Source organism: Bacteroidota bacterium (assembly GCA_030017895.1).
Taxonomy (GTDB): domain Bacteria; phylum Bacteroidota; class Ignavibacteria; order UBA10030; family BY39; genus JASEGV01.
The window spans coordinates 1-41,767 of the sequence record JASEGV010000017.1 but is presented as its reverse complement, the minus strand read 5'-3'; the positions used below and the strand labels follow the sequence as shown (position 1 = coordinate 41,767).

The window sequence follows — 41,767 nt, the reverse complement described above, 5'->3', positions numbered from 1 at the left end:
TTATGGCAAAGATAATAAATATTTACGTCATTTCATACTTAACTTAACACTAGTTGATTTTTATATGACTCTAAGGGAATGTACTTTTAAACTGAAAAATATTCTGAACGGGCTTCCCAATTTATCGGGAGCGCCAATGAAATTATCACCACCACGATGTTTTAGCATCGGGTTTTACATCCCAACCAGAATGGCACACGGGCTTCCATATTTACTATAGAGCACCAATGCTTACAAGGGTTTTACAAAGAGCCAATACTAAGTTAAACAAATTTACAACCTATTTAAAATTCCGTTAGCACCAGAAATTATTTTTGTCCCGAAAAATGGGGAATGGCACACAACGTCAAGAAGATCGCTCTAACGATCCACTAATACATATGTGTATTTCTATGCTAACAATTTTAAAGGATAATACTAATGCTATTGTATGAGAGCCTACTTTTTAGTCAGCCTCAAATACCTCATTTCCATACACGGCTACAGACATACAAGTCCTACGGACTTGTAGCAGAGAGATAAAAAATATCAACTTCTAAATACAAAATAGAAACGATATCAGAAAAATGGGTGCTACATTGTTGCAAACATGCAAATGACTCCGTTAGGAGTCAGATGTTTGTAGATTGGAAAAGATGTAATGATTTCCCGACCCCGGAGGGGTCGAATGTTATAGAAATCATAGAGAGAAAAATAATAAACATACCGCTCCGCTGGAGCGTAACTCGAGGACTTGATATTTCGATAATTCCAGTTTATATTGGTTTGAGTAAAGAGAAAACGAAATGATTAAAAATAGTAAATTATGCCCATTATGCGGTAGCTCTAAAAAAAGTGGAACGACAACATTTTCTACACTCAGATGCCATATGTTTGTCCGCACGGCAGACCCGCAGTTGTGAAGCTCTCATTGAGCGAGTTGGGAAAACGGTTTGGAAGGAGTAGTTAAGTATTTAAAATTTTGATAATTCATAATATTTTCGTAAGTTCACACAAATTATAAGATTTGATTTCAATATGTTTATATTAGAATTAAATATTTATGTGGGAACAAAAATGAAACTTTACAAATTAATATTGACAATAGCAGTAATGCTAATAATGTTTGGTATAAGCCAAACAAACGCACAAGAAGACGTAGGCGCAGGTTGGTATAAACTTGCCTCCAGCATGTTGCAGGACAGTATTTTTATTCAAAATGGTGGATACGGAAGCGATTATTGCGTACGAATCACTGTTACTGCCAGTCTAATTACTGATTCGGTAGTGTATGCCAGAAGAGTACCAAAAACTAAAACGGATCCCCTGGGTACAGGTTCGTTAATTAGATTTCACGTGAAACTCACAAATGGTATGTTGACTGATTTAAAACTAAAAATATTCCACAAAGACACTGTGTGGCAACATACTAATGTAAGTAGCATATACGGCTATGGCACTTGGGAAACCAGATTCTTTAATACGCGCTATGCACCCATGACTGAAATTGATTCTATGGAACTTACTATCAAACAGTCAGGTCCACTAGGACAACAAGTAACTATTGACTTGGATAATTTTAGAAATTCGGCAAACGAAGTATTCTATGATGGCGGTGAATGGGCCAGTGTTTCCGGTACTGTATGGTTTGACCAAAACCAAAACAGCGTCAAAGACGAAGGTGAAAAACCGTTACGCGGACTTAAAGTGTATTTAGGCAATGGCTGGCTTGATTCTAGTTATACTGATTCAGCCGGCAGTTACCAATTCCAGCGTCGGGAACGAGGGCCGCATTTAATAAAACCCGAGCCAAGGGAATTTTGGACTGTTACTACTCACGCTAGTGGCGAATCCACACTGGTTATTGCCAATAATCCTTTATACTACTCTGATATTAATTTCGGACTGTATAGCGATAAAGCCAGTTGGTACCAAGTAAATCGCGGCTGGAACATAATATCAGTTCCCAAAACAGGCAATAATATGGCTAAAACCAATCTGTATCCGACGGCTATATCACAAGCTTTTTCCTACAACAATGGTTATACAGGAAAAGACACGCTGGAAACAGGTAAAGGATACTGGCTAAAGTTTGCTGATTCAGAAGCAGTAATAGCAGGAAATGAATTTTTGCAAGATACAGTTACAGTTACTACTGGCTGGAACATGATTGGCGCTGTAAGCCAACCGTTGGCTATAAACAGTATTATCAGCGAGCCGGGCGGGTTGCACTTGTCACAGTTTTACGGCTATAACCGCGGTTACGAAGTGGTTGATACCCTGCGACCCAACCAAGGGTACTGGGTTAAAGTAATTGGCGAGGGCGGACAGTTAATACTGAATGCCGCAACACTAAAATTTGCCAAGACAACAGGACAAAATATTGTTATTGTTCACTTGGATGAATTGCCACCGCCAGCACCAGGCGAGGGGCAAAATCCCTCGACAGTGCTCGGGATCCCAACTGCGTTACAGTTGGGACAAAATTACCCGAATCCGTTTAATCCAGTGACTGTCATCGCTTACGCAATACCGAATCATGAAGCAGGAATTATGAATCATGAATTGGTAACACTCAAAGTGTATAATATGTTGGGGCAGGAAGTGGCGACACTAGTAAATGAGATGAAAACGCCTGGACAATATACTGTTAATTTTAATGGCAGCAATCTAACCAGTGGAATGTATTTTTACCGACTACAAGCCGGAAACTATACACAAACCCGGAAGCTTTTGCTGTTGAAATAACTGGTACGACGGACCCGCCCGACCGTGTCGTTCGGGCGGGCTTCAGTCTGTCGAGGACGCTGAGACTTTCGACACGCTGAAGCGTATCGTACCAACTAATCTCTATTGGTACGGCGATATCATTCAGCAGGTTCCCATTCAAGTTTTTTGAAAATCTCCCTTAATATTCTTATCTTACTGCAAGTTTAAAATCATTTTGGGAAAAATTAGCAAGATCACACTGTAACGCGAATTGTTAATTCGCGGTTTGAAACGAAACACCATTTCGATTTACATCTGTAACGCGAATTGTTAATTCGCGGTTTGAAACGAAACACCATTTCGTTATACAATGGTACTGCGATTTGTCAAATCGCACACTAAACGATGAAATATATCGACATACACTTTTAGAATAGGCTTATCGGTATAATCATCAATCGAAATACTTGTCCGCCTCCGGTGGACCATTTCGATTTACATCTGTAACGCGAATTGTTAATTCGCTTGGTGAGGATTATAAAATATATTATATTTGTACCACGGTATATGAGGTGAATGTGTCAGATAAAATTAAACCATATTACGAACGTAATCTTCCCCACTACCAGCCATCGTATGCAGACTTTTTCGTAACATTTAGATTGGCTGGCTCGATACCAGTATCTGTGGTGACACAATTGATGAAAGAGAGGGAACTTGAAGGAAAAAGAATCGCTCAGATTACAAATCAAAAAGCTAAGATTGAGGAATACCATAGTTTTCAGAAAGAATACTTTTTAAAATTTGATGGACTATTGGATAAATCTGACAACGGTCCTAATTGGCTTAAAATTCCAGAAATAGCTAACATTGTAAATGATGCGATTAAATATCGTGACGAAAAGGATTATCAGTTAATAGCATTTACAATAATGTCGAATCATGTACACATGGTTATAAGTACGGAACATAAAGAAATTTCGCTTTACAAAATTCTACAATCATTAAAGCGACATACAGCCAGGGAATCCAATAAATTATTAGCACGCACAGGTGCTTTCTGGCATCATGAAAGTTACGATCATGTAATAAGAAATGATAAGGAACTGGTTCAAATCGTAAAATATGTTCTTAATAATCCGGTAAAGGCTGGTTTAGTGAAGTCTTGGCAAGAGTGGAAGTGGAGTTATACGAAGTACGACATGTGAGAGGAATTATTAAATTACTAATCAATCGAAATACTTGTCCGCCTCCGGTGGACCATTTCGATTTACAACTGTTCGCAGCTTGGAACGAAATATCATTTCGTTGTACAATTGTAACGCGAATTGTTAATTCGCAGCTTAAAACGAAATAACCCGTCAAACATCGAACATCCCACATCTCTCTTGAATAATTCCCTTAATATTCTTATCTTACTGCAAGTTTAAAATCATTTCACAAAGAAAGAATACATACATGTCGGCTCAGCACGACGATATACATAAAGCTAAATCAGAATGGAAGAAAAAAGCTTCCCAGTCAGAAATGCAGCGACCGGTTAAATTTACAACCGTCTCAGGCGAACACATAGAAACTCTCTACTCTCCAGACGATATCGCACATATCAATTTTTTATCAGATATCGGTTTCCCGGGTGAGTATCCGTACACACGAGGCATCCATCCAACTATGTATCGGGGAAGATTATGGACGATGCGGCAGTTTGCCGGCTTCGGAACTCCCGAAGATTCGAACGAACGCTACCATTATCTACTCAAACACGGACAAACAGGACTATCAGTTGCATTCGACCTTCCAACTTTGATGGGACGTGATGCAGACGATCCTCAAGCGCAAGGTGAAGTTGGAATTTGCGGTGTGTCAATTTCTTCGCTTGCAGATATGGAGATTCTCTTCAAAGGGATTCCGATGGAAAAAGTCTCAACGTCGATGACCATCAACGCTCCGGCGGCGATGATGATGGCATTTTACTTGGCAGTTGCTCAAAAGCAGGGCGCAAACTTTAAAAACTTACGCGGCACAACGCAAACAGATATCCTCAAAGAATATATTGCACAGAAGGAATGGATTTTTCCTCCCGAACCGTCGATGCGAATAATTGTGGATATGTTCGAGTATTTAAATCGCGAAGTCCCTCAATGGAATCCAATTTCAGTAAGCGGTTACCACATCCGCGAAGCTGGCTCAACGGCTGCACAAGAATTAGCGTTCACGCTTGCCGATGGTTTCGCGTATGTTGAAGCCGGAATAAAGCGTGGACTGGACGTAGATGAATTCGTACCGAGAATATCTTTCTTCTTTAATTCACATCTCGACTTCTTTGAGGAGATTGCAAAGTTCCGCGCTGCCCGAAGAATTTGGGCGAAGAGGATGAAAAATAAATACAAAGCTAAAAGTCCGAAGTCGTGGATTTGTCGCTTTCATACACAAACTGCCGGATGTTCGCTAACGGCACAACAACCAGAGAACAACATTGTACGGACTGCCTATCAAGCACTTGCCGGTGTATTAGGAGGAACACAATCGCTCCACACTAACTCGATGGATGAAACTTTAGCGCTTCCGTCTGAGAAAGCGGTAAAGATTGCTCTTCGCACACAACAGATAATCGCATACGAAATTGGCGTTACAAACACAATTGACCCGTTGGCTGGAAGTTATTTTGTGGAGGCATTGACGGATAAAATGGAAAAAGAAGCAGAAGTATATTTTGATAGGATTGATGCGTTAGGTGGAGTTATTCCGGCTATCGAGGCAGGATTTTTCCAAAGGGAAATCGCCGATGCCGCTTATCGTTATCAGATGGAGTTGGATAAGAAGGAAAAGATTATTGTTGGAGTAAATGATTTTATTGAAGAGAATGAGAAGATAGAAATTCCAATACTCGAAATATCGCCCGAAGTCGAAAGCAAACAAAGACGGCGCCTCGCTGATGTTCGTGCCTCAAGAAATAATGAAGATGTTCAACAACGGCTTGAAGATTTAAAAAGCGCCGCAAGGGACGGAAACAATTTAATACCCTTTCTTCTGGCGGCAACTAATTCTTACGTAACGTTAGGAGAGATGAGCAGTGCACTCGCAGAAGTGTTTGGAGTGTATGAAGAACAAGCTGTGTTTTAAAAAGATATGCGATGTAAGATATGAGTTGTGAGCAGTTAGTAACAAAAACTAAAGTCATACTTTTTGTAAGAGGAATAAAATTGTGATAAAGTATATTATTTTATCAATGCGCATCCAGCAGTGGGTAAAAAATCTTTTTATCTTTGCCGCCTTAATATTTTCCGGGCACCTCTTCAAATTCTATGATTTATGGTTGACTGCCGCTGGGTTCATTGTGCTTTCTTTTACATCAAGCGCCGTCTATCTTTTCAACGATGTCGTAGATAGCGAGAAAGATAAATTGCATCCTGAGAAGTCGCATCGACCGATACCCAGCGGAAAGCTTAAACCCAATACGGCAATTTCAACATTCATTATTTTCACAACCCTGTCTTTGATCTGTGCATACATAATCAATCCATATTTTGGGATGATCGTTCTGATTTATATTCTCACAAATATTGCGTATTCATTCTGGCTTAAAAGCTTAGTAATAATTGATGTGATGACGATATCGTTTGGTTTTGTTCTGCGCGTAGTATCAGGGGCAGTTATCATTAATGTTCCTACGTCTGAATGGTTAATTATTTGCACTATCTTGCTTTCATTATTTCTCGGTTTCAGTAAGCGGAGGTCGGAGTTAGTGTTGTTAGAAAACACCGCGAATACACACAGGTCTGTTCTTACTCAGTATAGTCCCCATTTTCTCGACCAGATGATTGGAATTGTTACAGCATCGACAGTGATGTCGTACGCCCTTTATACAATTTCTGAAGAAACGATACAAAAGTTCAATACAAAAAATTTAATTTACACAGTTCCTTTTGTGTTGTATGGAATTTTCAGATACCTGTATCTTGTTCATAAAAAAGAACTTGGAGGAAATCCAACGCTTGCAATATTCAAAGACATTCCATTGTTAATAAATTTAATAATGTGGATAATATCGGCGGGTATAATAATTTATTGGAGATAATCGAATGATGAAATCGAAGGTGGCAGTTATAAAAACAAAACCGGAAACAGTTCTACAAGATACAGAACGATTGATGAAACTTGCCGGTTATGAAAGTGCATTAAAAAAAAAATCGACTACAATTTTAAAAGACAACATATCCTGGCATTTTCCTTTTCCCGGTGCGAACACAACCCCTTGGCAAATGGAAGGAACAATTTTAGCACTCAAGAATGCCGGTTACAAAGATATAACTTGTGTTCAGAATAAAACTGTTGTAACGAACGCATTCAAAGGGGAGGATTTGAATAATTACCTTCCAATATTCCAAAAATATAAAATTCCTGTTCTGTATAATTTCAAAGAAGAAGATATTAAGTGGGTCGAATACAAACCGAAAGCAAAGATGCACGTGCTTCAGAAAATTTATCACGATGGGATTTACATTCCGAATTATTTTTTGGGAAAGAATATAATTCATCTGCCTACTATGAAGTGCCATATCTACACTACCACGACTGGCGCAATGAAGAATGCTTTCGGCGGTCTGCTGAATACTAAACGTCATTACACGCATTCGTGGATACACAAAACGCTGGTTGATTTGCTTGCAATTCAAAAAGAAATTCATTCAGGAATTTTTGCAGTGATGGATGGAACTACAGCAGGCAACGGACCCGGACCACGCACAATGTTTCCAGTTATCAAAGATTATTTACTTGCAAGTGCCGATCAGGTTGCCATTGATGCAGTAGCTGCAAAGATGATGGGCTTCGACCCGTTAAATCTTGAATACATCCGGCTCGCACACGATAACAAACTTGGTATCGGAGATGTTCGTGAAATCGAAATTGTAGGCGACGATATCTCGAACGAATCGTGGGGTTTTTCGGTAGGCAATAATGCCGTCAGCATATTTGGCCAGTTGATGTGGTTCGGACCGCTCAAGAGTTTGCAGAAACTTTTCTTTCATACTCCACTCGTTCATTTGTTTGTTTTGGGTTCAGAACTTTATCACGATTACTACCGCTGGCCCTTTATTGATAAGAAAGTTTTTGAAACATGGAAAAATGAAACTGCTTGGGGAAAATTGTTTCAGACTTATGAACGCGAATGAATAATCACAATTGCTAATGGCTAATATTTCATTAACGATTTACCATTGACTATTGACCATAAGATAATATGACTAAGCATCGCAAAGCAGAAATAATACTACTCTCATTAACGGTTATCTGGGGGGGAACTTTCGCGATAGTGAAAGGATCTTTGAGCGAAATATCGCCCCTTTTCTTTATCGCAATCAGGTTTTTATTCGCCGCACTAATCCTCACTATTTTATTTTTTCCAAAGCTGAAAACTATTACAATCGGCGAAGTGCAAAGAGCAAGCGTATTAGGAATTCTCCTGTTTTTTGGTTTTGCAACTCAAACCATCGGTTTGCAATATACTACAGCTTCGAAGGCGGCTTTTCTAACCGGAACCATGGTGATCTTTGTACCCATATTTCAGTTTATAATGGAACGTAAAGCTCCAAATCTTGGCAACATAATCGGAGTGATTATAGTCAGCGGAGGTTTATATCTTCTCACATCGCCGAAAGGGGCTGAGTTTAATTTCGGCGACGGACTGAATCTCGTATGCGCAATTATTTTTGCTGTGTATATTGTGTACCTCGATATGGCAACACAGGAAGGCGACCCTTTCAACATCACATACATTCAAATTGTAACCAATGCTTTTATTAGTATTATTGCTACGCTGATTTTCGAAGATATTTTCATCAAGATTTCAGCAAACCTGATATATGCTTTTTTGTACCTCTCGTTGTTGGCAACGACATTTACTTTATATTTACAAACAAAATGGCAAAAGGAAACAACACCGACCAAAGCGGCAGTAATTTTTACGATTGAGCCTGTATTCGCCGCCGCCGTCGCTTATTTCCTCTTGAGTGAAGTAATCGGATGGATTGGAATAGTAGGCGGGGGGGTGATAATTATTGGTTTGATAATATCCGAAATATCGGATGACTTGCCCCTGCTTCGATTGTCGCTAAATATTAAGGAAGACAAGTTTAAAAACCAGGGCTAAAACTCGTTACCAAAGCGGAACGCGTGGTGAATTAAACTATGGCAATCGGTTCAAAATATTGAACACCTTTAAAATCGTAAAAAGTTCTTAATCTTTGTAGCGGGGTGAGGTTGTTCAATGACGGTTGCATTTTGTGATTGTTATATTCGTTCAAATATTTGATTTTGAAATTTTTAGATGAGTTACACTGTCGATTGCAGTGTATAAAACATACTGTAAGCTTGTTGGATACGGTTTGACATCGAATATCCCTAAATTTACAACATCTCCCGGCTACTTGATCAGAGGAATATCCGGAGTATAGTCAAGAGATAATTCATCATTCACCAAATTCTGTTTTAGTAGTTTCCAAATAGTATGCTCAGATAAATTGATATTATAATTTTCTATTAAGTAGTTTCGCAATCGGCGCTGCCCGTATCCGGTTAACAGTTTTGCTTCGATTATTTTTTTAACAATATCTTTCGGTGTGGCAAGTGGCGAAGTATGAGGTTTTCGTGATCCATCCATTAAGCAGTTTTGAGAAAAACCCGATTTTGAATATCTGTTCCACCACTTGTAAAATGTTTTCCTGCTGATTCCAAATTTCTCACATACCTTCGCTACACTATGAACTTGTTGATAGTACAACATCCAAGCTAAACGTGGATGAAAAATAAAGCTTTTATTATTTAGCTTACTGTGATTTTCTGTTTGCATACGAAATACTTAATTGAAACTCGGTATCCCACCGACCCGGGTTCCGTGATTTGATAAATTATTTAATTAAAATCATTTTTTGTATCAGAATACCGTTGGTCGATTGCATTACGCTGTAGTATATTCCACTGGCTAAATTTGAACCGTCGAATTTTATGCTGTGCGTTCCTTCATTTATTTCACCATTAATAAGTTCATCAACCTCCTGACCAATAGAATTATATACCATTAGTGTTACTTTTGCTTTGTTTTCTAAAGTGAATTTTATTTCAGTAGTTGGGTTAAAAGGATTTGGATAGTTAGGATATAGCATGAATGTTTTTTGTAATGCTATGCTTTCTTTTATTGTATTTGGAGAAAGGTTAATCGGTCCAAAGTAGTGTGTTAAACCATCATTATCGATTTGTTCCAAGCGGTACTGTAAAGAGATGGTGGAAACATTTTCATCTAAATATGTATATGTTTGTGGTTCAGTTGTCGTTCCTTTGCCTGGAATAAAGCCTAAAGTTTCAAACACCATTGAGTTTTCGTTATAACGCTGTACGTTAAAACCATAGTTGTTGATCTCACTAATTGTTGTCCACTCAATCTGCACATCATTAGCATACATATAATTCGCTACGAAAGAACCGATTTGAATAGGGAGGTCTGGGGTCGGGAGTGTATTTTTAAGTAAAACCTGCATTTTTGGATCACCTATGATAACATCCATCCACGAGAGAGCTCTAGATGACATGTAATAACTTTCTGCTAAATTGTAACCGTCTGTATATCGATCAAAGAGAACCCAAACAATCGCCATCGCATTAGAATACGGTTCGTATACATAACCTTTTACTCCAGTCACACCTTCAGAGATTAAATCTGCAACTACCGATTGACCATAAGTAACCGGTGTTGAAAAAGTTCTAGCTGAAGTAGAAACATAAGTTTCAGCAATTGCACCATCTGCCCAAGTATTTTTCGGCCTTGCATATTGGGTATACTGGTTTGCGTTATAGTCATTGCTTCCCCAACTGGCATAACCAATAACGTTACTTTGGTAAGTCAAGTAAGTATTCGTCTGGTCTAAATTAGGAATTAAGCCCTTTGCAGATATCTTCGAAGCTGCATAGGACATTGAATTGTTTAAGTAAGGTAGTGAACCGTTCCAATTTGGGTCTTGGTCAAATACGAATCGAACCGTAGTATCAATATATGCGGGAGACCCTGATTTGTCTATTAATGTTTTAATATCATTAAATGTATATCCATCAAGGCGTGTTACCAAATACATATCATATATAGATTTTGAAAAATTCTTAGCACCTAAGAAATAAGGTGATACAATGTAACCATTCTGTCCAATCGAGCTTGCCATTGAACTTAATATTAACGTCAACTCACTTTCCAGCGAAGATGATGGAGAACTTGTGGAAAAAGTATTTCCTCGATTAATTTTTAGTGGAACACCTTTAGTGGTAACAATATAATTTATTTGCTCTCTTAACATATGGTTGAGTATATGAGTCTCAATTTGTGAACGTACGTTTGTGAATGTGGTGCTATCAATTTCTTCAGTAACTGGAGCATTTATTCGCACAATGTTTTCCGGCGGTATATTTCGGGCTAAGGAAAAGTAGATTCCTACGCTATCGGATATGGGACTGTTATCATTAATTATCACTAAAACGTCGGAATAATCAACTTGTTGGGGAGTTTGTCCGAAGCAAAGCTGGGAGGTCGTTATTACAACTAAACTGGTTATCAATATTATATTTTTCATATTCATTTTTCTAAGTTTCTGTTTTGTTGTAAAGGGTTCAATGCTGGTGCCACGTCTTTTTCTTCTCAAATAATTTATAGATAGGGCAGCCACAACATGTTAATGATTATGTGGTTACGTGGATATGAAGGTTTAATAATGTGGAAAATTTTGTTTAAAAAGATTCGCAAATTGTAATTTTAAGGTGTAAATTCTACAAAAAAGCCCTCTTTGAAATTGTATTAAAGAATTGCATTTCAGAGATTCTTTTCATAAATTTGATGCACACTTTTTGAAACTTTTGCGCTGGAGAGGTGTCTGAGTGGTTGAAAGAGCCGGTCTCGAAAACCGGTGTACCCGTAAGGGTATCGTGGGTTCGAATCCCACCTTCTCCGCGATAACTGTTAATCATAATTCACATCTTACGTCAGACCTTATATACCATAAATTATTTAAAAACAAAAAATAGAGACTCCCTAAAAAGAGTTGTGCGGCAAGGTCGTAAACAATGTATCGCGAAAACTGATTTTTTGGGCAATCATAAACATATATTTGCCCATCTACTCTATCTTTTGTATATTCCTACAAAATAAAACAAATTATTTTACTAAAATCTAAAAACTATAGTCTCTAATGACAAAATATTACATAGAAAATTTATCAAAATACGTCGGCGAGGAAGTCGAAATTAAAGGCTGGCTCTACAACAAACGTTCAAGCGGTAAAATCAGGTTCGTTATCCTTCGTGATGGAACCGGAATTGTTCAATGTGTTATTGTAAAAAATAATGTAACCGAAGAAGTATTTAATTCTTTCGATACGTTAACGCAGGAATCGTCTTTAATTTTAAAAGGGAAAGTCCGCAAAGAAGACCGGGCGCCGGGTGGTTACGAAATAGAAACCACCGACATAAAAATCGTCCATATTGCCAGCGAATATCCTATCACACCGAAAGAACACGGCATCGAGTTTCTTTCGGATCTCCGTCATCTTTGGCTTCGATCAGCGAAGCAGCATGCTATTATGCGCGTTCGTCATGAAATAATTCGTTCGGTCCGAGAATTTTTTGACAACCGGGGTTTCACTTTAATGGATGCCCCTATTTTTACTCCCGCTGCTTGCGAAGGGACAAGCACATTGTTCGAAACCGAATACTTCGATTTAGGAAAAGCATATCTTACTCAATCCGGGCAATTGTATGGTGAAGCGGGTGCTATGGCATTTGGGAAAATATATGTTTTCGGACCAACATTCCGTGCGGAAAAATCCAAGACTCGCCGTCATCTAACTGAATTCTGGATGGTTGAACCTGAAGTCGCCTGGAACGACTTGAACGACAACATGGAACTCGCAGAAGATTTTTTAGAACATATAGTAACATCGGTTCTCAAAAATCGCGGCAACGAACTAAAAGTTTTGGAACGTAACACAGAAAAATTGGAGAAGGTGAAAAAACCATTCCCGCGCGTTGCTTATACCGATGCTGTTGAAATTTTAAAAAAGAACGGAGTCGATTTTCAATGGGGTAACGATTTCGGCGGAACGGATGAAACAATTATTTCAAGTCAATTCGATAGACCTGTGATTGTTCACCGGTATCCCTCAGAAATAAAAGCCTTTTATATGAAACGCGATCCTGAAAATCCAAAAGTCGCATTGGCGATGGATATACTTGCACCCGAAGGTTATGGCGAAATTGTCGGCGGCAGCCAGCGTGAAGACGATTACGATGCGTTAGTTCATCGTATTAAAGAGCACAATCTGCCTATGGAAGCTTTCGAGTGGTTCCTAGATTTACGACGTTATGGTTCGGTTCCGCACGCAGGGTTCGGGCTTGGTATCGAAAGAACTGTATCGTGGATTTGCGGACTTGAACACATTCGTGAAACGATACCGTTTCCAAGAATGATTTACAGATTAACACCATAATTTGTGCTTTGAATTTGTTTAGTTTTTAGGATTTTATATTTAGAATTTAGACTCAATGGATATTACTTATGCTTACTGTTAAAAATATTCGGAAAGAATTCTCTACAGTAGTTGCTGTCGATGATGTTTCGTTCGAAGTAAAACGGGGCGAAGTATTTGGACTACTAGGCCCGAATGGCGCTGGTAAAACTACAACCATCCGAACGATACTTAATATCATCCAACCCAATAGAGGAGATATTTTATTCGACGGAAAACCATTCGATGGCGCAATCAGAAACAAACTTGGTTATTTACCGGAAGAACGTGGTTTGTATAAAAAAAATAAATTATTGAATACAATAATTTATTTTGCAACTCTGAAAGGTGTTCCACAAACCGAAGCCCGTAAACGGGCTTACGATTGGTTAAAACGACTCGATTTACTTGCTTATGCTGATAGGAAAGTTGAAGAACTTTCGAAGGGGAATCAGCAAAAAGTTCAGTTCATCATTGCAATTTTGCATAACCCCGAACTTATAATATTAGATGAACCGTTTTCCGGATTAGACCCTGTAAATCAAATTGTGCTGAAAGATTTGTTTATGGAGATGAAAGACAAGGGGAAAGCGATTATATTTTCAACACACATGATGGAACAAGCTGAAAAGCTTTCCGATAAAATTTGTTTGATTAATCACGGCAGAGTAGTAATCGAAGGAAAACTTTCTGAAGTTAAAAGCCGTTTCGGAAAAAATACTGTTCACATCGAATTCGATGGTGATGCCGAATTTTTAAAAGCTACAAATGGAATAGATAAGTTATTGCTTTATGAGAATTCTGCCGAATTTGAAATTAGCGACCATCAGGTAGGAACAAACCTGTTAGCTGAATTAGTGCAAAAATTAAAAATACGAAAATACGAAATGATAGAGCCATCACTTCATTCAATATTTCTTAGTATGGTTGGCGGTAATAAGATTAAAAAGAGCGAAGGAGTGAGCTTATGAGAAAAGCCTTTGCCGTGGCCCGCTGGGAATTTATCGAGAAGGTAAAAACAAAAGCTTTTATTATTTCACTTATAGTAACTCCACTTTTTATGATCGGGGCTTTTGTATTACCAACTCTTTTAATAACAAAACCTGATACAGAGCCGCGCATTATCGGTGTGATTGATGAAACTAATGAATTGGGGAAATTACTCTCAAAAAAATTAGAAGATAAATTTAAACTCCCTGATGGAAAACCAAATTACATAATTCGTCATATCGGCAACCGTGCACTTCTCAATTTGGAAGACGCCAAGAAAGATGCTGATAATTTAGTCGTGAAAGAAGACATTGAAGGATATTTAATCATCCGTACGACTATTTACAACGATTCGGTTTTTGAATACAGGGCACAGAATGTTGGCAACATCAAAGTAACTGAAAGATTGAATCGGACGATACGCGATTTAATTATAGAAAAAAAATTAAAAGCAGAAGGGTTAGATCCTGGAGTAATTAAAAAACTAACTTTCCCGATAGAGTTGAAGTTGGTTAAAATATCAAAAACCGGCGAAGAAGAAGAATCCGATTTTAAGTCAATGTTCTTCAGTGCATACATTTTTATAATGGCGATGTTCATTTTGATTATATCAACAGGACAACTTTTAGTTCGAAGTATGGTGGAAGAAAAATCAAATCGAATTATCGAAGTGCTAATGTCGTCAAGCTCGGCGAACGATTTGATGGTCGGCAAAATATTGGGGTTGAGCGCCTTAGGTTTTGTTCAGATTGGAACTTGGGCTTTGATAGGTATTGCTATCGCGTTGAAATTCGGAACTGTAATTATATCACTAACAAGTGCTTTAGTTCTTTTGCCATTTTTTATACTCGGTTATCTATTCTATGCTGCAATTTTTGTCGGAGTCGGGGCACCCCTATCTACCGAACAAGAAGCTCAACAGGTAACCGGCTACCTTGTTATGATTTTAATTATACCTTTACTGCTTGCAATGTGGATAATGCAGGATCCTAATTCGCCATTAATCAGTATCTTAACTTTTATTCCGTTTTTAACTCCTACGATGATGGCTGTGAGAATTCCGATTCAAATGCCATCAGTATTTGAGATTCTTGCAAACATTATAGTTTTATCTTTATCGACTGTTGCTGCAATGTGGGCAGCAGCTAAAATTTTCAGAACAACTGTTTTGTCGTATGGTAAACGACCAAGTATGAAAGAACTTTGGCATTATTTAAAATCAAAATAATAGGAGAATGATATTATGAAAACTTTATTTTCTGCAACACTGGTTTTTTTGTTACTATCGGCAAGTGCTTTTAGCCAAGTGATCGTCCCTTCTAAAGACCAGCCAACTGAATTGGAACGTGATGTATTCGGCTTGGGCGCTTCGTTCGGACTTGGAACCGGGATGGGCTTGAGTTTCAGGCATCATCTTCCATCAATTGCATCGTATCAATTTACAGCGGGAATAATTAAAGATTCAAAAAAATTGATTTACGATTTAGGATTGGAAATTCAGTTCGATTTAGTGCGAGGCGAAAGCACCCGGTTTTATGCCGGCGGTGGCAGCGGGTTTTATTACGTTGGTGAAACATCGAATGAACTCGATGGTCCTTTACGGCTTGCTGCAGGAATCGGCATTGAATCTAGAGCACGCGAAGCATTACATTTTTCGGCAAGTTTGTATTTTACTTTTTTTACAAACGGACAGATATTTCCGCTACCGCAAGTTGGAATTCATTATTATTTCTTTTAAAAAATGAAAGGCATTTTTATGAAAAAGAATATATTGTTTTTAATCTGTATCGGTTTTTTCCCGTTTATTTTATTTGCACAGACGACTGATGAATTTAAAATACATCAAGTAGAATTCGGTTTAGGAGGGGCAAAATCTTTCGAGAAGAACCCTTTCAATCTAACAAGTGGCGAAACTGATGTCTCACCCGATGTTGCCATTAATTTTGGTTATTACTACCACCACACAGAGGATATTGCCCTTTGTTTCCGAATGTATGGATTCGTTGCATCGACTCCGAAATATGTAGTAACTACAGTTGACGGAAGAACGCTCGAAACCGAATTCGACATTTCTTTATTCAATATTGGAATCGGAGGAAAGTATATTTTTTCAAGAGGCAGAATTCAGCCTTATGGATTCTTGCTATTAAATCTTGTTAGCGGAACGATGGAGAGCAGCAGTGATAAATCTTTAGGGACATTAAATCTTATAGGGTTCAGTTTTGGAGGTGGAGCTGGTGTTAATTATATGATAAGTCAAAATATTGGCATCTCAATCGAAGCTACAGGATCTTCCGGACTTGCGAACTGGAAACAGAAACCTTTTATCAACTCTACCGGAAAAGATTTTAATCCCTCGATGTTAGGCATTTTATTGAATGCATCATATTACTTCGGTAATTAACAGATTGAATCATAACAATATTTGAGTTCCCAACAAACGATTATTGAAAATAGAAAAAAATATCGACATAACTTTTAGGATTGTCCTACATATCAACCAAGAAAAAAAGGAGATTATTAAATGCCAATAAAACCAAGTGAAAAAGAAGAAGAATATATTGCAAGGATGGAGTTTGAGCGTCGCAAAAAACTTGAAGCTGAAAAGCAAATTAAGTTGATAGAGGAAGAAAAACAGAAATTGAAAGAACTTCACTTCATGCACTGTCCGAAATGCGGAATGGATTTGGTGGAAATTGATTATAAAAATATTAAGATCGATAAATGCTCAGGCTGCGGAGGAATATGGTTAGATGCCGGTGAGTTAGAGAGTATTTCAAATTTGGAGCAGGGTAAAATAAACAAGATTTTCAGTGTGTTTAAGAAATAATAATTTGAAAATTATTAGCATTTTAATCCAATATGGAGATGATATGATTAAATCAATACTATTTATTTTTACAATTGTTATTGTAAGTTTATTATTTTTAGGTTGTGAGAACAAACCAAATGGAGTAACAGGATATTCCGATATAAAGGTTGCTCCTGACCTTATAGGGGTATGGTATAAAATCGATAGTACATTCATTGCAACTAACCGATTCCTATATTTTACAGGATTCAAAATAACCGCTGAAGGTTATATGTTACCGCTTGCAGTAGAAACATCGACTGGTAAGTTAGCTTTGATAGGTGAGGCACTTCCGGATACATTTCAAGCAATGAACGGAAACTATACCATAAAGTACTCTATTAATGAGCCTCGCATCCGAATTGTAAGAGGATCGTATTCGACTCTTGATTCAAAATTAATACTGAATAATCCTGGTGGTTCCAGAACCTATCAAAAATCAATACTTGGTGCTGTCGTTACTAATGGTATTGTATCTAAAATGTCTGCCATTATTGATAATGAACATTTTTTAAATGCTCAAGTGTCTTCATCGCCATCTGCGAAAGCTATGTTAAGTAGGAGAGGAAATCAAACAAGTCTATCAATTTATAATGGAACGATCCAAATATACTTACATTTATTTGATGGAGTTGGACATTATTCCCTTGGCGGTATGTCGTCTAATTTCGGATCTTGGTCTCCTGATATTATTGATTGCGGTGGTACTACTTTATATACAAATTCGACAGATACAGGGTCAATAACAATTCAGTCATTGGATCTGATAAATATGAGATGTAAAGGCATATTCGAATTTATTGCAGGTCTCCAACCATCTCTCTATCAAACACGATTAGTCAAAGTAATAAAAAACGGGACTTTTGATATACCGCTTTATCGCTAAATTAGGATTTGAAATCAGATTTACTAATAAAATTAACGTCAAGATTCGAATCACTATCGCATACTCCCGATGATGAAGCCTACTTTGCTGACATTAGTAAAATGGTCAATATCGGTTCAAGTACTCAGAGAGAGATTGACGACATAATGCTTACTCGTTATACCTGCAAATGGTGGTCCAAGAAATGAGCAGATTTCATCTGCAATGAGCTACCTTTCCGGTCAAACAAAAAAACAGGAAATTCTTGAAAAACGATTTATCATTAATTGATTGTAAATTCTATTTTTAGTATATTCAAATCGATTTTTAAATAATCTAAAACAAAATAATGTCTATTGATACTATAGTTTTTTTCATTCTTGCAGCTACATCAATAATATCAGCTATTTTAGTAATAACACGCCGTAGTCCAATTGTAAGCGTAGTGTATTTAGTTTTTAACTTTATTATGCTCGCAATCATTTATCTTACACTCCACGCTCAGTTTATAGCTGTGATTCAAGTAATCGTTTATGCAGGCGCTATAATGGTACTTTTCCTTTTCGTCGTTTTGCTTTTAAATTTAGGGAAAGAAGAAATGCTTACCGAAAAAATCACATATAAAAAACGTATTGCAATCGGTTTAGCTGTAGTGATGTTAGTTCAAATAATCATCGGTTTAACTACAAGCTTCGGCGAATACCCAAATCGGCTATCGCCTTTAGCAACTCAGATAGGAACGGTTGAACATATAGGCAAAGTCCTGTTCACTGATTACTTGCTGCCTTTTGAAATCGCATCAATCTTACTTTTGGCTGCAATCATTGGGGCTGTTGTTTTAGCAAAAAAGAGAATTGGATAATCTATGATACCACTGAATTATTACCTCGCATTAAGTGCAATCCTTTTTTCAATCGGTGTAGTGGGGGTTTTAGCCCGCCGCAATGCTATCATTGTTTTTATGAGTATCGAACTTATGCTAAATTCGGTTAACCTGACGCTCGTTGCATTCTCGGCTTATTTAGGAAGCACAACAGGGCAGATGTTCGTATTTTTTGTTTTAACAGTTGCAGCCGCCGAAGCCGCCGTAGGTTTAGCAATTATCATCGCACTCTTTAGAAATAAAATGACAGTAAACATAGACGAAATAAACATAATGAAATGGTAATGCACGAATACATCGGATTTGTAGTTTTATTTCCTTTCTTAGGATTTTTAATCAACGGACTTCTTGGTTCAAAACTAAAGTCCGAAAAAATTATCGGCTCAATCGGAAGCGGAGTCATCGGAATTGGTTTTGCAATTGCAGCCGTCATCTTCTTTCAGATGCTTTCTTCGCCTGTCGAAAATCGGTCACACATTATAGAAATATTTAACTGGATTAACGTCGGTTCAATCTCTATCAATGCTGCTTATCAAGTCGATCAACTTTCAATCATAATGACATTGGTTGTAACCGGTATCGGTTTTTTGATACACGTTTACGCAATCGGTTATATGCACGGCGATAAAGGATACTGGAGATTTTTTGCATATCTCAATCTCTTTATCTTTATGATGCTGAATTTAGTTTTAGCCGATAACTTCCTGTTAATGTTTTTAGGGTGGGAAGGGGTCGGACTTTGTTCATACTTATTGATTGGATTTTGGTATGATAAAAAATTTGAAAAGGGAACAACCAACGACGCTGCGATGAAAGCTTTTGTAGTAAACAGAGTAGGCGACTTCGGATTTTTGATTGCAATGTTCCTGATATTTATTACGTTTGGAAGTTTGAACTTTGGGACCGTGTTTGGGCGTGCAGCAGCTTTCTCGGTTGGCGATGTTACAATTTTCTGGATAGCTTTGCTCTTGTTCCTAGGCGCTACTGGTAAATCGGCACAAATTCCGCTTTACGTCTGGCTTCCCGATGCGATGGCTGGACCAACTCCGGTTAGTGCATTAATTCACGCCGCTACTATGGTAACTGCTGGCGTTTATATGGTAGCACGTGCCTCAATATTTTTTGCACTCTCGCCAACTATGATGCTGATTGTTGCAATCATCGGTGCACTCACTGCAATTCTTGCTGCAAGTATTGGTTTAGTGCAAAACGGAATAAAAAAAGTTTTGGCTTATTCGACTATCAGCCAATTGGGTTATATGTTTCTTGCTTTAGGTGTTGGTGCGTTTGCAACCGGCTTATTTCACGTTGTAACTCATGCATTTTTCAAGGCACTGTTATTCTTGGGTGCCGGTTCAGTTATTCACGCAATGCATGATGAAGAGGACATACAAAAAATGGGCGGACTCAAATCGAAGATGCCAACAACTTACAAAACATTCGTAATTGCCGCGTTAGCAATTTCAGGAATTCCTCCGCTATCAGGATTTTTTAGTAAGGATGAAATCTTGTGGAAGGTTTTCGACGCAGGATATTGGCCGCTCTGGATTTTAGCAGCCAGCGGCGCTGCACTCACGGCGTTTTATATGTTCCGATTAACTATTTTAACGTTCGAAGGTGCACCTCGTTGGGATAAAGACAAGCATCCTCACGAAGCTCCAAAAGTTATGACTATTCCCTTAATAATTCTCGCAGTTCTTTCGGTGATAGGAGGATTTATCGGAATTCCTGCGGCACTCGGCGGCAGTAATGCGATTGAACATTTTCTCGATCCAATATTTGAACGTTCAAATTCAATTCTCGCCTTCGGTCATCACGAGGTTGTTCCAACAGAATATATATTGATGTTATTATCGGTTGTAATTGCAGCAGCTGGAATTTTATTCGCCCGCCATATTTATTTGAAGCGAAAAGATATAGCTGAAAAGCTTTCCGAAAAATATAGCGGCATTCACAATCTTTTATGGAATAAATATTTTGTGGACGAAATTTACGACGCCACAATTTTAGCCCCTACAGTAAAAGCTTCCGATAAATTACTTTGGAAAATTTTTGATGTCGGCATAATCGACGGTGCAGTGAACGGGACTGCAAAATTGATTAACATTCTCAGCGGTTATACACGGCGAACGCAAGCCGGTTTCACACAAAGTTACGCTGCTTATTTTGTTGCGGGCATCATTATCATTCTTGCAATTTTAATTATCCGGTAGGAAATAGAGAAAGATTTTTATGGAACATATTCTAACAGCAATTGTCTTTACACCGCTTTTAGGAGTTTTAGCATTATTCTTTATCAATCGCGAAAATGCTAACCTGATAAAAACATTAGGTATGGCATTCAGTCTCCTTACTTTCGTCGTATCTGTGTTTTTGTTTTTGAAATTCGACGGCACAAATCCGGATATGCAGTTCGTTTACAAAATCCTTTGGGTCGAAAGTTTGAATATATCATATAACGTTGGTGTCGATGGTATATCGCTGCTACTCGTTATGCTGACAACTTTTCTGACTCCTTTAGCATTGCTCTCCTCCTGGAACTCCATCACCAAAAGTATCCGCAATTATGTGATGATGATGTTGCTTTTAGAAGTTGGGATGTTGGGCGTGTTTGTTTCACTCGATTTGTTTCTCTTCTATGTATTCTGGGAAGCGATGTTGATACCTATGTATTTCATAATAGGAATATGGGGCGGCGAGAATAGAATTTATGCCGCGATAAAATTTTTCATTTATACAATGTTCGGTAGTCTGCTGATGCTTGTTGCTATTATATGGCTTGGTTACTATGCTTCAACACTCAACGGCGGGAAATTTACAACCGATGTTCTTGAATTATTTAATATTGCCCCAACTATTCCGCTTGCTATTCAAACCTGGATGTTCCTCGCTTTTGGTTTAAGCTTCGCAATCAAAGTTCCGATGTTTCCGTTCCATACCTGGCTTCCCGATGCACACGTCGAAGCCCCCACGGCAGGCAGCGTTATACTTGCGGGTGTTCTGTTGAAGATGGGTACTTACGGGTTGGTCCGATTTGCCATACCATTCTTTCCACAAGCTACATTTGAATATTTACCTTATGTTGCCGGGTTAGCTGTAATCGGTATTATCTACGGAGCTCTCGTTGCGATGGTTCAGCCCGATATTAAAAAACTTGTAGCTTATTCTTCTGTCAGTCATTTAGGTTTCGTTGTACTCGGACTTTTTGCATTAACTGAAGAAGGAGTGCAAGGCGGAATAATCCAAATGGTTAACCACGGTTTATCAACCGGTGCTTTATTTATTATCGTTGGAATGTTATACGACCGCCGCCATACACGATTAATTTCTGAATACGGAGGCATCTCGAAAGTAATGCCTGTCTTTGCAACAATGTTTATGATTGTTTCACTTTCGTCAATCGGTTTGCCCGGACTCAACGGCTTTATAGGTGAGTTTTTAATTTTGATAGGCGCCTTTAAATCCGACTTTTTAGGAACACCTGCGTTCTCAATTTTAGCTGCAACCGGTGTAATATTAGCAGCAGTTTATATTTTGTGGATGTTCAAACGTGTGATGTACGGAAAGATTACAAATCCTGAAAATCAAAATTTAAAAGATATATCGAAAAGAGAAATTACCGTTCTCGTTCCCATAATTATTTTTATCATTTGGATCGGTGTATATCCTTCAACATTCTTGAACAAATCGGCAGCATCAACAAAGCAGTTGATTGAAAAGATAGAAAATTACAGAAGCGGTAGCCAAGTAACAAATGTTAGATGAAAAACCAAAATCACGCACACCCTTAGAATTTGACCAGATAAAAAGAGGGAGCTTCAAATCAGTAATCGTTCAAGTTGTTATATTGTTTGGACTGTGGTTGATATTCAGCGGCAAATACGATGCAACACATATCGGGTTTGGAATTATTGCAGTTACGATTGTAGTTTTGATTAATTACAAACTCTCCAAGTGGAATTTATTTCCGGAGAGGGGAGAGCCAAACGTTCCTATCAGAATATTTCAACTGCCAGTTTATATTTTATGGTTGATGAAAGAAATATTTATTGCAAGTATTCAGGTTGCATATTTAGTGGTCCACCCGAAAATGCCGATAAAGCCAACCTTGATTTCATTTCGCACTAAACTACCATCGGCAGTTGCAAAAGTAATTTTAGGGAACTCGATTACAATTACACCCGGAACATTCACGATAGATATTGAGCAAGATAAGTTCCTGGTTCACGGACTCGTTCCCGGCAGCGCCGGCTCACTTGAGAACGGACAGATGCAATCCCGGATTATGAAGTTATTCTCAAAAGAGATAAAAGAAGAAGTAAAAGATTTTAAGTATTTGAATTAATGATGTCTGCAGGATAATTGCATCTTGTTTGTTCTTTTTTTACTTTTATACAAACATAGAACATATTGGAGATAACTAAATGGAAAAAAAACGATACATTTATTGGCAAGACGAAGATATGTGGGTAGGATATCTTGAGGAATACCCTGATTATATGACGCAAGGTGAAACGCTGGAGGAACTCAAAGAGAATTTAACAGACATCTATAAGGATTTGACTAACGGAGCGATCCCACATGTCAGAAAAGCGGCTGAACTTGAAGTTGCATGAAGCGAAAAGAACTCGTTAAGAAAATTGAGCGAATGGATTGCATATTCATTCGCCATGGGTCCAAACACGATTGGTACCAAAATCCAAGAACAAAGCTTTCTCAGCCGGTTCCGAGACATACTGAAATTAAAGAAACACTCGCAAAGCATATATTGAAAATGTTGGAAGACAAAAATTTAGTTTGACCCTATTCTCAAACGAGATAAAAGAAGAAGTAAAAGATTTTAAGTATTTGAGTGATAGCAAGCCCGATTGATAGGAAGTAAAATAAAAACAATAAAACATATGGAATCTAACACACAAACTGCCTGCTTGTCCGCCTCTGGCGGATGTGATAGCACGGCATATGGCAGTATAACTAATAGTTAGCCAGCAACAATCGGCATCATCATAATGGAGATACTAATGAAAAAATATTACAAACCGATTTTATTTTCCCTTTTACTTTTAATAGTTGGTTGTGCAACTGTTCCATCGTTTCGTGTTTCACAGCCATGGATTCGTTCTCTGAAATCCATTCAAACTATTGATCCTACTAAAAGCGTCAAAATTGAAGTTTCTGGTAATACATCTCCACTTCTCGGAAATGAACAATTGACGTCCGAAAGACTCCGTTCTTCTCTTACTCATTTAATAAAGCGTCGTGGCTTTATTATCGAAAGTGGAGGATATGATTATTTAGTTAAGTTATCTTACAAAACTGACAGAAATGATAAAATGAAGTTTTCTTCTACTGTTTCTTCAACAAACACTCAAGCATATGCAATTTCTACTGGAACTGGTGCAGGTGCAACTTCAGGGCTTGGTGTTAGTATAGCACGAGCAATCGGTGTATTAGCGTCTCGTTCTTTAACTGTAGGCACACAATCGGCGGATCAATTACTTTCATACACACATACTATTTCGATTGAACTTTCTAATAGAGAAGGAACTATTTTATGGAAGGGAGAATCCACTTGGGATTCAGAAGAACTTAATTTAATAAATAGAATTATTCCTGCCTTACAATTAATTTTAAGTGATCTGCCTTCAGATAAGACAGTTCGGCCTGAAATACCAGAAGTGAAAGAGACCCACGTTAATAATTATTACAGATTAGAATGTAAAGATGTGTGGTTCACTTGTCCAGCATTACCTTATAGGATTTTGTTTGAAGATAATAGTTTGAAATCATCTAAAAAAATATCTATTCCAAAAGGCATTCTAAATCAAAATGCATTTGCGACTTATTGTGATCTTATTCAGACAGCAGAATATGCCTTGCCTGATGGAAACGAAAAAGACTGGAGAGATCCTTTAGATATATCATTGTGGAAAAATGTTAAGCTTGGTGGTCAATATTTTTTAGGCCCTCAAAAAACACCTGTAAACATTCTTATAGAACTTTCTGGAAAAACGGACGGCTATTATATTCGTGAATGCAAGATTGCAACCGAAAAAGAGTTTTCTGATTTCAATAAAAAATTAATTAGTTGGCGCGAGGTACTATCAAATTATTACGATGTATATAAGCGCTAACAAAATTTAGTTGTTGGCTAACCAGCGCCTCAACCTGACGGAATGAGCGTGGGTGCAATTAGCATGGCTAATGGTGGTTTTTCGTAAAATAATTATGTTGAGTATACATCAAAACTGTAGTACAAATAATTTAATTCAGCGCATGAATCTGTTTCGTGCAGTGCATATTGCAAGTGTACGCCGCCGCAGCTTAGCGCCGGTCGTTAGGCAAACTAATTAAATTGAGTGTGAATAAATTAATTGGATGTTATTATGATTAAAAAAATAAATGAAGTGTATCAATTCAAAATTACGTTAACCAGTTCCGAACCATCAATTTGGAGAAGGATATTAGTACCTTCTCATTACTCATTTTGGGATTTACACGTAGCTGTTCAAGATTCTATGGGCTGGCTTGATTACCATCTTCATTCATTTTCAATAAAAGACCCAATAACAAATAGTAAAGTTGAAATTGGAATCCCCGATGAAGAGTATGATGCCTTTGATAGGAAAGTTTTGGCAGACCACAAAGTAAAAATATCGAAATATTTTAATGAAAATAATCGCAACGCCAGATATGAGTATGATTTTGGAGATTCTTGGATACATACAATCAAGTTTGAGAAAATCATACAAGCGACAGTTGGTGAGAAATATCCCAAATGTATTGATGGTCAAATGGCTTGTCCACCAGAAGATTGTGGCGGAATTGGTGGTTATTACGATTTATTGTCTGTCCTGAGTGATCCTAAAAATGAAGAATATAATGAAATGATTGAATGGTTAGGCGGAGAATTTGATCCAGAAAAATTTGATCCCAAAGATATATCGTTTGATGACCCGAGAGAAAGATTTAAACAAATGAATGAAGATTAAACAATACGAAAAGTTTGTATAACCTCTTAAATAAGTTAAATTTATCTGCCTTTGGCAGAAGTCAAGAGGATATAAAAATTCCTAAGAACTATATAGGTAAGCGTGCTATTTGCAACGCCGTTAGGCGTATGAAGGAACACGTTTTTACGAAAGGAGGAGCATGACAATTGGATTTTTCTTTGATCTCTTCAAAGGTCGCACTAGGTCCAAGCCTGAACAAGGCGGGTTCGAGCGTAACAAGGATTATCGCGAAAGGGTCTCCCGTGAGGATAAGGAGCACATTATAGAGGACACCACCGGCTCTGGAACCCCAGCAAGGGAGAATCCTTCTTTAAGCCGGCCGTTTGCGGCTGAGCCGCTGGTAGTTAGGTGTTTCGACGCGTCTCTGCCTATGAATACTTATTTCATCATCGTTGAACTCCAACAAGGAACGCGCGAATGGCTGGAGTGGCGTCACAAGGGAATTGGTGCTTCAGACGCTTCGACCATCATGGGCGAGAATCACTTCAAGAGTGCCGCAAAACTACTGCAAGAGAAGCGCGGACCAGCACCACGAGACTCTTTCCAGAATGAAGCTATGGCTCTCGGCACGCGGCTTGAGCCCGAAGCTCGCAAGCGCTACATCGCCAAGACTGGGAGAGATGTGAGTCCCGCTTGCCTTCAGAGCACACGATATGACTGGCTGCGCGCGAGTCTCGATGGCCTCGCCACCAACCACGATGCGGTAGTCGAAATCAAATGCGGCGATTCTGTTTATCGGAGAGCCTCACAATCTCGTTCTGTCCCCGATTATTACTTCGGTCAGATGCAGCACATCTTGGCGGTCACCGGTCTCGATTCGCTCGACTTTTGGTGTTACTGGCCTGGCCACCCCGAATTGCTGCTGCCTGTCGAGCGAGACGACGCTTATATCGAACGTCTCCTGAATAGAGAACTTGAATTTTGGAACCATGTCCAACGAAACGCCTAACAAGGCGCTCAACACGGACAGCGTTTTTTAGTACAGCATTTGTGTAATTATTGGCTTTGTTCTACCGTGTAATGTTGCTTTGTAAAGTTGTTCTGCTAAATAAAGTTTTTAATAAATAAAAAGTTGTTGGTAATGTTCGGCATCCTTGTTCGGGGCGGCGGGTTAGGCGCAATGCCGTTAGGCGCACAGCCTCGCTGTAGAAAAATGTAATAACACGCAGAATATATAAAAATATGACGATAATTGCTTCATAAAATGAATATTAAAGTTGAATAAGTTTTGTAGTATTTTTAGGAGGGTCACATGTTAAATGATATCAGAACAAGTCTTGCTATCTTAAGAAATCCCAATAATGGGTTTGGCATAATATTAAATCGCAAAAACCACGCAATGCAATCACTAAAATACTATTTCTGGATTTTGGTATTATATACAGTTGCGATTATTGGTTGGTATTTTGGTGGGGCAGAACTAACAGCTCCACCAATAATTCCAATAAGTAATTACTATCTTGCAGAAATATTCTTTTTAATGCCAGTTTTCTTTTTAGCAATACTATCTGCAACTTCAGTCGCTTATATACTGGCAAAAGCTTTGAAGTCACAATCCGTTTTTGATGATTACCTTTCTCTATTAATTCAATCTTCAATATTGCCAACCTTCATCACATTAATCATTGATTTGCTTCAAGCCTTCTTTTTTACTACTGGAATTATTGATCAGAAACAATGGCTAGAATTGACATCCGATGGTATTGGACTAATTGTAGTAATATCATATCTTGCGCTTTATGTTATTGGTTTTCTCATCTTATTTCCATTAGCAGTGAAGAAAGCGTCAGGATTGCAGCTATTTCCATCTATTGTTATCGGTCTATTTTCATTCATTGTATATCATCTATATTTGTTTGTGTTCATAAGATAATGCGCCTAACAACGGGTTCGAGCTGATTCGCGCCACGAGGGCGCTCACAGCTCAACCCAAGGTTAGCTACCATTACGACTAGAAAGGGAATTAAATGTTGAAGATATTAGCAAAGATTGCAGGAGTTGTTATGGTATGCGTTGGTATTCTTTCTCTCGCTTTGGCAATCTTGGGGGGTCTCGGTCCTCTATTATTCTCCCCGGAACTCCATCCTCATGTTGCAGGTTTTTTATTGGTTTTTACTGCAATATTGAATATAGCAGGTCCTTCACTGATTTTGGGAGGAACCTTCCTATTGGGATGGGCTCGGAGAAAAATCGTTTTCGGAGTCGTCTTGGTTGCCATCGTCGGCTTATTTTTCCATCTTCTGGTAGTTATAAAATGGGTCATTCAAGGTTTTCTCTGAGACGGCATTGTTCTGCGATTACGCATGTCGCTCTTTGCATAATCTTCATCATAGCTTACTTAAGAGATAGAATGCCCCAGCAGCTAACAAAGCACTCCAGCGGATGGCTTACAGCCCCCGCTGACTTTAATCGTTACATAACTAATGAAGTACGGTGAAATATTAATATTGTTTTCAAAACTTAACAGACTTAATAAAAAGTTGAGCGATGTTGGTGGGAAAGGAACGGGTTGGAATTATACTTTTGACGATGGAACTACAACTAAGTATACATTTAAAAAATTTCGTGATTTTGAAAGCATTCAAGACGATGTTGAAAATTATTTCCTATGGTTATGGAATTTAAAAGACTATTTAAAATCAATCTCTAAAAACAAGCAGATGGTCGAAGATATTGTCAACAGCAATATCAATATGAAAGTATCTGGTGACATTGCAAATCGATTGAAACATTCTACGCTCCGTGAAAGCCGGTCTGGTTTGTTCCCCAAATTGGGAAAGTTAAAAGTGACTATTTCCCAAAATAATGTTTCTAAAATAACTTTTTATAAGGATGAGGTTGAGATTGATCCTAAAGATGCTAATGATGCAGAATTATCTTTGCCAATTTATGATTGTAATGAAAATAAAATTATTGATTCATTTGAACTCATAAGAATTGTGGAAAAAGAATGGGACAAAATATTCCAGAAATTAAAAGTTGTATAACCCTCTTTTCCACACGACTGCGTTTTCAGTGTGGCATTTTTCAAGATTTTGGATTTGGTGAAATAGTTAAACGATGCAAGTAAATTTGTTCTATTAAATAAAATTGTTAAAAAAATATTCTATCCCGTGCATTCTAACCCGCGGCTACTAAAGACATCAAACCAAAATAAGTTGGAAACCGGGATATTTTGTATATCTGGTCAGACCGATTCATCGGTTTTTTTTCGTTCAGCACATCCATTTATGGTTGTGCGAGAATTTGAAAAATAATTTATATTCCCGTATCTTTTTGGTGTGGATAAATTAAAGGAACGATTAATAATGGGACAGGTATTTTACAAAATATTTTACCACGTTACGTGGACTACAAATCTCGCATCAGTATAAATACTGACGCTGACCAAACAAAGCATCGTAAACGATGCTAAAACCATTAGACTGATTCATCGGTCTTTTTTCGTTCGGCACATCCTTTGGTATTTTAATAAAATAAAAGTTAGTCTTTTTTGTTTATAATCAGATATTTTAATAAATTAGCACGATTAAATTATGCAAAATATACTTCTTATAACAACATTTATACTTGCCGCAGCACTTATTATCCCTTTTTATCGGGTTGCAGTTGGACCAACAGTCTATGACCGGATACTCGGTTCAGGTGTAATCGGAACGAAGACTATTGTCTTGATTTCGCTTGTCGGTTTTATATTCGACCGATTCGATATGTTTGTTGATATCGTGCTTGCTTATGCGTTGCTGAACTTTATCGGTGTGGTGGCAATCGCAAAATATTTAGAAAGAAAAGAATCTCAAAAATAATGGGAATTCACGACATCATCGGCAGTGTTTTTCTATTGGTGGGCGCCTTGTTTGTGCTTATTGGAAGTGTTGGTATTATCCGCCTTCCCGATTTTTACACACGCATTCACGCAGCGGGGAAGTGCGACACACTTGGACTCGCTTTAGTCTTGATAGGATTAGCAATTCACGAAGGCGGAACACTCAACACAGTTAAGCTTGTTTTGATCGCCGTGTTTATAGGCATTGCAAATCCCACAGCCACACACGCCATCGCTCGTGCAGCTTACAGATTAGGACTGAAACCGTTGTTGGGCGATCAAAAACCTGACGGCACTACTGAAGAAGAAACGAAATGATCTGGCAGCTTGAATTAATAATATATTTGCTTCTAATTGCATCTGCTATTGTTGCATTGCGAGTAAAGGATTTGTTAGCCGCGATTGTAGTGTTGTCTGTTTATAGTTTTGGTTCTGCATTTTTATTTGCAATTTTAGGCGCAGTTGACGTCGGCTTCACTGAAGCAGTCGTTGGCGCTGGTATTACAGGTATACTGTTCTTGGCAGCTTTGTATTATACAACCAGAAAATCTGTTGATTGATGTGGTTCTTGTCCGTCTCGTTTTACGAGACGAGACCTCGTCTAAAGACGGGTGTTTTTAATTTTTACCACAAAGGACACAGAGAAGGCACAAAGGACACTAAGGTATTTTCAGATTAACACATATAAAGAAAATATTATAGTTAAAAATAATGAATGAAAACGAATTATCGAATATTGTAATTGGTTGTGCAATCGAAGTTCATAAATCTTTAGGGCCAGGTTTATTAGAGTCGGCTTATAAAGAGTGCTTAGCGTATAAAATAAAACAAGAAGGTCTATTTGTTGAAAAGGAAAAACCGCTACCACTTGTATTTGAAGAAGTGAAGTTAGATTGCGGTTATCGAGTTGATTTGTTAGTAGAACATAAATTAATGGTTGAGATTAAATCGGTTGAAGCTATTAATGATATTCATCTAGCACAAGTTCTAACTTACCTTAAATTATCAGGGTGTAAATTAGGACTCCTGTTGAATTTCAATGTCGTTCGTTTGAAAGATGGAATTAAAAGAGTAATATTATAAATCTCTGTGTTCTTTGTGAAATTTCTTTGAGCTCTTTGTGGTTCTAATTTTTTTTAACACAAAGGACACAATATAAATTAAAAATTTAAAATTATAAATGTAAAATTTAAGATTGAAACTCCTCTCATACATATTACTTGTTACATTCGGTCTGCTGCTGGTTTATGCCGCAAACGAGTTGCCGACACGTGGACATCCTGATAATCCAATCAACCGTGATACATCGTTAGCGGGAACACCTGCTGCATCAGCGCATTACATTCGGAATGCAGAGAAAGAAATGCACACTCCAAATGTTGTTACAACAATTTTAGCCGACTACCGCGGTTATGATACGCTCGGTGAAACGACAGTGATATTCTGTGCAGGCATAGTAGTATTTTTAATTTTAAGAAGGCAGCGCGATGGTTCAAAGGTCTGACAGCATAATAGTTGGTATTGTTAGCCGGTTTATGGTACCGCTCATACAGTTATTTGCGTTGTATGTAATAGCACACGGACATTATAGTCCGGGAGGCGGATTCCAGGGCGGCGCGCTTTTAGGTGCGAGCGTTTTACTTTTACGACTTACTGTCGGCGAACAACCAAGCAATCTCGTCTTCCATACCAAATTCGGAACTCCAATGAGTGGATTCGGAGTGTTTATTTATGCGGCAGTTGGTGTAGCTGCTATGATTGGCGGCGGTGTTTATCTCGATTATGCTAACCTGCCAATCGCTGGAATGGAACCGGCGGCTCTCCGCTCACTTGGAATTTTACTCGTTGAAACAGGCGTCGGCATCGGAGTTATGGCAACTATGATTGCTATCTTCGATGATTTAGCGAAGGGAGATTTCCATGACTGATTTTTTTATCGGGCACATGGCATACTATTTCATCATCGCATTGTTGATAATTGGATTGTGGGGAATGCTCTTCAAGAAAAACCTTGTGAAAAAGTTAATCGGGATGAATATCCTTCAAGCATCCATCATCATCTTTTATGTTGCGAGTGCTTCGAAGTATAAGGCGACAGTTCCGGTTATCGACTCGCGTCTCGGCGCAATTAATCCTGCCGATTATATCAATCCACTACCACACACACTTATGCTTACTGCAATTGTTGTCAGTGTCGCAACTACCGGTGTTGCATTAGCTTTGTTGATTGTAATTTATAAAAGATTCAAAACATTGAACGAGGATGAACTTCTGGAACGGATGAAATGATTTTTGAACACTTCCCAATTTTAATTCCACTACCTTTACTTTTAGGTGCAATGATTGCAGCTCCACTCGGAGTTTGGAAACGCGACCTCGCTTATCCGATTGCTTTATTTGCCACAGGGGTTTCTTTATTCTTTGCCGTTTCGGGTTTGATATTCGTTTTGAACACAGGCACGCATCATTATCATTTAGGAAGTTGGGCGCCGCCAATAGGGATTGAATATGTTGTTGATGCACTCTCTGGATTCGTTGCAGTGATTGTAGTTGGTATTGGTTTTTTAGTGATGATTTATTCTCACAGATCGCTTCAAAGAGAATTGCCAAATAAGGAAGTACCGTTTCATTCTGTGTCATTACTGTTTCTTGCCGGCTTAAGCGGGATGGTTGTAACCGGTGATTTGTTCAACTTGTATGTGTTTTTAGAAATTGCCTCACTTTCAGCTTATGCACTTGTTTCTGTGGGGGAGAAGCGGGCGCCCGTGGCTGCATTCCGGTATCTTTTATTAGGAACTATCGGTGCTTCGTTTTACCTGTTAGGTTTGGGATATCTTTATCTCGTTACCGGCTCTCTCAATATGCTCGATACCGCGAGAATAATTCCTTTGCTTCAGGAACACGGACTCGTTCTCGTCGCACTTACATTGATGATAGTAGGAATCGGTTTGAAGATGGCAATGTTTCCGTTACACTTATGGCTTCCCGACGCTTACACTTATGCACCATCTGCCGGCAGTGCCTATCTTGCGCCGATTGCAACGAAAGTTTCAGCTTACGTATTGATTAGAATTTTATTCACCGTTTTTGAACCGGCTTTTGTGCGTGATGAGTTTTCGTTTACCACCGTTATTGCTTGGCTTTCAGCAGTCGGAATAATCTGGGGGTCGGTTATGGCAATTGCTCAGAAAGATTTGAAGCGGATGCTTGCTTACAGTTCAGTTAGTCAGATCGGTTATATAGGTTTAGGAATTGGTTTGGCAAACCCGCTAGGATTTATCGGTGCAGTTTTGCATATAATGAACCACGCAGTTATGAAGGCAACTCTTTTTTTAGTGAGTGGGAATATTTTTTATAGATTGGGATTTACTGAAATCTCAAAGTTTGATGATAAACTTCGCAAAAAGATGCCGGTTACTTCGGTAGCATTTGTAATAGCGGCACTCTCGATGATTGGGATTCCACCTACGGCAGGATTTTTCAGTAAGTGGTATTTAGTTTTAGGAAGTATTGATGCGGGCAATTGGATTTTTGTTTTTGTGATTGCACTATCGAGTTTGTTGAATGTGGTTTACTTTTTTAGAATTATAGAAAAGATGTATATATCAAAAACGAAGAACCTATCTGAAAGTCCTGTAGAAGAAATTACGATCAAAGAAGCGCCTGTTTCGATGTTGGTTCCGACTTTGATACTAGCAATCGCGGTTATCGTTTTAGGATTGTTGAATGCTGTTATAGTTGATAGTGTAATCAAGTCAGCAATGCCGAGGGGGTTATAAAACATCTTGAGATATAAGAGTATTCTTTTTTAATTAGTGTTGATTCGTGTAATTCGTGGCTGAAAAAGATTTGCCACTAATCTCACTAATGCGCACGAATGTGTTTAGTTCGCCAGGAAATAAATTTATTAAAACACAAAGTGCACAAAGGAGGTCGCAGAGGGGGTCAACAACTTTGCGGTCTTCGTGTATCCTTCGCGTCCTCTGCGTTTAAAAAAACTTTTACTTATTTGTAATCTTATAAATAATTTAATATAATCAATCAATGGAATATGATGTTTTAGGATGGTTAGCATCAGGTATGACTTTCGATGAAATAATTCAAGATTATCCTGAATTATCATTCGAAGATATTAAAGATTGTCTCGCATATGCAGCGGATAGAGAGCATAAATTACCCTCCTTTAATAAAAACTAAAATGATAATATCACTGATTCGATAATGATTGGTAAATCAATTCGATTTTATGTAAATTTCACCTAAACTATGGCAACTCACCACAAAATAATCATCGGCGACTCACGAAGGATGACTGAACTTCCTGATGAATCAGTTCACCTCGTAATAACTTCGCCACCGTACTGGCAACTCAAAGACTATGGAGATGAGAAGCAATTGGGTTTTCACGATTCCTATGAAACTTATATTAACAACCTTAATCTCGTTTGGAGCGAATGCTTCCGCGTTCTTCAACCATGTTGCCGACTTTGCGTAAATATTGGGGACCAGTTTGCACGGGCTGTTTATTATGGGCGCTACAAAGTAATACCAATCAGAACCGAAATAACCAAGTTTTGCGAAGCTATCGGAATGGATTATATGGGTGCGATTATCTGGCAAAAAGTGACGACAACGAATACAACTGGCGGTGCAACAATAATGGGATCGTTTCCCTATCCACGAAATGGTATCCTCAAAATTGACTATGAATTCATTTTAATTTTCAAAAAATTAGGCGACACCCCGAAGGTAAGCACTGAGGCGAAAGAACTCTCTAAGCTCACAACCGAAGAATGGAATACCTACTTTGCGGGGCACTGGAATTTCAGTGGTGAGAAACAAGATAAACACCTTGCAATGTTTCCCGAGGAACTTCCTCGCAGACTGATTAGAATGTTTTCATTTGTCGGTGATACTGTTCTTGATCCTTTTCTTGGCAGCGGAACAACATCACTTGCCGCAAAGAACCTCAGTAGAAACTCAATAGGGTACGAGATTAATAATGAATTTATTCCGATTATCAGGAATAAACTTAAAGTTACTGAGCGTGATATCTTCGGTGATGCAACTTATGAATTTGCCAATCAGAAACCATACAACGAGGATTTAACTAAACTGATTGATTCGTTACCCTACATTTTTTCTGATCCGCATAAACTAGATAAGAAAATTGATCCACGTAAGTTGAAGTTTGGCTCGAAGATTGAAAACGGTGATATCGATGAAAGAATAGAATTTTATAGTGTTAAAGAAATTGTCAGTCCTGAAGTACTTAAACTTAATAATGGATTTTCTGTCCGTTTGATTGGTGTTACTGAGGAACCGTTGCATCGGGAACAAGCTATAGCATTTCTAACTGAAAAAACAAGAGGGCAGAGAGTGTTCTTGAAATTCGACAAGGATAAGTATGATGATGTGGGAAATCTTCTTTCCTATGTTTACCTGAAGAACAAAACTTTTCTCAATTCCCACCTAATTAAAAGCGGGCTTGTTTCTCTTGATACACACCGAGACTACAAGTACCGTAACAAATTTCAGAATCTATTGGATCAAACGAATGCCTAAAGAATGGATCCTGAACAGTGCAACCAACCGCTTTCAACTCAACTTCAAGAGAAATGTTGGTGCCGTTTCCGAAGCAATACGGAAATGTAAACCCAAAAATCTTGAAGATTGGAAAACCTACTATTTCGAAAATGTTCGGAGTAAGCAACACATCGGAAGTTTGAGGAGCGATACGGAGGTAAAGTATTTTATATTATCTCAGTGAAGGAAGGAAAAAACAAAGTTATTCAAAACAAAGAAGTAATTGACGAAATTCGAAGAGAGATAGAACACTTAGGTGGATAAAAATATTTATTAAAACACAAAGTTCGCTTAGTGATAATTCGTGTAATTCGTGGCTGAAAAAGATTTGCCACTAATCTCACTAATGCGCACAAACATTAACCATTCGTATTTATTAATGCAAACATATTTCTCATACATACCATTTTACGCTGTTCTCATTTCGCTGATCGGAACTACGCTGATTTTAATCAGTTCACGCAAACCGAACTTGCGAGAGTTCTGGACAATAGCAGCAGCGGTTATCAAATTCGGACTGGTTCTTTCTCTGCTTCCAAACTATCTGGATGGGAAAGTTGCCTACTGCGATTTATTCACGATTGCATCAGGGATAACTCTCTCTTTTCGCGCTGATGGCTTAGGACTTTACTTCGCCATAGTCGCAAGTGGTTTGTGGATACTTACTTCATTTTATTCAATCGGGTATATGCGCGGCTTATCAGAACATAGGCAAACCCGATACTTCGCAAGTTTTGCAATCGCATTATCGGCTACGATGGGCATTGCATTTGCGGCAAACCTCGTAACGTTCGTGCTGTTTTATGAAATCCTAACCATCGCCACTTATCCTCTCGTTATTCATAAAGAAACTCCCGAAGCAATCTCGGCAGGGCGGAAGTATCTGGCGTTCACACTCTCCGCAGGAGTTATTCTGATCGTCGCAATAGGATGGATATATACAATCACCGGCAGTGTTGATTTCCAAGCGGGTGGAATGTTAAAAGGAATCAATATCTCACAAAGCCACCTTACAGTTTTGTTTATACTTTTTATAATCGGAACGGGTGTAAAAGCAGCAATAATTCCGCTTCACAGTTGGCTGCCCGCGGCTATGGTCGCACCAACACCGGTTAGCGCATTGCTTCACGCTGTAGCCGTGGTGAAGGCGGGGGTGTTCGGAGTTTTACGTGTAGTCGGGTTTGTTTTCGGTTTCGACCTGCTTCACGAAACAAATCTCTGGATGATATTAGCATCTTTCTCTGCAATGACGATTATTGTAGCATCGTTGATTGCGTTCAGTCAGGACAATCTTAAAAAGCGGCTTGCTTATTCAACCGTTGCACATCTTTCATACATCGTGCTGGGTGCTTCGCTGTTGAATCCTTTGGCATACACAGGTGCAATTCTTCACCTTGCTGCTCACGCTACGATGAAAATAACTTTGTTCTTTGTTGCCGGTGCCATTTATGTAAAAACTCATCTCGAAAACATCAGCGACCTCGACGGTATCGGCTACAAAATGCCTATCACGATGGGTGCTTTCACTATCGGGGCAATCGGTTTAGCAGGCATTCCTCCGCTGAACGGTTTCATCAGCAAATATTTTTTAGGCAGCGGCGCGATGGATGCCGGTCATCCGATTATGTTGGGTGTGTTCCTGATAAGCGGACTCTTAAACGTCGGTTATTTTTTTCCAATTATATATCGTGCCTTCTTTAAGAAATCGGATAAAGTTTACAGCTACAACGAAGCATCTGCACTTATGGTTGTACCATTGGTGATCACTGCGTTGCTCTTAATAGCGTTCGGTCTTTCACCAAATCTTTTTTTCCATCTGTATGAAATTGCAGGAAATGTTGCAAGCGAAGTTGCGAACGTTACTTCTCAGTTAATCGGTGGTGGGTTATGAAACGCTGGCAGTTGATATCTCTAATTGTGCTTACTTTAATTTCTCTTGTTGGTGAATTCTTTGTTGAACACGACCCTAATCATTCATCGGCTTGGTGGAGCGGTGTTCCACTTTTCTGGGCGCTCTTTGGTTTTGCAGGATGTATTCTTTTGATTTTCTTTGCTAAATATATTTTTAAAAAATTAGTCCAAAGAAGGGAAGATTATTATGATTAGTATAATCCATCCCTCGTTGTTGATGATTGCAGGTGCAATTCTTATTCCGTTGTTTCCAAAAGTTTTTCGTTCAGCGATCTTTATAATTGCATCGCTTGCCGGTTTAATAATTTTATGGACACTTCCCGAAGGAAACTATCTTACATTAAGTTTTTTAGGAAACAATTTAATTCTGCTAAAAGTAGATGCACTCTCCAAAATCTTTGCTGCGATATTTGCTATCATAACTGTTATGGGCGGCGTTTATGCGTATCACTTAAAAGATGCAGTCCAACAAACGGCGGCTTTAATTTATAGTGCCTCTGCAATCGGAGTTACATTTGCGGGCGATTTTATTACACTGTTTATTTCTTGGGAATTGATGGCAGCAGCATCGTTAGTTTTGATTTGGTCTCGAAAAGACAAGGCATCCGAGAAAGCCGGAATGAGATATCTTGTTGTTCACCTTTTCGGTGGAAGCTTGTTGCTCACCGGAATTATTTTGCATATATCAGAAACCGGTTCGATATTAGTCGAACATCTTTTATCCAAAAGTTCTGTTGCTAATTGGTTCATCATCGCAGGCTTCGGCTTGAACGCCGCAATACCACCGTTGAACGCCTGGCTGCCCGATGCTTATCCGAAAGCTACGGTAACCGGGGCTGTGTTCTTGAGCGCACTTACCACTAAAACTGCCGTATATGCGTTGGCAAGGGTTTTTGCGGGCTGGGAGGTGCTTCTTATACTTGGCACAATTATGACCGTCTATGGCGTAATTTACGCCGTTTTATCAAACGATATACGCGAGCTTTTATCCTACCACATCATAAGTCAGGTTGGATATATGGTTGCGGGTGTCGGCATTGGAACGATGATGGGAGTGAACGGCTCAACTGCCCACGCATTCTCGCACATACTTTATAAAGGACTTTTGTTTATGGGTGCGGGAGTTTTGATACACGCAACTGGTCGTTCAAAACTTTCTGAACTTGGTGGACTTGCAAAATTTTTACCGATTACACTTGTGCTTTATTTAGTTGGCGGGTTTTCTATTTCAGGCGTTCCGCTGTTTAATGGATTCATCAGCAAGTCGATGGTTGTTTATGCGGCGGGTGACATACACAATTATCTTGCAGTGATATTAATGAACATCGCTATGGTCGGAACATTTTTAAGCACGACTTTGAAACTGCCATACCTCGCGTGGTTCAACAAAGAAAAACCCGATGCCGAAATGAAGTTAAACCCAATCCCGATTAATATGCACATCGGTATGGGGCTGACGGCATTTCTATGTGTGCTGTTTGGAGCTGCACCGTCGCTGTTGTATCAGTATTTGCCATATCAGGTTAGTTATGAGCCATACACGGGGGCGCATTTAGTTGAGACTGCACAAATTTTACTGCTAACGTTTTTCGGATTCTGGATTTTCAGGAAAAAACTTGCAGCCGAGCCGCTGATTTCGTTAGACTTCGATTGGTTCTACAGAAGACCTAAAAATATTATCAAGCGGATGTTGGTGGATGGTGTGCTGTCTGTTTTCGATAAAACAGATAAGGTATTGATGAAGGTAGTAAACACATTAATATATTTTGTAAAGAACCCGAGTAATGCAATCGCGTATTTAACTATGCAGGAGCCATCTGGAAAAAACTTAGATTATGATCCAAACATCTCACGCCCAACAACACTGCTGATAATAAGCGGGGTACTTTTGGTGTTCGTGATTATAATTGCTGTGGTTGTAACTTAGACAAACTTCCGATATATCAATCGCATTACCATAAATGGTTGCGCTAATCAAACAAAGACCGATAAATCGGTCTGATCTGCGGTTTTAGCATCGTTTACGACGCTTTGTTAGGGCAGCGTCAGTATTGGATAGTGAGCTTGTCGAATTATATATTGATGCGAAGATTGATGAATAACCAAATATTTCACAATTCTCTTATTTCTACGACTAATTTCACTAATTCCCACTGATTCGTGTGCATTCATGTCCGTCAGATGACGGATTGGGGGCTAATTATTTTGAAATGACCACAGAGTAAACGATGCTAAATATCCCAGACCGATTCATATGCGAGATTTTCGCGAAAGTATGGTGAGTCGAACCAAACGGTATTACTAATGGTCAATCCTCCTACGCCACTTTGTGGCTTCGGCGGACAAGTGGTCAATTGACAATATTTTGAATCCTTTAAAAATTATAGTATTTTATTACAGGTGTTTACAATAAAATCAAATCATACATAACAATATAAGGTTGCAGAAATATGAGATCTTTCATCATTATCCTTTTATCAATATTTTCAACAATTCTATTCGCACAGACAGATTCAATACCCAAAAGCAATTGGTCAACATCGGCGATTACAGGTTTAAACATCAGTCAGATTGCGCTGAGCAATTGGACACAAGGTGGCGATAATTCGTTGGCGTGGACTTTTTTCAGTAAGGTTGATGTTCTTTATTCTTCTAACGTGTGGGCAGTAAAAAACAATCTGAAGTTAGCATTTGGCAGAACAAAATTAGGCAGCGCCGATTTCAGAACTAATGATAATGAAATATATTTAGAGAGTGTACTTACATACGACATCAAATGGGTGGTGAATCCTTACTTCAGTAACACAGTCAGAACTGTTATTGGTAAAGGTTACAATTATACACAAACACCTGCTGTGCAAACCGCAAAATTCTTCGACCCCGGTTACATTACACAAAGCTTGGGATTTAGTTATAGTAAGGATAATGTGTTTTCAAGCCGTTTGGGTGTCGCTCTTCAGGAAACATTCGCAGATCAATTTGCACATTTATATGTGGACGACCCGAAGACACTTGATAAAATCGAGAGGTTTAAACTTGAAACGGGTATCGAATCTGTTACCGAAGGTTCGTACTCATTTGCCGAGAATATGTTAGCTTCAAGTAAGCTCAGACTATTCAGCAGATTTAATAGTTTAGATGTATGGGATGTGAGATGGGATAACACAATTACAGCACAGATTAACAAATATTTCAACACGAATTTAAATGTTTTGTTGATATATGAGAAGAGCCAATCTCTGAAAACACAGGTTAAAGAAGCTTTACAATTTGGTGTTACATATACAATTCTATAAATAATCAATCAATTAACAATAACAATCCGCTCCGTCTTATGCGGAGGGCGGGAAGGAGTAATATTATGTCAATCATAAAAGAATTTAAAGCTTTCGCGATGCGTGGTAATGTCGTGGATATGGCAGTCGGTATTATCATAGGAGTTGCTTTTGGAAAAATTGTCAGCTCATTGGTTAGCGACGTCCTCTTGCCACCCATCGGTTTACTAATGGGAGGTGTTGATTTCAGTCATTTTGCAATTACACTAAGACAGGCGACCGAAACATCTGCTGCCGTTACACTCAAATATGGTGTTTTTATTAATACCATAATTGACTTTATTATAGTTGCTTTTAGTGTATTTTTGGTTATCAAAGGAATGAATAAATTGAAAAAAGCAGAAGTGCCACCTGCACCGGAAGCCCCTAAACTTTCAAAGGAAGCGGAATTGTTAACCGATATAAGAGAACTTCTAAGAAAGAATTAAGCTAATTGGGGTATTTAATGGTGATTGGTTATTATGGTTCGCTTTCGCTCACCACAAGGTTTTTCGTCATAGTTTTTTAGTTGATAGTTATAAGCTTACAAAACTATTAAACCTGAAAAATTCAATAGAAAGAGTTAAATTAGGGTAAGTGAAATAAGAGAAAGAAGATACGGATATGAGAACCGACACCAGAAATGTGCAATTGTTACCATACGAATTTAGCAATAAGCAAGTCAGTCCATGGGGTGGGATGCGTATTGTTCAAGAGCTTGTGGAACGTATTGGACTCCGTGAACTGCTTGAGAGACAAGGTCTTCCGCAACCGGGATCAAATCGAGGATACAATCCTGTGGATATCGTTTTGCACATTGTGCGCTGTTGAGATATGATGAAGTTCTGAAAGCACATTCAGTCGATTTTTTCGGAAGTTTAGTTTGCGGATGACCAATGAGATACTGGGTTTATATGGACCGATGAAAGTGAGACTTGATTTAGACAGCACAGTCATTGAGCGTTATGGAGAACAAGAAGGTAGCCGACGAGGATATAATCCGAGTAAACCCGGACGTTCTAGTCAACATCCCCTCATCGCCTTTATCGCCGAATTGAAAGTTGTTGTCCCGACCTGTCGGGATTGGCTTCGCCCTGGGAATACATCCTCATCCAATAACATGGCAAATTTTTTAGAGGAGACCTTTTCTCTGTTAGGTAGGATGGAAGTGGGGTTGATACGAGCAGACAATGGGTTTTTCAGTGAAAAATGCTTGAGTTCTTTGAGAAGAAGGGATTGTCATATAAGGGCAGTTCCAAAAATTCAAATATAAGTTTAGTGTTATAGATTTTATCGTCG

At 38.5% G+C, this 41,767-nt stretch carries 45 protein-coding genes, 1 tRNA gene and 1 pseudogene; 45 read left to right on the top strand and 2 right to left on the bottom strand.

The window, feature by feature from the left end; all coding sequences use genetic code 11:
* The first annotated feature begins 1,044 nt into the window (after positions 1-1,044).
* From QME58_04925 to QME58_04900, 6 genes are all read left to right on the top strand, one after another.
* Entirely contained in the window at positions 1,045-2,727 is a 1,683-nt protein-coding gene (locus QME58_04925; GenBank protein MDI6803174.1) for a T9SS type A sorting domain-containing protein, read from the top strand.
* A gap of 533 nt (positions 2,728-3,260) precedes the next feature.
* A complete protein-coding gene (locus QME58_04920; GenBank protein ID MDI6803173.1) occupies positions 3,261-3,896 on the top strand; it encodes a transposase in 636 nt (211 codons plus the stop codon).
* A gap of 250 nt (positions 3,897-4,146) precedes the next feature.
* Positions 4,147-5,811: a methylmalonyl-CoA mutase family protein gene (locus QME58_04915; GenBank protein MDI6803172.1), complete on the top strand. Its 1,665-nt coding sequence runs from the start codon at positions 4,147-4,149 to the stop codon at positions 5,809-5,811.
* Positions 5,812-5,893: 82 nt separating this feature from the next.
* The gene (locus QME58_04910) at positions 5,894-6,766 is read left to right on the top strand and encodes a decaprenyl-phosphate phosphoribosyltransferase (GenBank protein ID MDI6803171.1); all 873 of its coding nucleotides are present in this window, start codon (positions 5,894-5,896) and stop codon (positions 6,764-6,766) included.
* A gap of 4 nt (positions 6,767-6,770) precedes the next feature.
* Entirely contained in the window at positions 6,771-7,862 is a 1,092-nt protein-coding gene (locus tag QME58_04905) for a DUF362 domain-containing protein (protein MDI6803170.1), read from the top strand.
* 68 nt (positions 7,863-7,930) lie between these two features.
* Entirely contained in the window at positions 7,931-8,839 is a 909-nt protein-coding gene (locus tag QME58_04900; GenBank protein ID MDI6803169.1) for a DMT family transporter, read from the top strand.
* A gap of 273 nt (positions 8,840-9,112) precedes the next feature.
* On the opposite strand, the gene QME58_04895 is transcribed toward QME58_04900, so the two are convergent.
* Positions 9,113-9,538, bottom strand: coding sequence for a helix-turn-helix domain-containing protein (locus tag QME58_04895; protein ID MDI6803168.1), 426 nt, complete (start codon positions 9,536-9,538; stop codon positions 9,113-9,115).
* Between the two features lie 58 nt (positions 9,539-9,596).
* A complete protein-coding gene (locus tag QME58_04890; protein MDI6803167.1) occupies positions 9,597-11,303 on the bottom strand; it encodes a TIGR03790 family protein in 1,707 nt (568 codons plus the stop codon).
* A gap of 287 nt (positions 11,304-11,590) precedes the next feature.
* Between QME58_04890 and QME58_04885 the strand changes: the two genes are divergently transcribed.
* The 39 genes and pseudogenes from QME58_04885 (at position 11,591) to QME58_04695 (ending at position 41,741) form a co-directional block, all read left to right on the top strand.
* Positions 11,591-11,677, top strand: a tRNA-Ser gene (locus QME58_04885).
* Between the two features lie 238 nt (positions 11,678-11,915).
* Complete coding sequence (gene asnS / locus QME58_04880) at positions 11,916-13,211, top strand: asparagine--tRNA ligase (GenBank protein ID MDI6803166.1); 1,296 nt, start codon at positions 11,916-11,918, stop codon at positions 13,209-13,211.
* Between the two features lie 68 nt (positions 13,212-13,279).
* Positions 13,280-14,200: an ATP-binding cassette domain-containing protein gene (locus QME58_04875; protein MDI6803165.1), complete on the top strand. Its 921-nt coding sequence runs from the start codon at positions 13,280-13,282 to the stop codon at positions 14,198-14,200.
* On the top strand, positions 14,197-15,447 hold the full coding sequence (locus QME58_04870; GenBank protein MDI6803164.1) for an ABC transporter permease: 1,251 nt from the start codon (positions 14,197-14,199) through the stop codon (positions 15,445-15,447). Before QME58_04875 ends, QME58_04870 begins: the two co-directional genes overlap by 4 nt.
* A 15-nt stretch (positions 15,448-15,462) precedes the next feature.
* Positions 15,463-15,957: a hypothetical protein gene (locus QME58_04865; protein MDI6803163.1), complete on the top strand. Its 495-nt coding sequence runs from the start codon at positions 15,463-15,465 to the stop codon at positions 15,955-15,957.
* Between the two features lie 18 nt (positions 15,958-15,975).
* The gene (locus QME58_04860) at positions 15,976-16,623 is read left to right on the top strand and encodes a hypothetical protein (protein MDI6803162.1); all 648 of its coding nucleotides are present in this window, start codon (positions 15,976-15,978) and stop codon (positions 16,621-16,623) included.
* A gap of 120 nt (positions 16,624-16,743) precedes the next feature.
* A complete protein-coding gene (locus QME58_04855) occupies positions 16,744-17,049 on the top strand; it encodes a zf-TFIIB domain-containing protein (GenBank protein ID MDI6803161.1) in 306 nt (101 codons plus the stop codon).
* 43 nt (positions 17,050-17,092) lie between these two features.
* On the top strand, positions 17,093-17,956 hold the full coding sequence (locus QME58_04850) for a hypothetical protein (protein ID MDI6803160.1): 864 nt from the start codon (positions 17,093-17,095) through the stop codon (positions 17,954-17,956).
* 328 nt (positions 17,957-18,284) lie between these two features.
* Entirely contained in the window at positions 18,285-18,797 is a 513-nt protein-coding gene (locus QME58_04845) for an NADH-quinone oxidoreductase subunit J (GenBank protein MDI6803159.1), read from the top strand.
* Between the two features lie 3 nt (positions 18,798-18,800).
* Complete coding sequence (gene nuoK / locus QME58_04840; GenBank protein MDI6803158.1) at positions 18,801-19,103, top strand: NADH-quinone oxidoreductase subunit NuoK; 303 nt, start codon at positions 18,801-18,803, stop codon at positions 19,101-19,103.
* Positions 19,103-21,031 carry an NADH-quinone oxidoreductase subunit L gene (nuoL, locus tag QME58_04835; GenBank protein ID MDI6803157.1) on the top strand — a complete coding sequence of 643 codons (1,929 nt, stop codon included), beginning with the start codon at positions 19,103-19,105 and terminating at the stop codon, positions 21,029-21,031. The genes nuoK and nuoL overlap by 1 nt, the downstream gene beginning before the upstream one ends.
* Before the next feature lie 19 nt (positions 21,032-21,050).
* The gene (locus QME58_04830; GenBank protein MDI6803156.1) at positions 21,051-22,583 is read left to right on the top strand and encodes an NADH-quinone oxidoreductase subunit M; all 1,533 of its coding nucleotides are present in this window, start codon (positions 21,051-21,053) and stop codon (positions 22,581-22,583) included.
* Entirely contained in the window at positions 22,573-23,163 is a 591-nt protein-coding gene (locus QME58_04825) for a Na+/H+ antiporter subunit E (GenBank protein ID MDI6803155.1), read from the top strand. Before QME58_04830 ends, QME58_04825 begins: the two co-directional genes overlap by 11 nt.
* Positions 23,164-23,242: 79 nt before the next feature.
* A complete protein-coding gene (locus QME58_04820; protein MDI6803154.1) occupies positions 23,243-23,434 on the top strand; it encodes a type II toxin-antitoxin system HicB family antitoxin in 192 nt (63 codons plus the stop codon).
* Entirely contained in the window at positions 23,431-23,619 is a 189-nt protein-coding gene (locus QME58_04815; protein ID MDI6803153.1) for a type II toxin-antitoxin system HicA family toxin, read from the top strand. The genes QME58_04820 and QME58_04815 overlap by 4 nt, the downstream gene beginning before the upstream one ends.
* Before the next feature lie 220 nt (positions 23,620-23,839).
* Positions 23,840-24,952 carry a hypothetical protein gene (locus tag QME58_04810; GenBank protein MDI6803152.1) on the top strand — a complete coding sequence of 371 codons (1,113 nt, stop codon included), beginning with the start codon at positions 23,840-23,842 and terminating at the stop codon, positions 24,950-24,952.
* 252 nt (positions 24,953-25,204) lie between these two features.
* Positions 25,205-25,810, top strand: a complete 606-nt coding sequence (locus QME58_04805; protein ID MDI6803151.1) for a plasmid pRiA4b ORF-3 family protein — start codon at positions 25,205-25,207, stop codon at positions 25,808-25,810.
* A 160-nt stretch (positions 25,811-25,970) separates the two neighbouring features.
* Positions 25,971-26,780 carry a YqaJ viral recombinase family protein gene (locus QME58_04800; GenBank protein MDI6803150.1) on the top strand — a complete coding sequence of 270 codons (810 nt, stop codon included), beginning with the start codon at positions 25,971-25,973 and terminating at the stop codon, positions 26,778-26,780.
* A gap of 303 nt (positions 26,781-27,083) precedes the next feature.
* Positions 27,084-27,704, top strand: a complete 621-nt coding sequence (locus tag QME58_04795) for a hypothetical protein (protein ID MDI6803149.1) — start codon at positions 27,084-27,086, stop codon at positions 27,702-27,704.
* A 94-nt stretch (positions 27,705-27,798) separates the two neighbouring features.
* On the top strand, positions 27,799-28,110 hold the full coding sequence (locus QME58_04790; protein MDI6803148.1) for a hypothetical protein: 312 nt from the start codon (positions 27,799-27,801) through the stop codon (positions 28,108-28,110).
* A 144-nt stretch (positions 28,111-28,254) separates the two neighbouring features.
* Complete coding sequence (locus tag QME58_04785; protein MDI6803147.1) at positions 28,255-28,818, top strand: hypothetical protein; 564 nt, start codon at positions 28,255-28,257, stop codon at positions 28,816-28,818.
* A gap of 549 nt (positions 28,819-29,367) precedes the next feature.
* Positions 29,368-29,637 carry a monovalent cation/H+ antiporter complex subunit F gene (locus QME58_04780; GenBank protein ID MDI6803146.1) on the top strand — a complete coding sequence of 90 codons (270 nt, stop codon included), beginning with the start codon at positions 29,368-29,370 and terminating at the stop codon, positions 29,635-29,637.
* Complete coding sequence (gene mnhG / locus QME58_04775) at positions 29,637-29,975, top strand: monovalent cation/H(+) antiporter subunit G (protein ID MDI6803145.1); 339 nt, start codon at positions 29,637-29,639, stop codon at positions 29,973-29,975. Before QME58_04780 ends, mnhG begins: the two co-directional genes overlap by 1 nt.
* Positions 29,972-30,217 (top strand): DUF4040 domain-containing protein, encoded by a 246-nt coding sequence (locus QME58_04770; GenBank protein ID MDI6803144.1) that lies wholly within the window; start codon positions 29,972-29,974, stop codon positions 30,215-30,217. The genes mnhG and QME58_04770 overlap by 4 nt, the downstream gene beginning before the upstream one ends.
* A 151-nt stretch (positions 30,218-30,368) precedes the next feature.
* Complete coding sequence (locus QME58_04765) at positions 30,369-30,740, top strand: GxxExxY protein (GenBank protein MDI6803143.1); 372 nt, start codon at positions 30,369-30,371, stop codon at positions 30,738-30,740.
* Positions 30,741-30,852: 112 nt separating this feature from the next.
* Positions 30,853-31,161: a hypothetical protein gene (locus QME58_04760; GenBank protein MDI6803142.1), complete on the top strand. Its 309-nt coding sequence runs from the start codon at positions 30,853-30,855 to the stop codon at positions 31,159-31,161.
* Positions 31,145-31,585: an MnhB domain-containing protein gene (locus QME58_04755; protein MDI6803141.1), complete on the top strand. Its 441-nt coding sequence runs from the start codon at positions 31,145-31,147 to the stop codon at positions 31,583-31,585. The genes QME58_04760 and QME58_04755 overlap by 17 nt, the downstream gene beginning before the upstream one ends.
* Positions 31,578-31,946, top strand: coding sequence for a cation:proton antiporter subunit C (locus QME58_04750; protein ID MDI6803140.1), 369 nt, complete (start codon positions 31,578-31,580; stop codon positions 31,944-31,946). The genes QME58_04755 and QME58_04750 overlap by 8 nt, the downstream gene beginning before the upstream one ends.
* Positions 31,943-33,436 (top strand): monovalent cation/H+ antiporter subunit D family protein, encoded by a 1,494-nt coding sequence (locus QME58_04745; GenBank protein ID MDI6803139.1) that lies wholly within the window; start codon positions 31,943-31,945, stop codon positions 33,434-33,436. Before QME58_04750 ends, QME58_04745 begins: the two co-directional genes overlap by 4 nt.
* A 271-nt stretch (positions 33,437-33,707) precedes the next feature.
* A pseudogene (locus tag QME58_04740) lies at positions 33,708-33,854 on the top strand (DUF433 domain-containing protein).
* 69 nt (positions 33,855-33,923) lie between these two features.
* Positions 33,924-35,222 (top strand): DNA methyltransferase, encoded by a 1,299-nt coding sequence (locus QME58_04735; protein ID MDI6803138.1) that lies wholly within the window; start codon positions 33,924-33,926, stop codon positions 35,220-35,222.
* Positions 35,215-35,427, top strand: coding sequence for an MjaI family restriction endonuclease (locus tag QME58_04730; protein MDI6803137.1), 213 nt, complete (start codon positions 35,215-35,217; stop codon positions 35,425-35,427). The genes QME58_04735 and QME58_04730 overlap by 8 nt, the downstream gene beginning before the upstream one ends.
* Positions 35,428-35,622: 195 nt before the next feature.
* Positions 35,623-37,134, top strand: coding sequence for a monovalent cation/H+ antiporter subunit D family protein (locus tag QME58_04725; GenBank protein MDI6803136.1), 1,512 nt, complete (start codon positions 35,623-35,625; stop codon positions 37,132-37,134).
* Entirely contained in the window at positions 37,131-37,349 is a 219-nt protein-coding gene (locus QME58_04720) for a hypothetical protein (protein MDI6803135.1), read from the top strand. Before QME58_04725 ends, QME58_04720 begins: the two co-directional genes overlap by 4 nt.
* Positions 37,342-39,081 (top strand): Na(+)/H(+) antiporter subunit D, encoded by a 1,740-nt coding sequence (locus tag QME58_04715; GenBank protein MDI6803134.1) that lies wholly within the window; start codon positions 37,342-37,344, stop codon positions 39,079-39,081. Before QME58_04720 ends, QME58_04715 begins: the two co-directional genes overlap by 8 nt.
* 523 nt (positions 39,082-39,604) lie before the next feature.
* A complete protein-coding gene (locus QME58_04710) occupies positions 39,605-40,450 on the top strand; it encodes a DUF3078 domain-containing protein (GenBank protein MDI6803133.1) in 846 nt (281 codons plus the stop codon).
* 65 nt (positions 40,451-40,515) lie between these two features.
* Positions 40,516-40,917: a large-conductance mechanosensitive channel protein MscL gene (gene mscL, locus QME58_04705; GenBank protein MDI6803132.1), complete on the top strand. Its 402-nt coding sequence runs from the start codon at positions 40,516-40,518 to the stop codon at positions 40,915-40,917.
* 175 nt (positions 40,918-41,092) lie between these two features.
* Positions 41,093-41,299 (top strand): hypothetical protein, encoded by a 207-nt coding sequence (locus QME58_04700; protein MDI6803131.1) that lies wholly within the window; start codon positions 41,093-41,095, stop codon positions 41,297-41,299.
* A 97-nt stretch (positions 41,300-41,396) separates the two neighbouring features.
* Complete coding sequence (locus tag QME58_04695) at positions 41,397-41,741, top strand: transposase (GenBank protein MDI6803130.1); 345 nt, start codon at positions 41,397-41,399, stop codon at positions 41,739-41,741.
* Positions 41,742-41,767 lie beyond the last annotated feature (26 nt).

Coding starts and splice junctions, on each gene's coding strand:
- QME58_04725 (MDI6803136.1), top strand. CDS start 35,623: ATGCAAACATATTTCTCATACATACCATTTTACGCTGTTCTCATTTCG.
- nuoK (MDI6803158.1), top strand. CDS start 18,801: ATGATACCACTGAATTATTACCTCGCATTAAGTGCAATCCTTTTTTCA.
- mscL (MDI6803132.1), top strand. CDS start 40,516: ATGTCAATCATAAAAGAATTTAAAGCTTTCGCGATGCGTGGTAATGTC.
- mnhG (MDI6803145.1), top strand. CDS start 29,637: ATGGGAATTCACGACATCATCGGCAGTGTTTTTCTATTGGTGGGCGCC.
- QME58_04900 (MDI6803169.1), top strand. CDS start 7,931: ATGACTAAGCATCGCAAAGCAGAAATAATACTACTCTCATTAACGGTT.
- QME58_04795 (MDI6803149.1), top strand. CDS start 27,084: ATGTTAAATGATATCAGAACAAGTCTTGCTATCTTAAGAAATCCCAAT.
- QME58_04870 (MDI6803164.1), top strand. CDS start 14,197: ATGAGAAAAGCCTTTGCCGTGGCCCGCTGGGAATTTATCGAGAAGGTA.
- QME58_04735 (MDI6803138.1), top strand. CDS start 33,924: ATGGCAACTCACCACAAAATAATCATCGGCGACTCACGAAGGATGACT.
- QME58_04915 (MDI6803172.1), top strand. CDS start 4,147: ATGTCGGCTCAGCACGACGATATACATAAAGCTAAATCAGAATGGAAG.
- QME58_04785 (MDI6803147.1), top strand. CDS start 28,255: ATGAAGTACGGTGAAATATTAATATTGTTTTCAAAACTTAACAGACTT.
- QME58_04830 (MDI6803156.1), top strand. CDS start 21,051: ATGGAACATATTCTAACAGCAATTGTCTTTACACCGCTTTTAGGAGTT.
- QME58_04825 (MDI6803155.1), top strand. CDS start 22,573: ATGTTAGATGAAAAACCAAAATCACGCACACCCTTAGAATTTGACCAG.
- QME58_04790 (MDI6803148.1), top strand. CDS start 27,799: ATGTTGAAGATATTAGCAAAGATTGCAGGAGTTGTTATGGTATGCGTT.
- QME58_04895 (MDI6803168.1), bottom strand. CDS start 9,538: ATGCAAACAGAAAATCACAGTAAGCTAAATAATAAAAGCTTTATTTTT.
- QME58_04710 (MDI6803133.1), top strand. CDS start 39,605: ATGAGATCTTTCATCATTATCCTTTTATCAATATTTTCAACAATTCTA.
- QME58_04770 (MDI6803144.1), top strand. CDS start 29,972: ATGATCTGGCAGCTTGAATTAATAATATATTTGCTTCTAATTGCATCT.
- QME58_04865 (MDI6803163.1), top strand. CDS start 15,463: ATGAAAACTTTATTTTCTGCAACACTGGTTTTTTTGTTACTATCGGCA.
- QME58_04905 (MDI6803170.1), top strand. CDS start 6,771: ATGATGAAATCGAAGGTGGCAGTTATAAAAACAAAACCGGAAACAGTT.
- QME58_04800 (MDI6803150.1), top strand. CDS start 25,971: ATGACAATTGGATTTTTCTTTGATCTCTTCAAAGGTCGCACTAGGTCC.
- QME58_04805 (MDI6803151.1), top strand. CDS start 25,205: ATGATTAAAAAAATAAATGAAGTGTATCAATTCAAAATTACGTTAACC.
- QME58_04815 (MDI6803153.1), top strand. CDS start 23,431: ATGAAGCGAAAAGAACTCGTTAAGAAAATTGAGCGAATGGATTGCATA.
- asnS (MDI6803166.1), top strand. CDS start 11,916: ATGACAAAATATTACATAGAAAATTTATCAAAATACGTCGGCGAGGAA.
- QME58_04780 (MDI6803146.1), top strand. CDS start 29,368: ATGCAAAATATACTTCTTATAACAACATTTATACTTGCCGCAGCACTT.
- nuoL (MDI6803157.1), top strand. CDS start 19,103: ATGCACGAATACATCGGATTTGTAGTTTTATTTCCTTTCTTAGGATTT.
- QME58_04765 (MDI6803143.1), top strand. CDS start 30,369: ATGAATGAAAACGAATTATCGAATATTGTAATTGGTTGTGCAATCGAA.
- QME58_04700 (MDI6803131.1), top strand. CDS start 41,093: ATGAGAACCGACACCAGAAATGTGCAATTGTTACCATACGAATTTAGC.
- QME58_04720 (MDI6803135.1), top strand. CDS start 37,131: ATGAAACGCTGGCAGTTGATATCTCTAATTGTGCTTACTTTAATTTCT.
- QME58_04875 (MDI6803165.1), top strand. CDS start 13,280: ATGCTTACTGTTAAAAATATTCGGAAAGAATTCTCTACAGTAGTTGCT.
- QME58_04750 (MDI6803140.1), top strand. CDS start 31,578: ATGACTGATTTTTTTATCGGGCACATGGCATACTATTTCATCATCGCA.
- QME58_04855 (MDI6803161.1), top strand. CDS start 16,744: ATGCCAATAAAACCAAGTGAAAAAGAAGAAGAATATATTGCAAGGATG.
- QME58_04745 (MDI6803139.1), top strand. CDS start 31,943: ATGATTTTTGAACACTTCCCAATTTTAATTCCACTACCTTTACTTTTA.
- QME58_04860 (MDI6803162.1), top strand. CDS start 15,976: ATGAAAAAGAATATATTGTTTTTAATCTGTATCGGTTTTTTCCCGTTT.
- QME58_04755 (MDI6803141.1), top strand. CDS start 31,145: ATGGTTCAAAGGTCTGACAGCATAATAGTTGGTATTGTTAGCCGGTTT.
- QME58_04810 (MDI6803152.1), top strand. CDS start 23,840: ATGAAAAAATATTACAAACCGATTTTATTTTCCCTTTTACTTTTAATA.
- QME58_04850 (MDI6803160.1), top strand. CDS start 17,093: ATGATTAAATCAATACTATTTATTTTTACAATTGTTATTGTAAGTTTA.
- QME58_04730 (MDI6803137.1), top strand. CDS start 35,215: ATGCCTAAAGAATGGATCCTGAACAGTGCAACCAACCGCTTTCAACTC.
- QME58_04715 (MDI6803134.1), top strand. CDS start 37,342: ATGATTAGTATAATCCATCCCTCGTTGTTGATGATTGCAGGTGCAATT.
- QME58_04845 (MDI6803159.1), top strand. CDS start 18,285: ATGTCTATTGATACTATAGTTTTTTTCATTCTTGCAGCTACATCAATA.
- QME58_04890 (MDI6803167.1), bottom strand. CDS start 11,303: ATGAAAAATATAATATTGATAACCAGTTTAGTTGTAATAACGACCTCC.
- QME58_04820 (MDI6803154.1), top strand. CDS start 23,243: ATGGAAAAAAAACGATACATTTATTGGCAAGACGAAGATATGTGGGTA.